Here is a 56832-nt window from a genome sequence, read left to right as displayed (position 1 = left end):
TGCTGCTGTTCATCCTGGTGATCTACGTCACCATGGTGTACGGCCCGATCGCGGCCATGCTGGTGGAAATGTTCCCGACCCGCATCCGCTATACCTCGATGTCGCTGCCGTATCACATCGGCAATGGCTGGTTCGGCGGCCTGCTGCCAACCACCACCTTCGCGCTGGTGGCCTTCAAGGGCGACATCTACTACGGCTTGTGGTATCCGATCATCATTGCCTTGATCACCGTGGTCGTGGGGGCGCTGTTCATCCGCGAGACCAAGGACAACGATATCTACGCGCATGACTGATCGCAGGATCGGTTAACGGAAAATGCCGCTGGGGACAGCGGCATTTTTTTTGTTCGTGGTGTGCACGCAAACTTGGATCCCGGCCTTCGCCGGGATGACGTACTGGAGCAGTCGCGGAGCGTGAGTTTGCCGCTGCTCTCGAGACCGTCATTACCGCCACTGGCGGTAATGACTCCCGGCGAAGGCCGGGACAATGCCACTGGCATTGTCCCGCCCAAGTTCGTCGCGTACCACTAGCCTCAGCTATTAAACCCCTTCCCTTCCCCAGCCAGCTTCACCATCAGCGGCGCCGGCTTCCACGCCTCCCCGTGCCGCCTGCGCGCATACTTCTCCATCGCCATCAGCACATTCGGCAGTCCCACGCTATCCGCGTAGAACATCGGCCCACCGCGATGCAGCGGGAAGCCATACCCGGTCAGGTAGACCATGTCGATATCCGACGCCCGCAGCGCGATGCCTTCCTCGAGGATCTTCGCCCCTTCGTTCGCCAGCGCAAACACCAGCCGCTCGACGATTTCCTGGTTCGGGATCTCGCGTCGCGCCACGCCGATGTCCGCCGAATGGCGCACGATCATGTCGTTCACCGCGTCCGACGGATAGGCCTTGCGGTCGCCCGGCTTGTAGTCGTACCAGCCCGCGCCCGTCTTCTGGCCGAAGCGGCCCTGTTCGCACAGCAGGTCGGCGGTCTTCGAGTAGGCGATCTCCGGCGACTCGATCGCGCGGCGCTTGCGGATATACCAGCCGACGTCGTTGCCGGCCAGGTCGCTCATGCGGAACGGACCCATGGCGAAGCCGAAGCCTTCGATCGCCTGGTCGATCTGCTCCGGCAGCGCGCCTTCGTCCAGCATGAAATAGGCCTGGCGCAGGTACTGCTCCAGCATGCGGTTGCCGATGAAGCCGTCGCACACGGCCGATACCACGCCGGTCTTCTTGATCTTCTTGGCCAGCGCCATGCTGGTCGCCAGCACGTCCTTGCCGGTTTCCTTGCCGCGTACGATCTCGAGCAGCTTCATCACGTTGGCCGGGCTGAAGAAATGCAGGCCGATCACGTCCTGCGGCCGCGACGTGAAGCCGGCGATGCGGTCCAGGTCCAGGGTCGAGGTATTCGACGCCAGGATCGCGCCCGGCTTCATCACCCGATCCAGTTCACGGAACACGGCCTCCTTGACGCCCATGTCCTCGAACACGGCTTCGATCACGATGTCGGCCTGGCCGATGTCCGCGTAGTCCAGGGTGGTCCGGATCAAGCCCAGGCGCTGGTCGAGCTTCTCGGCCGTGAACTTGCCCTTCTTGACGCTGCTCTCATAGTTCTTGCGGATGATCGCCAGGCCTTTGTCCAGCGCTTCCTGCCTGGTTTCCAGGATGGTGACCGGGATGCCGGCGTTGGCGAAGTTCATGGCAATGCCGCCGCCCATGGTGCCCGCACCCACCACCGCCGCGCTGGCGATGCTGCGTACCGGGGTGTCGGCAGGCACGTCGGGGATCTTGCTCACGGCGCGCTCGGCGAAGAAGGAATGGCGCAGCGCCTTCGATTCCGGCGTCTGGGTCAGGTGCAGGAAGCGTTCACGCTCGAACTTCAAGCCTTCCTCGAAATCCTTGCTGGTGACGGAAGCGGCCACCGCCTCCACGCATTCGAGCGGCGCCGGGAACGGGCCGGCCATCGCCTTGACGGTGTTGCGCGAGAATTGCAGGAAAGCCTCGTGGTTCGGGTAGTCGACCTTGCGGTCGCGCACTTTTGGCAGCGGACGGATGTCGGCCACCTTGCGCGCGAAGCCGGCGGCGGCCTCGAGCAGGTCGGTGCCGGCCGGGAAGACTTCGTCGAAGAGCGCGGTGCCGGCCAGCTTCTCCGATACCACGGGTGTGCCGGAAACCACCATGTTCAAGGCCATTTCCAGCCCCAGCAGGCGCGGCAGGCGCTGGGTGCCGCCGGCGCCCGGCAGCAGGCCGAGCTTGACCTCCGGTAGCGCGATCTGGGCGCCCGGCAAGGCCACGCGGTAATTGCAGCCCAGGGCCAGCTCCAGGCCGCCGCCCATGCACACCGAGTGGATCGCAGCGACCACCGGCTTGGACGCGTTCTCGACCACGCGGATCAGGGAATGCAGGGTCGGCTCGGTGAGCGCCTTCGGCGAGTTGAATTCGCGGATGTCCGCGCCGCCCGAGAACGCCTTGCCGGCGCCCGTGATCACGATCGCGCGCACGGCCTCGTCGGCCTCTGCGCGGCGCACGCCTTCGGCGGCGGCGGTGCGCGTGGCGAGGCCAAGCCCATTGACCGGCGGATTGTTCAAGGTGATGACGGCGACGTCGCCATGTACCTGGTAGTCGGCACTCATGTCTCTTCTTCTCCTTATCAAGTGATCTAGCCCGACCACTATAACTGAAAAAAGAACGGGCGTATTATTTTCTCATCGATTTCCCGCGCGCCTTGCCCTCGGGTAGTGGCCAATGCGCGGGACAACATGCCCGTTGTAAAACAACCAAAAGTATAAAATCCCCGATCAACCGGGCGCAACAATTCAACAGAACGCGCCTCGGCAGGCGCACAATACAGCTTCGCGGCACCACCAAACAAGTAGAGACCGGACCATCCGCTTCCGGTTTCGAGGAGACACACACATGCGCAGCAAAATCACCTTCCGGGTGACGCTGGTCGTCGCCCTCGTACTCGCCGTTCAGCAAGCCGCCGACGGCGTCTCGGTGCATTATTTGTTCGACGAGGAGGCGCTGCCGGCCTTCTCGAACTGGTGGGGCCTGCTCCTCCTGCCCGCCATGACCTGGATCGCCCTGGGGCGCGTGTGCGCCGGCTACGACGGCGAAGCCTTCGTCAGGGACGCCATCGGCGCCTTGCTGTTCGGCGGCGCACTGGCCTTCGTCTATGAGCATGGACGCCTGGACATCTTCGAATTCCTGGGCGAAGGACTGCTGCTCCTGACCCTGGCCTATCCGATCTACCGCGCCGGCTGCGTCGTCGGATTCGTGTTCGGCGCCGCCTATGCTTTCGGGCCCGTGGTTCCGGTCCTTGCGGCCTGTGCACTGGCGCCGGCCGCCTACCTGGGACACCACGGCGTGCGCATGCTGTGGTCGCTGCACAGGGCGCCGAGGCAGGAGCCGCCGAAAGCGCAGGGGCAGCAAACGCAGCAGAACATGCAAGGCGCATTGCGTTCTGCGAAATAACTGCCACAATCCTCGTGTCCCGTTAACGAGGAGTCAGCATGCGTCGCCAACTTACATTCGCAGTGGCGCTTGCCACCGGCCTAATGCTCGCCTGGCAGCATCTCACCACCGGCGTGCCGGCCCATCACCTGCTGGCGCGCGCCGACATGCCCGCCATCTCGAACTGGTGGGGGGTGATCCTGTTGCCGCTGCTGGCCTGGGTCGCGGCCTCGCGCGTCGAGGCCCGCTACGGCGCGAAGGGGGCTTTTGCGGCGGCTCCGGGCTTCGCCGGCGGCCTGCTGTTCGGTGCGGCCGTGGCGCTGTTCTTCAGCCTGGGACGCACCGACCTGTGCGAATACCTGATGCAGGGGCTGCTCCTGCTGGCCTTCTTTTATCCCATCTACCGCTCCGAGACCCTGCTCGGTTTCGCCTTCGGCATGAGCTATGCCTTCGGACCCGTACTGCCGGTGCTGGTCGCCTGCGTCCTCGCGGTGGGAGGCTATGTGCTGTACCAGCTCCCGCGCGTGCTCTGGTCCGCCGTCAAGGCGCAAAAGCGCTAGCCGGGTTCAAGCGCCCTTGCGCTTCCTGTGCCGGGGCAGCGGAAACACATCCGCCACGATGATGCTGTCGCCGATCTGGCGGCTGGGCGAGGCGGAATCGTAGACCACCATCAGCCCGTCCTCGGCGCCCTCTGGGCCGGGGAACAGGGTCATGCCTTCCGGATGGTCCACGCCCTCGCCATAGGGCAGGCTCAGCAGACGCTCGAGCCGTTCGTGCGGCATCACCGTCTCCTTGTCCGGCTGCGCGCCGCCCGCCCAGCGGTAGACGTGGACCGGCCCGTCCAGGTCCATGGTGGGCCCGGCCAGGATCAGCAGGTCCTTGCCCTGCACGCACAGGTCGCGGATGCCGAGGCCGTGCAGGTCGACGAAGTGCTTGCGCAGCATCTGGCCCTCGCCGTCCACCGGGGCCAGGCGCAGCTTGCCGGGTTCGTCGTCCACCACGGCCACCTCCAGGATGGCCGCCCAGCCCCGCAGCACGGGGCCGCGCAGGCCCAGCAGCAGGTGCTTGCCGGCGACGGCGATGCCTTCGATGTCGAAGCCGTTGTCCTTGCCGGGGATGGACAGGAAGGGGCCGAAGTGTTCGTCTTCCTTGAGCAGCGCCGTGAGTTCGTTGCCGTGCTCGTCCCCGCGCAGCAGCGCGGCGCTGCGCCGTTTTCCCTTGTGTTCGACTTCCTTCGCCAGGGTCGTCTCGCCGTTTTCGGTGGCGACGGGAATGCGCGCCAGCAGGTAGCGGTTGCCGTCGGCGCCGACGGAACACAGGCGCTTGTGGGCTTTCTTTGCACCGTCGTCCGGCTTGGGCTGCTTGCGGCGCAGGCTGTGCGAACCGACCAGCCACATATATTTGTCGTCGCAGGCGAGGCCCTCGATATCGGCCTCGTTGATGTCGTCCTCCGTCTCGCCATGGGGCGGAAGCGGCAGGTCGAGGAAATCGTGCAAGGCAAACTGCTTGTGGTCGCGGGTGAAGCTGCTCTTGCCCGAACTGTCCTTGTCGGCCAGGGTCAGGCGCTCGATGCTGACCGATTCGTCGTTGGCCAGCCAGAGCGTCTTCCCCATGCGCAGGGCCACGGACAGGCCGTCGCGCAGCTCCTTGTCGCGCGTGAGGTTGTCGTGCTCCGGATGGAACTCCAGCAGGACGATGTTCGAGGGATGCATGCGATGGCCTCCGTGCGCTTGACGATATGGCCGAGCATACCGCCAAGCGGGAGAACATGGCGCAAGGGCGGCGCCGTCGCCCCTATGCGGTGGGCAGGCGGTACTCCTGGTAGGCTTCGCGCAGCTTGTTCTTCTGGATCTTGCCGGTGCCGCCGACCGGGAGGCTGTCGGCGAACACCACGTCGTCCGGAATCCACCACTTGGCGACCTTGCCTTCGAAGAAGCGCAGCAGCTCCTCGCTTGACACCTCCATGCCGGGGCGGCGCACCACGACCAGCAAGGGCCGTTCGCTCCATTTCGGATGCTGGACGCCGATGCAGGCCGCCTGCAGCACGGCCGGATGGGACATGGCGACGTTCTCCAGGTCGATCGAGCCGATCCATTCGCCGCCGGACTTGATCACGTCCTTGCTGCGGTCGGTGATCCCCAGGTAGCCGTCCGGGTCGATGGTGGCCACGTCGCCGGTCGGGAACCAGCCGTCCTGCAGCACGCTGCCGCCCTCGCCGCGGAAGTAGCCGGACACCACCCAGGGGCCCTTCACCAGCAGGTGGCCGTAGGTCGCGCCATCCCAGGGCAGCTCGCTGCCGTCGTCGTCGACGATCTTCATGTCGACGCCGTAGATGGCGTGGCCTTGCTTGCGCAGCACGGCGCGCTGGTCCTCGACCGGCATCTTCATGTGCTTGCCCATCAGGGTGCAGGCGGTGCCCAGCGGCGACATCTCCGTCATGCCCCAGGCGTGCACCACCTGCACGCGCAGGCGGTCGATCAGGGTGTCCATCATGGCCGGCGGACAGGCCGAGCCGCCGATCACGGTGCGGCGGAAGGTCGAGAAGCGCAGGTCGTTCTGCAGCACGTAGTTGATCAGGCCCAGCCAGACCGTGGGCACGCCGGCCGAGAAGGTCACGCCCTCCTGCTCGAACAGCTCGTACAGCGACTTGCCGTCCAGCGCGGCGCCCGGATAGACCATCTTGGCGCCGGACAGCAGCACCGAGTACGGCAGGCCCCAGGCATTGACGTGGAACATCGGCACCACGGGCAGCACCACGTCGGCCGAGGACACGTTCAGCGCGTTCGGCATGGCCGAGGCGTAGGCGTGCAGCACCGTCGAACGGTGAGAATACAGGGCGCCTTTCGGATTGCCGGTGGTGCCCGAGGTATAGCACAGGGCCGCGGCGCTGCGCTCGTCGAACTGGGGCCAGCGGTAGTCGTCGGGGGCGGCGCCGACCAGCTCCTCGTAGCACAGCAGCATGGGGATGCTGGTCTCGCGCGGCATGTGCTCGCGCCCGCACATGGCCACGTAGCCCTTCACGGTCTTGCAGGTGCGCGCCATGATCTCGATGGCGGGCAGGAAAGTCAGGTCGAAGAACAGGAACTGGTCCTCGGCGTGGTTGACGATGTAGGCGATCTGCTCGGGGTGCAGGCGCGGGTTGATGGTGTGCAGGACGGCGCCCGAGCCGGAAACGCCGTAGTACAGCTCCATGTGGCGGTAGCCGTTCCAGGCCAGGGTGGCGACGCGGTCGCCCATCCTGACGCCCAGGCCGGCCAGGGCATGGGCCAGCTTGCGCGAGCGCTGCTCGCACTCGCGGTAGGTATAGCGGTGGATATCGCCTTCCACCCGGCGCGAGACGATCTCGCTGTCGCCGTAGTGGCGCGCGGCGAACTCGATAATGCTCGAGATCAGCAGCGGCTGGTCCATCATCTGGCCCATCAGGGGGCTCATCGGGTAGTCGGTCATCGGCGTCTCCATGATCTATTTTGCAACTTCGTGAATGTTGTAACGTGGTCAGAGTACGGTCGTCAATGCAATTCGATGATGCGATGCAGCAGGTATCTGCGACTCGTGTGCATCCATTACGGAAGCCCTCCCGTTAGCCCGTCATTCCGGGACTCGGCGTCCCCCTTGGCCGGAACCCAGGCTCCACGCGCCGCGCCTGCGTTCAACATAAGTGGCGTGCGAAGAAACTTGGATTCCGGCCAAGGAGACGCCGAGTCCCGGAATGACGTTGGTAAAGTGGGGTGTCCGAGAGCGCCGCTACTTCGTCCTCTCCCACCCGTGCGCCTCCACATCCGGCCCGGTACGGTAGAATCCCGACATCCACCATCCCTTGATACTGGAACTGCCATTACTGCCGACGAACTCCCCCTGAACAATTCGTTTGCCGAGCTGCCCCCGGCCTTCTACACGCGCCTGATGCCGACCCCGCTGCCTTCGCCCTACTTCATCGCGGCGAGCAGCCCGGCAGCGGCGCTGGTCGGCCTGGATGCGGGCGAGCTGGCGAACGAGGACTTCGTTGCCGTCTTCACCGGCAACAAGGTGGCCGTCCGTTCCCAGCCCCTGTCGGCCGTGTACTCGGGCCACCAGTTCGGCGTCTGGGCCGGCCAGCTTGGTGACGGCCGCGCGATCACCCTGGGCGACATCGCCACCCCGACCGGTCCTATGGAACTCCAGCTCAAGGGCGCCGGCCTGACGCCGTATTCGCGCATGGGCGACGGCCGCGCCGTGCTGCGCTCCTCGATCCGCGAATTCCTCTGCTCCGAAGCGATGGCCGCCCTCGGCATCCCGACCACCCGCGCCCTGATCGTCACCGGCTCGCATCAGCCCATCGTCCGCGAGAGCGTGGAGACGGCCGCCGTGGTCACCCGCATGGCGCCCTCCTTCGTGCGCTTCGGTTCCTTCGAGCACTGGCACTACCGGAACAAGCAAGACGAGCTGCGCATCCTGGCCGACTACGTCATCAAGAACTTCTATCCGGAATTCGCCGGCGCGGTGAACCCCTACAAGGAACTGCTGGCCGAAGTGACCCGCCGCACCGCGCGCATGATCGCGCACTGGCAGGCGGTGGGCTTCATGCATGGCGTCATGAACACCGACAACATGTCGATCCTGGGACTGACCCTGGACTACGGCCCCTTTGGTTTCATGGAAGCCTTCGACGCCAACCACATCTGCAATCACACCGACCAGGGTGGCCGCTATTCCTATGCCAACCAGGTGCCGGTGGGCCACTGGAACTGCTATGCGCTGGGCAACGCCCTGCTGCCGCTGATCGGCACGCCGGAAGAAGCCGAGGAAGCCCTGGATGTCTACCGTCCCGCCTTCGGCGCCCAGCTCGACGAGCTGCTGCATGCCAAGCTGGGCCTGCGCGACACCCGCGACGAGGATGGCGCCCTGTTCGACGCCATGTTCCAGCTGCTGCAGGCCAACCATGCCGATTTCACCCTGTTCTTCCGCCGCCTGAGCGGACTGCGGGTGGAGGATCCTTCCTTCGACACGCCGCTGCGCGACCTGTTCATCGACCGCGAAGCCTTCGACGCCTGGGCCGCGACCTACCGCGCGCGCCTGCGCGCCGAGTCCAGCGACGACGCCCTGCGCAGCGAGGCCATGAACCGCGTCAATCCCAAGTACGTGCTGCGCAACTACCTGGCCCAGGTGGCGATCGAACAGGCGCAGAATGGCGACTACGGCGGCGTGCACAAGCTGCTGGCCGTGCTCGAGCGTCCCTACGACGAACAGCCGGAAAACGAATCCTATGCCGCCTTGCCCCCTGACTGGGCGGCGCATCTTGAAGTAAGCTGCTCATCCTGATTGAGAGACAGGCCATCATGAACGACAAAGTCACGAAGACCGACGCCGAATGGCGTTCCCAGCTCGACCCGATGCAGTACCAGGTCACGCGCCATGCCGCCACCGAGCGCGCCTTCACCGGCAAGTACTGGGACCATCACGAGCACGGCATCTATCACTGCGTCTGCTGCGACACCCCGCTGTTCGAATCGGACGCCAAGTTCGATTCCGGCTGCGGCTGGCCCAGCTATTTCCGCGCCCTCGACCCGGACAATGTGATCGAGAAGGAAGACCGCACCCACGGCATGCTGCGCACCGAGATCATCTGCGCCGTGTGCGACGCCCACCTGGGCCACGTCTTCCCCGACGGTCCGCCGCCGACCGGCCTGCGCTACTGCATCAACTCCGCCGCCCTGCGCTTCGAACCCATCTAACCACCAAGGGACTACCCCGCAATGAAATTCCTGTTCGACCTGTTCCCGGTCATCCTGTTCTTCGGCACCTATAAATATGGTGAAAGCAACCAGGAGTGGGCCCACGGCCTGGCCACCCAGTTCCTCGGCGGCCTGATCGCGGGCGGCTCGGTGCCGCCCAGCCAGTCGGCGATCCTGCTGGCGACGGCGGTGGCGATCGTCGCCACCTTCCTGCAGATCGGCTATCTACTGGCGCGCGGGCGCAAGGTCGACGGCATGCTGTGGCTGTCGCTGGGCGTGATCGTGGTCGCCGGCGGCGCCACCATCTACTTCCACGACGACACCTTCATCAAGTGGAAGCCGACCATCCTGTACTGGGGCTTCGCCCTGGCCCTGCTGGTGGCCCAGGTCTTCTACCGCAAGAACCTGATGCGCTCGGTGATGGAGGCCCAGGTGAAGCTGCCCGATCCGGTCTGGAACCGGGTCGGCTATACCTGGATCGTGTTCTTCTTCGCCATGGGCCTGCTGAACCTCTTGATGGCCTTCGTGGTGTTCGCCGCCGATACCAGCGCCTGGGTCAGCTTCAAGCTGTTCGGCTTTACCGGCATTTTCTTCGCCTTCGTGGTCGTCCAGACCCTGATGCTTTCCAAACATATTGAGGAGGACGCATGAGCACCCCGACCGATCGCACCGAACGCCTGCGCGAGCGCCTGCAGGCCGAACTGAAGCCTTCCGTGCTCGAGATCACGGACGATTCCCACCTGCATGCCGGCCATGCGGGCGCGGCCTCCGGCGGCAGCCATTACAGCGTGAAAATCGTCTCGGACCAGTTCGAGGGCCGCACGCTAGTCATGCGGCATCGTCTTGTGTATGATGCCGTGCACGAAATGATTAACAAAGCGGAAATCCACGCGCTCGCCATCACGGCGACCGCGCCTTCCGAACAGTCCTGAATGTCGGCTTCAGGCTGCTTTAAGAAAACTCGCCGACAATTGAACTGGTTGTTACAAAAACTAATCTAACCTCGTCCAGCAACTCTCCCCGCTACAGGAACACCACATGACTTTTAAGCCAGCACGCCTGCTGTTAGCCCTGATCGCCGTTGCAGCGGCGCCCGCCTTTGCCCAGAACCTCGCAGTGGTGAACGGCAAGCCGATCCCGTCGGCGCGTGCCGATGCGATGGTCAAGCAAGTCGTCGCGCAAGGCCAGGGCCAGGATTCGCCGCAGCTGCGTGAAATGATCAAGCAAGGCCTCATCGAGCGCGAAGTGCTGATGCAGGAAGCCATCAAGCAGGGCTACGACAAGAAGCCGGAAGTGAAGGCCGCGCTGGACAACGCGCGCCAGGCCATCGTCGTGAACCAGCTCGCCAAGGACTACATCGCCAAGAACCCGGTGAGCGACGCGGAAATCAAGGCCGAGTACGACAAGTTCAAGGCCCAGACCGGCGACAAGGAATACCACGTGCGCCACATCCTGACCGACAGCGAAGCGGACGCCAAGGCGATCATCGCCAAGCTCAAGGGCGGCGCCAAGTTCGAGGACCTGGCCAAGCAATCGAAGGACACCGGCACCGCCAACAGCGGCGGCGACCTGGACTGGGCTGTGCCTGCCTCCTTCCCGGCTGAGTTCGCCGCCGGCTTCACCGGCCTGCAGAAAGGCGCCATCACCGAGACCCCGGTCAAGACCCAGGCCGGCTTCCACGTGATCAAGCTGGACGACACCCGCGCCGCCAAGCTGCCGTCGCTGGAAGAAGTCAAGCCGCAGATCGCGGACTCCCTGACCCAGCAGAAACTGCAGGCCTACCAGGAGCAAATGGTCAAAAAGGCAAAGGTGCAGTAAGATGTGCTGTCGCCGGCGGCGCATCCAGGATGGAGACAAACCTGGTTCGGCGCCGGTTCTCGTCGCCCGCGGCGATACTTTTCGTGTTTATATAGGATCTCAACAATGATTTTGAAGCCAGCCCGCCTGTTGTTAGCCATGACCGCAATGGTTGCCATGCCAGCATTCGCGCAAAACGTTGCGACCGTCAATGGCAAGCCGATCCCGGCGGCCAAGGTTGACCAGCTGGTCAAGCAAGTCGTCGCCCAGGGCCGCGCCACCGATTCGCCGCAACTGCGCGAAGCGATCAAGCGTGACCTGATCGGCCGCGAAGTGTTGATCCAGGAAGCCGACAAGCAGAACATCGGCGCGCGCGCCGACGTGAAGGCAGCGATCGACAACGCCCGCCAGAGCATCATCATCAACGCCATGCTCGCGGACTACGTCAAGAAGAACCCGGTCAAGGATGCCGACATCAAGGCCGAGTACGACAAGTACAAGTCGCAAGTGGGCGACAAGGAATACCACGCACGCCACATCCTGGTGGGCACCGAGGAAGAAGCCAAGGCCATCATCGCCAAGCTGAAGGGCGGCGCCAAGTTCGAAGAACTGGCCAAGCAGTCGAAAGACGGCAGCGCCAACAACGGCGGCGACCTGGACTGGGCAAGCCCGGCAGCCTATGTGCCTGAGTTCTCGAAGGCCATGGTTGGCCTGCAAAAAGGCGCCATCACCGAAACCCCGGTGAAGACCCAGTTCGGCTACCACGTGATCAAGCTGGAAGACACCCGTGCGGCCAAGATCCCGGCCCTGGACGAAGTCAAGCAGCAGGTCGCGGAACAGCTGCAGCAGCGTCAGCTGGCGCAGTACCGCGAAAGCCTGGTCAAGAAGGCCAAGGTTCAGTAATCACGCTGGATCGGCAAGCGAAAGGCGCTCCCTCGGGAGCGCTTTTTCATTGTCGCGAACATCCGCGGGCGCAGGCCTTATCCAGCCGGACCTTGCCCTTCCCGCTTCCGAACCCGCAGACCCGCGACAAGGACGGGCCGATGCATTGCTGCCCGCCCCTTCCACAGACACCGGCGGTCCTAGTTCTTTGTCCGCAACAACTGTCGAAGCTCTTTCAGCAGCCCTTCGGCTTCGTGTCTCGTGGCTGAGTTCCCGCAAGCATTCACCCAATACCGATTTCCATCCTGCGAGAGGAAGAGCAGGTGCTCTTCACCCGTCGCCATGGCGTAGCGCGAGGAGGTGTTGTCATTCATGACCACAAGCTGTGCCGGCGCCTTCCCCTTCAGGTTCTCCAGCACGTCGATCGTGATCCTGAAGGCGCTGATACCGTCCGGGTCCTCGGGATCGTCGCTCAGGCCTTCCTCCGATTGCACGCGCCCGATCACGATCGCTTCGGCGGCGGCCACTTCGACGCCGAGTGGCGTCCGATACCCGGATTGTCCGGTCCGGGGATCGAGGCAAACGGCATGCGCGGTCACTGCCTGGTCGCAGAGTGCGAGGACGACCGCGCACGGGCCAAGGCCGCGCGATGCCCTCATCCGGATCTGCCGTCCCGGCGCGGCGCCGGCGACTCCCGCGTCAAGGCAACTCGCTGGAATGCCCCAGCCACTCGATGCATTTGCCGCGCAAATTCGGGAAACGGCGCGCGATCCCGGTCAAGCCCTCTTCCAGCTGGACCTTCGTATTAAACGGGAACACGTCGCTCATCGACAGGGCGACCGCGATCCTGTACTCATCGCCGGAATCCAGCCACTTATCCCGGACGGCGAGGATTTCCTCCCCGTTATCCGAGACACACCAGATCAGGCGGTCCAATATTTCCGCGATCGCTTCCGCAGGCAATTCCGGCGCCCTGTTGTCAACCAGGGATTCCATAAACGCTCTGAGTTCTGTCATGGCGCGACTCCATCGTTAGCGGATTGGTGGAAAGCAGCCGGCCCAACGGATGGCCGGACTGCCCCGGCCTTCACTGTCCGACTTCCGGAAGCCGTGGTGGCGGGTAGCCCGGCGGATATGCTGAAGAGATTTCGAAGCGATTGGCGGCGCCCGGCCGCCGCGCGCGACACGCGGCGGCCGGGAAACAGGCCCGAATCGGGCGCGAGCAATACTGACATACTGAGCCATCCCCTTAGACATTCGATCGTTGTCGATAAATATCCATGCGAGCTTGTAGCGTGCTCGTCTAGGGTTCAGTGTAAGAGAAGTGTTACAAATATCGCAAGCAAAAGTTCCAATTGCTGTAGCAATTTTTACGACAATGTCGTCGTGTTGCGCGCGACATTCGCCTGATCTTGGTGTACAAATGGACGCCCGTGCAAACATGGCCGCTTCGGCCGCCGGCCGAAAGCGGTCGATGATGCTGATCGAAAGGCCGGCGAGCCCGGGCTGGGCCCTGCCCGACGCTTATTCTTCGTCGCAATGCCGCGGCGCGCCCGGATAGACACCGTTGTTGTAGGCATCGAGCACGCCTGCCCAGGCACGTTGCAGAGGGCATCCGCCCGCCGTGCACTCGCCCAGGGCCACCCCGCTGTTGAACCACGCCGTCGCCGCATTGATCACGCTCTGCACGCCCGACGGGGCCGAAGCGCCCGCGGCGCGGTTCAGGACCGCCGCCACGTACTGGTGGGCCAGGATCAGGTAAGCGTCGCCGCGCGTCGGGCGGTCCATGATCTGCTGCCAGGCCAGGCCGCTGGAGAAGAACGGCGCGTTGCGGTCGAAGCCCGACGGCCAGACCACGCCCGGCTTGTTGCTCCAGTAACCCTGCGTACGCACGCAGCCCTTGGGCGGACAAGCGCAGTCGGCCAGTTCCGCCTCCGCCTGCATGACCAGCTGCGCGCAGGGGTTCGCCACGAACGCCGTATCCGCCAGCACCACCCTGGCCTGGGCAGCCGCCATGCCGGGACTGCCGGCCAGACCAAGAACGAGCCCCAGCATCAATGCCGCCCGGCTTGCCTTACAGGTGAAGAAAGAACTCAACTTCATCGCATCCTCCGAGCTTGGACGGCTAGAGATGGCCGCTTCTGGAGGATGATGCGCGCAGGCTGTGCGGCACGGCTTGCGTCAGCTCAGCCGTGCAAGTAGTTGAAATTCCTAGAAAAATCTTTCCTACAGCGACTATTTCTTCCCGCGCAGGACCTCGATTTCCGCCCGCAGCTTGCTGCGTTCGGCGTAGGAAGTCTCCAGCTGCTTGCGCAGGTCGTTGAGCTCGGATTCCAGGCTGGAGCGCGCGGTGGTGGCGCCCACCAGCTCCATTTCCGCGGCCAGGCGGCGGTCGGATTCCTCGGCCTGGGCCGTCACGTTGCGCTCCAGCTGGGCGCGCAGCTCGGCAAGCTGCTTGTCCTTGCCGTCGATGGCCAGCTGGTCCTTGGCCTTGCTGACCAGGGCGTCGGTGGCGATCTGGCGCGCGTTGCGCAGTTCCGCGTTCAGGCGCTCGATTTCTTCCGAGCGGTCGGCCAGTTCGGCCTCGACCTGGGCGCGTGCGGTCGCCAGCGCATCGCGCTCGGCTTCCAGCTCGTCGCCGGCGCGCAGCAGCGCCTCGGTGTCGCTGGCGGTTTGCGAGATCGATTCGCGCACGCCGGCGCTGGCCTGGTCGGCGAACTGCCTGACCCATTCGACCAGGTCGTTGACGATCGATTCCGGAATATCGGGACGCGGCAGCTCAGGCGGCTTGACGTGCTCGGCGCGCCAGGCGGCCAGGTGCTTGTAGATCGCGGTCGGCGTGCCGAATCCGAGCACCTCGCGCACCGCGTCGATATTGATTTCCTTGCCGTCCTTTTGCAGGCCGGCCGCGGCTGCCGCCACATTCTCGAAAGTGACGTCCTCGCTTGCCATGGTTTCTCCCATCTTGGTGTGCTTCTTGTTCATGTTCGTATGATATGCCAGAGCGAAGCGGAACCGGTTCCGCTAGCCGGCGAATGCAAAAGCGCCTCCGAAGAGGCGCTTTTTCGAGTGGCCGCCGCTTAGCCGACCCACTTGCGCGCGTTGCGGAACATGCGCATCCACGGCGACTCGTCACCCCAGGAATCCGGCGCCCACGAGTGCACGACGGTGCGGAACACGCGCTCGGCGTGCGGCATCATCGCGGTGAAGCGGCCGTCTTCGGTGGTCACGGCGGTCAGGCCGCCCGGCGAGCCGTTCGGGTTGAACGGGTAGGTCTCGGTCGCCTGGCCGCGGTTGTCGATATAGCGCAGCGACTTCAGCGCGGCGTTCATGTCGCCGGTCAGCGAGAAGTCGGCGAAGCCTTCGCCGTGGGCGATGGCGATCGGCGCCTGGGTGCCGGCCATGCCCTGGAAGAAGATCGACGGCGAGTCCAGCACTTCCACCATGCCGAAGCGCGCTTCGAACTGCTCCGACTTGTTGCGGGTGAACTTCGGCCACGCCTGCGCGCCCGGGATGATGGACTTCAGGTTGCTCAGCATCTGGCAGCCGTTGCACACGCCCAGGCCGAAGGTGTCCTGGCGCTGGAAGAAGCGCGCGAACTGTTCCGACAGCTGCGGATTGAACAGGATGGTCTTGGCCCAGCCCTCGCCCGCGCCCAGCACGTCGCCGTAGGAGAAGCCGCCGACGGCGATGATGCCGTGGAAGTCGTCCAGCTTGGCGCGGCCGGCGATCAGGTCGCTCATGTGCACGTCGACGGCGGTGAAGCCGGCCTGGTGCATCACCCACGCGGTCTCGATGTGCGAGTTGACGCCCTGCTCGCGCAGGATCGCCACGCGCGGGCGCACGCCGGTCGCGATGAACGGGGCAGCCACGTCATCAAGCAGGTCGAAGCTGAGCTTCGGGGTGATGCCCGGATCCTGCTCGTCCAGCAGGCGCTCGTATTCGGCGTCGGCGCAGGCCGGGTTGTCGCGCAGGCGCGCGATGCGCCAGCTGGTCTCGCTCCACAGGCGGTGCAGGCTGCTGCGCTGCACGTTGTAGATCACCTTGGCGTCGCGGGTGAACTCGATCACGCCACGGTCGTTGTGCTTGCCGATGATGTGGCTGCAGGCGCCCAGGCCCAGATCGCGCAGCACGTTCATCACAGCGCTCTTGTCTTCCGCACGCACCTGCACCACGGCGCCCAGCTCTTCGCTGAACAGCGCGCGCAGGGTCATCTCGTTGCGGCGCTCGGCGACCTGGCCGGCCCAGTTCTTGGCGTCGCCCCAGTCGGAAGCGTGCTCGCCTTCCATGGTCAGGATGTCGAGGTTGACCGAGACGCCGGCGCGGCCCGCGAAGGCCATTTCGCACAGGGTGGCGTACAGGCCGCCGTCCGAGCGGTCGTGGTAGGCCAGCAGCTTGCCGTCCTTGTTCAGCTGCTGGATGGCCTGGAAGAAGGCCTTCAGGTCCTCGGGCGAATCGACGTCCGGCACGCTGTCGCCCAGCTGCTGGGTGACTTGCGCCAGCACCGAGGCGCCCAGGCGGTTCTTGCCGCGGCCCAGGTCGATCAGCACCAGGGCGGTTTCGCCGAGGTCGGTGCGCAGTTGCGGGGTCAGCGAACGGCGCACGTCGGTAACCGGCGCGAACGAGGACACGATCAGCGACACCGGCGAGATCACGGCCTTGTTCTGGCCCTCGTCGTTCCAGGTGGTGCGCATCGACAGCGAATCCTTGCCGACCGGGATAGACACGCCCAGCGCCGGGCACAGCTCCATGCCCACCGCCTTGACGGTGTCGAACAGCGCGGCGTCCTGGCCCGGCTGGCCGCAGGCCGCCATCCAGTTGGCCGACAGCTTGATATCGGAGATGTCGCCGATGGCGGCGGCGGCGATGTTGGTGATCGCCTCGCCCACGGCCATGCGGCCCGAGGCGGCGGCGTCGATCACGGCCAGCGGGGTGCGCTCGCCCATGGCCATCGCCTCGCCCACGAAGCCTTCATAGGACATGGCGGTGACGGCGCAGTCGGCCACCGGCACCTGCCACGGACCGACCATCTGGTCGCGCACGGTCATGCCGCCCACGCTGCGGTCGCCGATCGTGATCAGGAAGGATTTGTCGGCCACGGTCGGCTGCAGCAGCACGCGGCGGCCGGCTTCTTCCAGCTCGATGCCGGTCAGGTCCACCGGCGGGAAGCTGTGCTCCACATGTTCGACGTCGCGCAGCATCTTGGGCGGCTTGCCGAGCAGGACGTCCATCGGCATGTCGACCGGGGCCGCATTCGCCTGGTCATCCGCCTGGTCGTCGATCAGGCGCAGCTGGCGTTCTTCGGTGGCGGTGCCGACCACGGCGAAGGGGCAGCGCTCGCGCTCGCACAGTGCTGCAAATTTTGCAAGGTTATCCGGCGAAATCGCCAACACATAGCGCTCTTGCGATTCGTTGGACCAAATTTCTTTCGGCGCCAGACCGCTCTCCTCCAGCGGCACCTTGCGCAGCTCGAAGATCGCGCCGCGCTTGGCGTCGTTGACGATTTCCGGGAAAGCGTTCGACAGGCCGCCCGCGCCGACGTCGTGGATCGAGATGATCGGGTTGTCCGCGCCCATCTGCCAGCAGCCGTTGATGACTTCCTGGGCACGGCGCTCCATTTCCGGGTTGCCGCGCTGGACCGAGTCGAAGTCCAGGTCGGCGGTGTTGGTGCCGGTCGCCATCGAGGAGGCGGCGCTGCCGCCCATGCCGATGCGCATGCCCGGGCCGCCCAGCTGGATCAGCAGGGAACCGACCGGGATCTCGTCCTTGTGGGTGTGCGCGGCCGAGATGTTGCCGATGCCGCCAGCGATCATGATCGGCTTGTGATAACCGTAGACCGCGCCCGCCGCACCGACGTTTTGCTCGTAGGTGCGGAAGTAGCCGCCCAGGACCGGACGGCCGAACTCGTTGCTGAAGGCGGCGCCGCCGATGGGGCCGTCGATCATGATCTGCAGCGGCGAAGCGATGCGCTCCGGCTTGCCGTAGACGGCGTCGCTGCGGCCAGCGTCGCCCTTGGTCACGTCGCTGGCGTTTTCCCACGGACGCTGGGCGTCCGGCAGCAGCAGGTTCGACACCGTGAAGCCGGTCAGGCCCGCCTTCGGCTTGGCGCCGCGGCCGGTCGCGCCCTCGTCGCGGATCTCGCCGCCGGCGCCGGTCGAGGCGCCCGGGAACGGGGAAATCGCGGTCGGGTGGTTGTGGGTCTCGACCTTCATCAGGGTGTGCACCAGCTCGGTCGACGGAGCATAGACTTCGCCAGCGCGCGGGAAGAAGCGGGTCACGGTCGCGCCTTCGATGATCGAGGAGTTGTCGCTATAGGCGACCACGGTGCCGCGCGGGTTCAGCTGGTGGGTGTTCTTGATCATCGCGAACAGCGACTTGTCCTGCTTGACGCCGTCGATGATCCAGTCCGCGTTGAAGATCTTGTGGCGGCAGTGTTCGCTGTTGGCCTGCGCGAACATCATCAGTTCGACGTCGGTCGGGTTGCGCTGGGCCTTGGTGAAGGCCTCGTTCAGGTAGTCGATCTCATCGATCGACATCGCCAGGCCAAGTTCGGTGTTGGCGCGCACCAGCGCCTCGCGGCCGGCGCCAAGCACGTCGATCTTCTCGAGCGGCTTGCCTTCCAGTTCGCTGAACAGCTGCTGGGCCTCGTCGGCGCGGCGCAATACGGTCTCGGTCATCCGGTCGTGCAGCAGCGCGACGACGGCGGCGACTTCCTGGTCCTGCAGCTTCTTCGGCGCGCCGATGCTGCTGCCCAGGATGCCTCCCTTGAGCACCACGGTATAGCCGACGCCGCGCTCGATGCGGTGGATGTGGGCCATGCCGCAGTTGTGGGCGATGTCGGTCGCTTTCGAAGCCCACGGCGAGATGGTGCCGAGACGCGGGATCACGAAGAACTCCTCGGTCACGCCCTCGTAGAGTGCTTCGGGCGCAGGCTCGCCGTACGTGAGCATGGCGGACAGCTGGGCAGTGTCGTCCGTGCTCAGCGGAGCGCTGGCGTCGATGAAGTGGTAGAAGCGCGCCTGCACTGCGGCAATCGACGGGGCGACGGCTTGCAATTGGCTCAGGAGGCGTTGGCTACGGAAGGCGGAGAGGGCGTTGGAACCCGGCAGAATCAACATGGCTTGGACAGTCGGTTGATGCAGCGTGGCTGCTAGGGTGGAAGATAGCCCGCTATTATACAGCGTTGCAACATTGCCCGGATATGGACACTTCGAATGAAGATTTCTTGATATGAGCGATGCTTATAGGTATCTTTACCGAACAAAATGACAATAAGCGCGCCTTCATCACTGCGCGCAAGAGGCGAAAGAGACGGCAACGATGCAAGAGAACGGAAACCTGGCGGTCCTGGTGGTCGATCCCAACCAGGGAATGCGCACCAGCCTGCAAAACATGCTGAACCAGATCGGCATCTCGAAGGTCGAGTATGCGGTCAACGCCAACACGGCCATCAAGCAGCTGAGCCGCCGTTCCTACGACGTGATCTTGTGCGAGTACGACCTGGCCGGCGGCAGCGGCGAAGGCCAGGACGGCCAGCAGCTTCTTGAGGACCTGCGCCACCACAAGCTGATCAACGCCTCGACCATCTTCATCATGCTCACCTCCGAGGGGGTGTACGGCAAGGTGGTCAGCGCGGCCGAGCTGACCCCGACCGACTACGTCCTCAAGCCCTTCACCGTGGACATGCTCAGCGGCCGCATCAAGCGCGCGCTGGAGCGCCGCGCCGCCCTGCTCCCGGCCTGGCAGCAGGCCGCCCAGGGCAGGCTGCGCGAGGCCATTGCCGCCTGCGAAAAAGGTGCGGCGGCGCTGCCGCGCTTCGGACTCGACTTCACCCGCCTGCGGGCGGAACTCCACGCGGCGCTGGGCGAGCATGGGGAAGCCGGCTCGATCTACCGAGAAGTGCTGTCCGAGCGCCCGCTCGGCTGGGCCGGCCTGGGCCTGGCGCGCACCCTGCTCGCCCAGGAGCAGGTGGAAGAAGCCCGCGCCGTGCTCGAACAGCTGATCCAGGGCAACCCGCAACTGATGGCGGCCTACGACCTGCTTGCGCGCTGCATCGAAATCAGCGGCACCCCGGCCGAGGCGCAGAAGGTGCTGGAGGAAGCCGTCGCTATCTCTCCGCACATGGTGCGGCGCCTGCGCAAGCTGGGCGAAGTGGCGATGGAAGCGGGCGACGCCGAGACGGCCGAGAAATCCTTCCGCCAGGTGGTCACCAGGGCGCGCTATTCCGAATTCCGCAATCCCGAAGACCACGTCAACCTGGTCAAGGCGCTGGTCACGCGCGGCGACGTGGCCCAGGCCGGCAATGTGGTGCGCGACCTGGACCGTTCGCTGCGCGGCAATCCGGCGGCGGACACCTGCAAGGCCTACTCGAACGCGCTGGTCCAGGACAAGGCCGGCAACCCGGCCGCCGCGGTGGCCGAGCTGCATGCGGCGGTGAACGCCGTGCGCGGCGCCAGCGGCCTGTCCCCTACCCTCAAGATCGGCCTGGCGCAGGCTTGCCTCGACTACAAGCTGGATGCGCAGGCGTCGGATGTGATGCTGACCGTGATGAACGACGTCGACAGCGGCGTCACGGTCGACCAGGCGGTGGGCGTGTTCGTGCGCGCCGGCCGTCCGGACCTGGCCGACGGCATGGGCCAGCAGCTCAAGGCCCAGGCCCAGATCCTGCTGGGCGTGGCCGACGAGAAGCGCAACATGGGCGACGTGCGGGGCGCGGTGCAAACCCTGCTCGAGGCCCTGCACATGGCGCCGAACAACACGCAAGTGATGGTGGCCGTGGCGGGCGGCATCCTGCGCCAGATCAACGAGCTGGGGTGGGACCACCACCTCAGCGAAGTCTGCGCGCAGCAGCTGGAACACCTGCGCGCCTACGACGCCCAGCACCCGCGCCTGGCCGCGCTGTCGGACGAATTCCTGGCGGCCAAGCGCAAGTATGGTATCTCGGCCGCCTGAACGGAGGCCGGGCGTGCGCGCTCCCGCGCCGCTGCGTGCTCAGGCCAGGGCTTCCTTGGCCGCTTCCTCAGGCGTCAGGCCTTCGTAGAACTGGTCGGTAAACCACTCGACCTGCTCTTCGATGTGATCCTGCGCCTGCTTGACAGTCGCGCCGCCGGCGACGAGGAATTGTTCGACCTCGATGCACCACTGGATGAACGCCAAGGTTTCTTCGTCGAGTTCTTCTTTCTTGGCCATGGCTTTTTCCTTTATCGATCCTGGTCCCATTCTACCGCAGCGGCGCGCCGTGCCCTAGGCTTTCCCGAAGCCGCCTCCGCCGGGCGTCTCGACCACGAACAGGTCGCCCACGCCCATATCGGTCTTGCCGATGTGGCCCAAGACCTCGGCCCTGCCATCGGCCCGGATCACGGTGTTGCGGCCGCGCTCGCCCGGCTCTCCGCCCGCCATCCCGAAGGGCGCGTAGATGCGGTTGTTCGACAGGATCGCCGCAGTCATCGGCTCCAGGAAACGGAGCTTCCTCACGCCGCCGTTGCCGCCATGCCAGCGCCCCGCCCCGCCCGAAGCCTGGCGGATCTCGTAGCTCTCCAGCCGTACGGGGAAGCGGAACTCCAGGATTTCCGGATCGGTCAGGCGCGAGTTGGTCATGTTGGTCTGCACCACATCCGTGCCGTCGAAGCCCTCGCCCGCGCCCGAACCACCTGAAATGGTCTCGTAGTACTGGTAACGCGCATTCCCGAAGGTGAAGTTGTTCATGGTCCCCTGGGCCGCCGCCATCACGCCGAGGGCGCCGTAGAGCGCATTCGTGATGCAAGTTGAGGTTTCCACGTTGCCCGACACCACCGACGCCGGATAATGCGGGTTCAGCATGGAGCCAGGCGGAATGATGACCTTCAGGGGTTTCAGGCAACCCGCATTCAGCGGAATCTCGTCGTCCACCAAGGTGCGGAATACGTACAGCACGGCCGCCATGCACACCGCCGAGGGCGCGTTGAAGTTGTTCGGCAGCTGGCCCGAGGTACCGGTGAAGTCGATTTCCGCGCTGCGCGCCGCCTGGTCGACGCGGATCGCCACCTCGATGCGCGCCCCGTTGTCCAGTTCATTCACGAAGTGGCCATCCTTGAGCGCCGAGATCACACGCCGCACCGCTTCCTCGGCGTTGTCCTGCACGTGGCCCATGTAGGCGCGCACCACGTCCAGCCCGAAGTGCGCGACCATCTTGCGCAGTTCCTCGACGCCCTTCTGGTTGGCGGCGACCTGGGCGCGCAGGTCGGCCATGTTCTGGTCGGGATTGCGCGCCGGGTAGCGCGCGCCCAGCAGCAGCGCGCGCGCTTCTTCTTCGCGCAGCACGCCGTCCGTCCCGTCGACCAGCTTGAAGTTGTTGATCAGGACGCCCTCCTGCTCGATGTGGCTCGAGTCCGGCGGCATCGAGCCGGGTGTGGTGCCGCCGATGTCGGCGTGGTGGCCGCGCGAGCCGACGTAGAACAGGATCTCCTGCCCCGCCTCGTCGAACACCGGCGAGATTACGGTGACGTCCGGCAGGTGGGTGCCGCCGTTGTAGGGGTCGTTCAGCACGTAGACGTCGCCCGACTTCATGCGTCCCGCGTTCTCGCGCATGACGGTCTTGATGCTCTCGCCCATCGAGCCCAGGTGCACCGGCATGTGGGGCGCATTGGCCACCAGGTTGCCGTCATGGTCGAAGATCGCGCAGCTGAAATCGAGGCGTTCCTTGATGTTGACCGAGTAGGCCGTGTTCTGCAGGCGCAGGCCCATCTGCTCGGCGATCGACATGAACAGGTTGTTGAAGATTTCCAGCATCACCGGATCGGCCGTGGTGCCGATCGCGCGGCGCTCGGGCAGCGCTTCGACGCGGGCCAGCACCAGGTGGTTGTAGGGCGTCACCTGCGCCTGCCAGCCCGGCTCCACGATGGTGGTGGCGTTGTCCTCGGCGATGATGGCCGGGCCGCGCACCGTGTGTCCCGGCGCCAGCGCGCGGCGCGTATACACGCCGGTATCGCGCCAGCTGCCGCCGCTGAACATGGGGACCGTCTCGGCCGGCCGCGGTGCGCCCGCCTGCGCCTGCGTGCTCGCCTGCTGTTCCGGCGGCGCATCCGAGCGGCCGATGGCTTCGACCGATACGGCTTCCACGACGAGCGCGCGCGAAGGCATCAGGAAGGAATAGCGGCGCTTGTAGGCCTGTTCGAACTGCGCCTGCATCGCCGCCATGCCGCCGTACAGGACCACCAGCGCCGAGTCGGTGCCTTCGTAGCGCAGGTGGACGCGCTCGACCAGCGCAATGCGCTCCGGCGCCACGCCCTGGGCCAGCAGCTGGCCGCGCGCCTGTTCGCCCAGCGCGGCCAGGCGGGATGCGAGGCCGGACAGCGCCGGTTCGCCCAGGCGCTCCTCGACAGCCTGCTCGCGCATCGCGGTCTGGTCGGCCAGGCCCATGCCGTAGGCCGACAGCACGCCGGCCAGCGAATGGATGAAGACCGTCTTCATGCCCAGCGCATCGGCCACCAGGCAGGCATGCTGGCCGCCGGCGCCGCCGAAGCTGGTCAGCGCGTATTCCGTGACGTCGTGGCCGCGCTGCACCGAGATCTGCTTGATCGCGTTGGCCATGTTGCCGACCGCGATCTGGATGAAGCCTTCGGCCACGCTTTCCGGGCTCGGACGCTCGCCGGTGGCCTGGAAGATCTCCTCGGCCATGGCGGTGAAGCGCGCCTCGACGGTCTCGGCATCGAGGGGCTCGTCGCCGCCCGGCCCGAACAGGTGGGGGAAGTACTGCGGCCGGATCTTTCCGAGCATGACGTTGCAGTCGGTGACCGCCAGCGGACCGCCGCGCCGGTAGCTGGCCGGGCCCGGATTGGCCCCCGCGCTGTCCGGCCCCACGCGGTAGCGGCTGCCGTCGAAATGCAGGATCGAGCCGCCGCCGGCCGCCACGGTATGGATGCTCATCATCGGGGCGCGCATGCGCACGCCGGCGACCTGGGTCTCGAACACCCGCTCGAACTCGCCCGAGAAGTGCGACACATCGGTGGAGGTGCCGCCCATGTCGAAGCCGATGATGCGCTCGAAGCCGGCCAGCTGGCTGGCGCGCACCATGCCGACGATGCCGCCCGCCGGTCCGGACAGGATGCTGTCCTTGCCCTGGAAGGCGCGCGCATCGGTCAGGCCGCCGTTGGACTGCATGAACTGCAGGTTCACGCCCGGCAGCTCGCCGGCGACCTGGTCGACGTAGCGGCGCAGGATCGGCGACAGGTAGGCGTCGACCACCGTGGTGTCGCCGCGCGCGACCAGTTTCATCATGGGGCTGACTTCGTGCGAGACCGAGACCTGGGTAAAGCCGATCTCGCGCGCCATGCGCGCGACCAGCGCTTCGTGCCGCGTGTGGCGATAGCCATGCATGAAGACGATGGCGATCGAGCGCACGCCCTGATCGTAGGCCTGCTGGAGGGCGGCGCGGGACTTCTCCTGGTCGAGCGCCTGCACCACGTCGCCGTGGGCGCCGATGCGCTCGTCGATCTCGATCACTTCCGCATACAGCAGTTCCGGCAGCACGATATGGCGGTCGAACAGGCGGGGACGGTTCTGGTAGGCGATGCGCAGCGCATCGCGAAAGCCCCGCGTGATCGCCAGCACCGTGCGCTCGCCCTTGCGTTCCAGCAGCGCGTTGGTCGCGACGGTGGTGCCCATCTTGACCGCCTCGATGCGCTCGACCGGCACCGGCGCGCCGGCCTGCACGCCCAGCAGGTGGCGGATGCCGGCCACGGCGGCGTCGCGGTATTGTTCGGGATTCTCGGAAAGCAGCTTGTGCGTGAGGAGCTGGCCGTCGGGCTTGCGCGCCACGATGTCGGTGAAGGTGCCGCCACGATCGATCCAGAACTGCCAATCCATGAGTGTCTCCGCTAAGCTTGTCGAATCGCCTATTGTAGTCCCACGGCGCGCCGGTTTTGGCGAAAATGCACGACAATGGCCGTCGTCTCAACAGGATGAGTCATCGTATGGAAAACTGTCTGTACACGGTCGCGCAGCTGCGCGCCATCGAACAAGCCGCCTATGCGGAGCTGGCGCCGGGCACCCTGATGCGGCGCGCCGGCAAGGCGGCCGCGGACTATGCGCTCGAACTGCTGGGCGAGGACCGCAGCCAGCCCGTGCTCATCCTCGCCGGCCCCGGCAACAATGGCGGCGATGCGCTCGAGATGGCGGCCAACCTGGCCGAGGCCGGGGTCGACGCGACCGTGCTGCATCTGCCGGGCAGCGCCGAAGCTTCCAGCGAGACGGCCGCCGCCTACGAGCGCGCCCGCTCGGGCACGGTCGGCTGGATCGACATGCTGCCGCCCGGCGCGCAGTGGGGTCTCGTGGTCGACGGCCTGTTCGGCATCGGCCTGTCGCGGCCGATCGAAGAGCCTTATCGCGAACTGGTCACCGGGCTGGACCAGCTGCGCTGCCCGATCCTGGCGCTGGACGTGCCGAGCGGCCTGGATGCCGACAGCGGCGCGGTGGTCGGCGGCCAGGATGGCGTCGCGGTGCACGCCACCCACACCCTCACCTTCCTCGGCGACAAACCGGGACTGCATACGGCCGATGGACGCGACCATGCCGGGGAAGTCCGCGTGGACATGCTGGGCGTGGAGGCGGCCAAGCTGCCCCTGGCCGGCGCACGGCTGAGCGGTATCGGCGTCTTCGCCCGCCATCTTGCGGCGCGGCGCCACAACACCCACAAGGGCAGCTTCGGCGACGTCGCCATCGTCGGCGGCGCCCACGGCATGGCCGGCGCACCGGTGCTTGCGGCGCGCGGCGCGCTGTATGCGGGCGCCGGGCGCGTCTACGTCGCGGCCCTCGACAAGCCGCCCGGCTACGACAGCTTGCAAGCGGAGATCATGTTCCGCCTGGCGGACGACTTCGAGTTCGACAAGCGCACGCTGGTCATCGGCCCCGGCATGGGCGGCTCGGCGAACGCGATGCGCCTGCTGGCCAAGGCGCTGGACAGCGACAGCCCGCTGGTGATCGATGCCGACGCCCTCAACCTGATCGGCGCCAGCCCCGACCTGCAATCGCGCCTGGCGCAGCGGTCCGCGCCGGCGGTGCTGACGCCGCATCCGCTGGAAGGCGCGCGCCTGCTCGGCATGACCACCGGCGTGGTGCAGGCCGACCGCCTGGAATCGGCACGGGAGATGGCCTTGCGCATGAACGCCACCGTGATCCTGAAGGGTTCGGGCTCAGTGATCGCGCGGCCGGATGGCGAGGTGCTGGTCAACCCGACCGGCAATGCCGGGCTGGCGACCGCCGGCAGCGGCGATGTGCTGGCGGGGATCTGCGGCGCGCTGCTGGCCCAGGGCTGGCCGGGCTGGGAGGCGGCAGCGGCCGCGGCCTGGATCCACGGCGCGGCGGCCGACCTGCTGGTAAAGGAAGGCGTGGGACCGATCGGAATGACGGCGGGCGAACTGCCGGCGGCAGCCCGCAAGCTGCTCAACAGCCTGGCGCGTTAGGAAAGCAGGCGGCCGCCGGCGATGGTGAGGGTGCGCCCGCAGCGGGCGGCCATGGCCGGGTCGTGCGTCACCAGCACCAGGGTCGAGCCGCGCTCGCGGTTGAGTTCGAACATCAGCTGGATCACGGATTCGCCGGTGGCGGCATCCAGGCTGCCGGTGGGCTCGTCGGCGAACAGCAGCGGCGGCTGGGTGACGAAGGCGCGCGCCAGGGCGACGCGCTGCTGCTCGCCGCCCGACAGGTACTTGGGATAGTGCTTCAGGCGGCTCGACAGGCCGACGCGGCCGAGCATCTCAGCCGCCTTTTCACGCGCGGCCGTATCGCCGCGCAATTCGAGTGGCAACATGACGTTTTCCAGCGCATTCAGGTGGCCCAGCAGCTGGAAAGACTGGAACACAAACCCCAGCTTGGCCTTGCGGAATGCCGCGCGGCCGTCCTCGTCGAGGGCGAAGATATCGGTGCCGTCCAGCTCTACCGTTCCCGAGGAAGGGGTATCGAGACCCGCCAGCAGGCCGAGGAGGGTCGACTTGCCGGAGCCGGAAGCGCCGACCAAGGCGAGCGTTTCGGCGGGTTGCACGGTAAAATCAATGTTTTGCAGGATGGTGAGCTCGCCGCTCGCGTCGGCCACCTTCTTCGACAGGCCGCTGACCCGGATCGCGGGTTTGCTCGCTGCTTCATCGGTGACCATATTTTTCACAGCTTCGGGATTATCACGCATGCTTGCTTTTCTTAAGAAATGGGCAGTCTTCCTGCTGGTAACGCTGGCCGCGTCGGCGAGCGCCTATTCTGCACCAAAAACCGTGCTCGTGGTGGGTGACAGCCTGTCGGCCGAATACGGCATCGCGCGCGGGGCGGGCTGGGTCTCGCTGCTGGAGCAGAAGCTCAAGGCCGAGAAGGTCCAGGCCAGGGTCGTCAACGCCAGCATCAGCGGCGAGACCACCAGCGGCGGCCGGGCGCGCCTGCCCGCCCTGCTCGGCCAGCATCGTCCCGACATCGTCGTGATCGAACTGGGCGCCAACGATGGCCTGCGCGGCCTGCCGGTGACTTCCGCGGAAGCCAACCTGCGCGCCATGGTGGCCATGTCAAAGGACAAGAAGGCCGAAGTCCTCCTGGTCGGCATGCGCATGCCGCCGAACTACGGCCGCGCCTACACGGAAAAATTCTTCGACATGTTCAAGAAAGTGTCGACCGAGACCAAGTCGCCGCTGGTGCCCTTCATGCTGGAAGGCGTGGCCGACAAGCCGGCCCTGTTCCAGCAAGACCGCCTGCACCCGCTGGCCGACGCCCATCCGATCATCCTCTCCAACATCTGGCCGCAGTTCGCCTCGCTCATCAAGAAACAATGAAATACCCTGCTGTCCTCGGCTTCGCCGACATCCTGCCCGAGCTCGACCAGTTCGACACCATCATCGACGCGCGCAGCGAGTCGGAATATGCGCTCGATCACATTCCCGGCGCGATCAGCTGCCCGGTTCTGAACGACGAGGAGCGCGTGCGCGTCGGCACCCTGTACAAGCAGGTGGGCGCGTTCGAGGCCAAGAAAGTCGGCGCGCCGCTGGTGGCCGCCAACGTTGCGCGCCACATCGAGGCCCTGTTCGCCGACAAGCCGCGCGACTGGAAGCCGCTGGTCTACTGCTGGCGCGGCGGCAACCGCAGCGGCGCGATGGCGCACATCCTGGCCAAGATCGGCTGGCCGGTGGTGCAGCTGGACGGCGGCTACAAGGCCTACCGCGCGCAGGTGGCGGCGGCCTTGTCGGAGCCGCCGGCGGTGGACTTCCGCGTGGTGTGCGGCACGACCGGCAGCGGCAAGAGCCGGCTGCTGGAAACGCTTGCGCGCGTGGGCGCCCAGGTACTGGACCTGGAACGCCTGGCCGCCCACCGCGGCTCGGTGCTGGGCCACCTGCCGGACGAACCGCAGCCGACCCAGAAGATGTTCGAAAGCCAGATGTGGGACCAGCTGCGGCGCTTCGATTTGTCGAAGCCGGTATTCGTGGAATCGGAGAGCAAGAAGGTCGGCAACCTGCGCGTGCCGGACGCCGTGATGGAGCGCATGCGCGCCTCGCCCTGCATTTCGCTCCAGCTGTCGCGGCCGAACCGCGTGCGGCTGCTGATGGAGGATTACACCCACTTCTGCGCCGATCCCGCGGCGCTCAACGGGCAGCTGGAGCACCTGGTGCAGCTGCACGGGCGCGAGAAGATCGATGCCTGGCACGAGATGGCCAGCGGTGGGCGGATGGCGGAGCTGGTGGACCAGCTGCTGGTGGAGCATTACGATCCGGCGTATCTGCGTTCGATCGACCGGAATTTTGTGCAGTATCCGCAGGCGCGGGTGGTGGAGCTGAGCGATATTGCGCCGGGAGACTTCGAAGCCTTGGCAAAGGCGCTGCACGCGGCATAAACAAGTATTGTTAGCCCGTCGTTCCGGCGAAGGCCGGAACCTAAGTTTTACGCGCCGCCGTTAGCGTCCGAGTTTAGCCGTGCGGCACGCGAACAAACTTGGGTTCCGGCCTTCGCCGGAACGACGGAATAGTGGCGCAGGTTTGAAATACGTCTCTCGTCATGCATACATTCAAAAGACAAAAAGCCCGGCCTGCTCACGCAGCCGGGCTTTTTTTCAGCCGTGTTACTTACTCGGCCTTGGTCTGCGCAGCCTTGGCATTGACCTTGGCCTTCGCCTTGACCTTCAGCGCCTCGATGTAGTTCACCATCTCCTGCTGACCCACGATGCCGGCGATCTGCTGCGCTTCCTGCTCGCGGCGCGCCTGATCAGGCTGGGCCGGCTGCGAGACCTTGCCGATGCGGTACACCGCATAGCCCTGGCCCGGCAGTTCCACGCCCACGTAGGCCGGCAGCTTGCTCACGTCGGCCTTCAGCGCGGCGATCGCGCCGGTCGGGTTGAGCGGCGGCTCCTTGGTGCGCGAGACGATCTTCGCTTCGCCGAAACCAGCCGCATCGCCCGACGCCTTGACGGCAGCCAGCTTCTGCTCGCCGGCGGCGCGCGCCAGGCGGGCGGCTTCTTCGATGGTCACGCGCTGGCGGATCTGCGCTTCGACGTCGGCCAGCGGACGCTTGGTCGCTGGACGGAACTCGAGGACGCGGCCCGACACCAGCACGCTCGGCGCCACTTCCACGGCTTCGGTGTTGCGCTTGTTCTTCACCGCGTCCACGCCGAACAGCGCGGACAGGAACTTCTCGTTGTTGACCGGCGAGTCGCCCAGGGCCGGATTCGGCTTGCGGGTCAGGTTGTCGACGGTCTGGACTTTCAGGCCCAGCTTGTCGACGACCGGCTTCAGGCTGTCCGACTGCTCGTACACGGTGTTGCTGAAGGTCTCAGCCAGCTCCGAGTACTTCTTCGACATCTTCTGCTTCTTCAGGTCGGCGACGATCTCGTCCTTGGCAGCCTCCAGCGGCTTTTGCGAAGCCGGCTTGACCGAGGTGACCTTGATCACGTGCCAGCCGAACTCCGACTGCACCAGGTTGCCGATCTCGCCTTCCCTGAGCGCATAGATCGCGTCTTCGACCGGCTTGACGAACAGGCCCTTTTCGACCACGCCGAGGTCGCCGCCAGCCTGGGCCGAGCCCGGGTCTTGCGACTGCGCCTTGGCGACGGCGGCGAAGCTGGCCGGGTTCTTGCGCACTTCGGCCAGCGCCGCCTCGGCCTTGGCCTTTGCTGCAGCCTGGTCGGCGGGCTTGGCGTCGCGCGGCACGGTGATCAGAATGTGGCTCGCGGTGCGCTGCTCCGGCGTGATGTAGGACTTGAGGTTCTTGTTGTAGTACTCGGTGACCTCAGCGTCGCTCACCTGCACCTGGCTCTCGACCACCGACTGGTCGAACACCACGTACTCCGCCTTCACCTGCTCAGGAATCTGGAACAGCGCGGCGTTCTTGTCGTAATAGGCCTTGACCATGTCGTCGGTGACTTTCACCTGCGGCAGGAAGTTCGTGATCGGGAAGACCAGCTCCTGGACTTCGCGTTCCTGGTCGTTGATGTTCGACAGGCGCGAAGCCACGCTGCGCGGTGCGAAGGCGGTGCCCTGGATCGCGCTCGACAGCTGCTGGGCAGCCAGGTCGCGCGCCAGGCGCTGCTCGAACATCGGACGGGTCATGCCCTGCGACGCCGCAAAGGCCTTGTAGGCCTCGCCATCGAGGGTGCCGTCGGCCTTGCGGAAGCCCGGAATCTCGAGCAGGGTGTTCAGCAGCGACTGGTCGCTGACCGTCATGTGGTTGCGATTGATCTCGGCGTTGAGCGCGCGTTCGGCCACCAGGTTGTTCAGCACGGCCTGCTTGGCTTCCGGCGTTTCGAACAGCTTCTGGTCGAACTGGGCGCCCATCATCTGGCGCGCGCGGTCGATCTGGCGGCGCTGTGCGTCGTCCCATTCCTGCTGGGTGACCTTCTGGCCGGCCACGGTGGCCACGCCCTCGTTGGCATTGCCGCGGTCCTGGTAGCTCTCGAGTCCAACGAGCACGAACGACGGCACGATCAGCAGCAGCAGTGCGCCCTGCATCACGCGCTTGTTGTTACGGACAAAATCAAACATGGTCAGCCTATCAAGCTTGAAAATGCTTTAACAGCACAGTTTAAAAAAAAAGGCGAACTTGCGTTCGCCTCTTCTGGTCTCCCGGGCTCCTTGCGGAGTCACCGGGCTTATCTGAATTCTGGCGGAGCGGACGGGGCTCGAACCCGCGACCCCCGGCGTGACAGGCCGGTATTCTAACCAACTGAACTACCGCTCCAGATTGTGATGTGATGGTTGGCGGAGCGGACGGGGCTCGAACCCGCGACCCCCGGCGTGACAGGCCGGTATTCTAACCAACTGAACTACCGCTCCAACATTTCTCACTTCACTGCGCACCGCTTGGTGAAACGCGAGAGGCCCGCATTTCCAGCCCACGGCTCAATGAAGAACCGATGGCACCTTCTGGTGCACTTCTTCGCGTGTCATCGCGAAGAAGGCATTAGTTTACAGCATCTTTTAACGCTTTACCAGCCTTAAATTTCGGAACCTTCGCTGCCTTGATCTTGATGGGTTCCTTGGTGCGCGGATCGCGGCCGGTACGCGCTGCGCGCTCACCCACCGTGAAGGTGCCGAAGCCGACCAGCGTGACGCTGTCGTTGTTCTTCAGGCTGGTGGTCACCGCTTCGATCATGGCGTCGAGTGCGCGCGTCGCCGAGGCCTTCGTAATGTCCGCGGACTTCGCGATTTCTTCGATCAGTTCTGTCTTGTTCACTCGTTTCCTCGTTAATCCGTTTCCGGCGCCGCGGCGCCGGACCTGCAAAAGTGCAGGGCGTATTAAACAAGGGCAACATTGGTCTGTCAAGCAACAACGGCTGAGCGGGGGCTCGGTTGCGGAAAAGCGTCAAGGAAAATTGCACGGTTTAGCAGACCGCCCTGCCCGTTTAGTTCGGTAGAATCTCCCCTCCGTCGTTCCCGCGCAGGCGGGAACCCAATTCCCGGGTCAGTGAGGAAAGCACCCGTTGTCGGATGGGCGTCAAACTTGGATTCCCGCCTTCGCGGGAAAGACGGTTTTACGGATACGGGTTGAAGTCGAATGGTGTGATGTGCATGCACCAAAAAAACAGGCGCCACATGGGCGCCTGTTCTAGCGGTCATTGAAACCGATCAGTGCTTGACGACTTCGCCTTGCGCGTCGCTTGCAGCCGGGGTGACAGCAACTGCCGACACTTCCACCAGCGGCTCAGGCTGACGCTCCAGCGCAACCTCCAGCACCTTCTCGATCCAGCGCACCGGCACGATCTCGAGCTTGTTCTTGACGTTGTCAGGAATCTCAGCCAGATCCTTCACGTTCTGCTCGGGAATCAGGACCGTCTTGATGCCGCCGCGGTGCGCCGCCAGCAGCTTCTCTTTGAGGCCGCCGATCGGCAGGACTTCGCCGCGCAGGGTGATCTCGCCGGTCATCGCCACGTCGGCGCGCACCGGGATGCCGGTGAAGGCCGAGACCAGGGCAGTCGTCATGCCGATACCGGCCGACGGACCATCCTTCGGCGTCGCGCCTTCCGGCACGTGGATGTGGATGTCGGTCTTCTCGAAGGCCTCGGCCTTGATGCCGAAGCGCTGCGCGCGGCTGCGCACCACGGTGCGGGCTGCCTCGATCGATTCCTTCATCACGTCGCCCAGGGTGCCGGTGCGGATGATCCCGCCCTTGCCCGGCACGTTCACGGCTTCGATGGTCAGCAGGTCGCCGCCCACCTCGGTCCATGCCAGACCCACCACCTGGCCGATCTGGTTTTCCTTTTCGGCCATCCCGAAGTCGTAGCGGCGCACGCCCAGGAACTTGTCCAGGTTCTTGCTGTTGACCAGCACGCGCTTGTCGCTCTTCTTCAGCAGCAGCATCTTGACCACCTTGCGGCAGATCTTCGACACTTCGCGCTCGAGCGAACGCACGCCGGCTTCACGGGTGTAGTAACGGATGATGTCGCGGATCGCCGACTCGTCGACCTTGATCTCGTCTTCCTTCAGGCCGTTGTTCTTGATCTGCTTCGGCAGCAGGTAGCGCTGCGCGATGCTGGTCTTCTCATCCTCGGTGTAACCCGACAGGCGGATCACTTCCATACGGTCGAGCAGCGCCGGCGGAATGTTGAACGAGTTCGAGGTCGCCACGAACATCACGTCCGACAGGTCGAAGTCCACCTCGATGTAGTGGTCCGAGAACGTGTGGTTCTGGGCCGGATCCAGCACTTCGAGCAGGGCCGACGACGGGTCGCCGCGGAAGTCCGCGCCCATCTTGTCGATCTCGTCGAGCAGGAACAGCGGGTTGCGCACGCCTACTTTTGAGAGCGACTGCAGCACCTTGCCCGGCATCGAGCCGATATAGGTACGGCGGTGGCCGCGGATCTCGGCTTCGTCGCGCACGCCGCCGAGGGCCATGCGGACGTACTTGCGGCCGGTCGCCCGTGCGATCGACTCGCCCAGCGAGGTCTTACCCACGCCCGGAGGACCGACGAAGCACAGGATCGGGGCCTTCAGCTTGTCGACGCGCTGTTGCACCGCGAGGTACTCGAGGATGCGTTCCTTGATCTTTTCCAGGCCGTAGTGATCCGACTCCAGCACTTGCTGGGCCTTCTCCAAATCGATGGTGACCTTGGTCTTTTTCTTCCACGGCAGGCCGACCAGGGTGTCGATGTAGTTGCGCACCACGGTGGCTTCGGCCGACATCGGCGACATCAGCTTGAGCTTGCGGATTTCAGCTTGCGCCTTTTCCAGTGCCTCTTTCGGCATCTTGGCGGCGATCACTTTCTTTTCGAGCTCTTCGATGTCGGCGCCTTCTTCGCCTTCACCCAGCTCTTTCTGGATTGCCTTGACCTGTTCGTTCAGGTAGTACTCGCGCTGCGACTTCTCCATCTGGCGCTTGACGCGGCCACGGATGCGCTTTTCGACCTGCAGGATGTCGAGTTCGCCTTCAAGCTGGCCGAGCAGGTGCTCCAGACGCTTGGCGACATTGAAGATCTCCAGGATGACCTGCTTCTGCTCGAGCTTGAGCGGCAGGTGGGCGGCCACGGTGTCGGCCAGGCGGCCGGCGTCGTCGATGCCGGCCAGCGAAGCCAGGATCTCGGGCGGGATCTTCTTGTTCAGTTTGACGTACTGGTCGAACTGCTGGACGATCGCACGGCGCATCGCCTCGACTTCGGAATCGTCGCCGATTTCCGAGGACAGCGGGGTCAGCTGGGCCGTGAAATGGGTCGCGCCATCGGTGATGGTATCGATGCGCGCACGCTGGGCGCCTTCGACCAGCACCTTCACGGTGCCGTCGGGCAGCTTCAGCATTTGCAGAATATTGGCCACGCAGCCGATCTCGTAGATGTCTGCGGCGGAAGGTTCGTCCTTGGCGGCGGCCTTTTGAGCAGCCAGCATGATGCTCTTGCCCTGCTCCATCGCGGCTTCCAGCGCCTTGATCGATTTCGGACGGCCGACGAACAGAGGTATCACCATATGCGGAAACACGACCACGTCGCGCAACGGCAGGAGGGGCAGCGTCGTTTGCTCGGTTAATTTGGAAGTTGTCATGGCATACCTTATAGAAAGCGTGTTGCTGAACTTGGGCACTCACGGCGAAAACTCAAGATGCGCGCCGTGAAAAATATTTTCTACAAGTAAAAGTACTTGATGCGAAAACTAGCCGTTCTAATAAAAGCCGCGGTGTGAAATGAAAAAGCCACCACGCGGGGTACCGCGAGTGGCTTTTCGATTGAAGCCTGCGTCTTTTATTGAGATCAGTTTTACCGATATGAGTCTGCGCGGCAAGCGTTTTGTTGCGTGCGTGCAGGCTTTTTTCAGTTTTCCCCAGATGCTTTCGGCGTTTCGCTGTAAATCAATAAAGGTTTTGCGGCATTCGTGATCGTATTTTCATCGATCACCACTTTGACGACATTCTGCTGGCTTGGCAATTCGTACATCACGTCCAGCAGCGCGTGTTCGAGAATCGAACGCAGGCCACGGGCGCCGGTCTTGCGCGCCAGCGCCTTGCGGGCGATCGCGTGCAGGGCCGCAGGACGAATTTCGAGTTCAGCGCCTTCCATTTCAAGCAGCTTCGAGTATTGCTTGATCAGCGCGTTCTTCGGTTCGATCAGGATCTGGATCAGGGCTTCCTCGGTCAGCTCGCTCAGCGTGGCGACCACAGGCAGACGGCCGACCAGTTCCGGGATCAGGCCGAACTTGATCAGGTCTTCCGGCTCGGCTTCGAGCAGGATGTCGCTGTTGGAACGCTCGTTCTGGCTCTTCACCGAGGCCGAGAAACCGATGCCGCTCTTTTCCGAACGGTTCTGGATGATCTTGGCCAGGCCGTCGAAGGCGCCGCCGCAGATGAACATGATGTTGGTCGTGTCGATCTGCACGAAGTCCTGGTTCGGATGCTTGCGGCCGCCCTGCGGCGGTACCGAAGCCATGGTGCCTTCGATCAGTTTCAGCAGGGCTTGCTGCACGCCCTCGCCCGACACGTCGCGGGTGATCGACGGATTGTCGGACTTGCGCGAAATCTTGTCGATCTCGTCGATGTAGACGATGCCGCGCTGGGCCTTCTCGACTTCGTAGTTGCAGCTCTGCAGGAGCTTCTGGATGATGTTCTCGACGTCCTCGCCGACATAGCCGGCTTCGGTCAAGGTGGTCGCATCGGCGATCACGAAGGGAACGTTGAGCATGCGCGCCAGGGTCTGGGCCAGCAGGGTCTTGCCGGAACCGGTCGGGCCGACGAGCAGGATGTTGCTCTTGGCGAGTTCGACATCGTCCTTCTTGCCCAGGTGCTTGAGGCGCTTGTAATGGTTGTACACCGCCACCGACAGGATGCGCTTGGCCGTCTGCTGGCCGATCACGTACTGGTCGAGCAGTTCGGTGATTTCGTGCGGCGTCGGCAGGTCGGACTTGGCGCCCGCCACCGACTCGACGTTCGAGGTTTCGTCGCGGATGATGTCGTTGCACAGGTCGATGCATTCATCGCAGATGAACACCGACGGTCCCGCGATCAGCTTTTTGACTTCGTGCTGGCTCTTTCCGCAGAAAGAGCAGTACAGAAGTTTCTCGCCGCTGGAGGATTTTTTGTCTGACATGGGGCAGGTTTCTATTGAATTGCTATGAATATAACGCTAATACGGAGACGCAACAAGTGCGCTGGCGCACATAATACGAGCATATGCCCGGTGCGTTGCGCCGTCCATGAACTATGCTACCCGAAATAAAAACGAAACGCCCGAACGTGTTCGCGCCCGGGCGTTTTTTGGCAACAGTACAGTCGGTATGGCGAACCGGAGCCCGTCAGCCGCGGCTCGACAGCACCCGGTCGATCATGCCGTACTCGACGGCTTCCTCGCCCGACATGAAGCGGTCGCGGTCGGTATCCTTGTGGATCTGCTCAACCGTCTGGCCGGTGTTCTCGGCCATGATGCGGGCCAGACGCTCGCGCAGGTACAGGATTTCCTTGGCCTGGATCTCGATGTCCGAAGCCATGCCCTGCGAACCGCCGGACGGCTGGTGAATCATGATGCGCGAGTTCGGCAGCGAGAAACGCTTGCCCTTGGCGCCGGCGGCGAGCAGGAACGCGCCCATCGACGCGGCCAGGCCCGTGCACAGCGTGGAGACGTCCGGCTTGATGAAGTTCATCGTGTCGAAGATCGCCAGGCCCGCCGAAACGGAACCGCCCGGGGAATTGATGTAGAGCGAAATGTCCTTGTCCGGATTCTCGCTCTCCAGGAACAGCAGCTGGGCCACGATGAGGTTGGCCATCTGGTCGTTGACAGGGCCGACCAGGAAAATCACGCGCTCCTTGAGGAGGCGCGAGTAGATGTCGTAGGCGCGCTCGCCGCGGCCACTCTGTTCGATCACCATCGGCACCATGCCCAGTGCCTGTGTATCCAATGCCGGATTTCGAATCATACCTGTCTCGTTCCTTATAAAGGGAAAGCCTAAGGGAAAAAAGCCGGCCACGAAGGCCGGCAATCTTCAATTACGCCTGGGGCATCGAGCCCATCAGTTCATCGAAAGCGATGGTCTTGGTGGAGACCTTCGCCTTGCCAAGCACATAGTTAACGACGTTTTCTTCCAATACAAGAGCTTCCACTTCGCCCAGGCGGCGACGGTCGCTGTAATAGTACTTCAGGACTTCCTTCGGATCTTCGTAGCTCTGCGAGAAGTCTTCGATCTGCGCCTTCACCTGATCCTGGGTGGCTTGCAGGTTGTTGTCGCTGACCAGTTGCGACAGGATCAGGCCCAGGCGCACGCGGCGCTCAGCCTTGTCCTTGAACATCTCTGCCGGGAACGGCAGGTTCTTGACGTCCATGCCGCGCTGGGCCATGTCCTGGCGGGTCATCTCGGCCAGGCGCTCCGCGTCCTGGTCGATCATAACCTTCGGCACGTCCAGTTCGGTCGACTTGACCAGGGCGTCCATCACGGCTTCCTTGTTGCGGGCCTTGACGCGCGCCTTGACTTCGCGCTCCAGGTTAACCTTGATGTCGTCGCGCATCTTCTCGACGGAACCGTCTTCGATGCCCAGCGACTTGGCGAACTCGGCGTCGACTTCCGGCATGTGCGCCCACTCGAGCTTCTTCAGGGTGATGGTGAACTCGGCGGTCTTGCCTGCCACGTCCTTGCCATGGTAGTCCTCAGGGAAGGCCAGCGGGAAGGTCTTGCTTTCGCCGACTTTCAGGCCGACGGTGGCGGCTTCGAATTCCGGCAGCATGCGGCCTTCGCCCAGCACGAACGCGTAGTTGTCGGCCTTGCCGCCGGCGAACTCGACGCCATCCAGGGTGCCGACGAAGTCGACGGTCACGCGGTCGCCGTTGGCGGCCACCGGCTCGCCGCCGGTGCCGTGCTCGCCTGCCTCACCCTTGGTGTGGTAGTGCACGCGCTGCTTGCGCAGGATGTCGATGGTCTTGTCGATCTCGGCGTCGGTCACTTCGGTGGTGACGGTTTCGACGTCGACGTTGGCCAGGTCGGCGATCACGACTTCCGGGTAGACTTCGAAGGTCGCGTCGAAGGCCAGCATGCCTTCCGGCGCGTCTTCTTTCGGTTCGATTTTCGGGAAGCCGGCAACGCGCAACTCGTTCTCGTTGGCTGCCTCGTTGAACGCACGGCCGACCTTGTCGTTCAGGACGTCGGTCTCGATCTGGTAGCCGTACTGGGCAGCGACCATCTTCAGAGGCACTTTGCCCGGACGGAAGCCAGGCGCCTTCGCGGTCTTCGCCTGCTTCTTCAGGCGCTTTTCGACTTCCGTACGAACGTCAGCTACCGGGAAGGAGATGGTCAAGCGACGCTCGAGTTTACCGAGGGTTTCGACTGCAGTTGCCATTATAAAAATCGTCCAAAAAAATTAATTATTCGTGGTGCGAGGAGGGGGACTCGAACCCCCACACCATTGCTGGCGTCAGGACCTAAACCTGGTGCGTCTACCAATTTCGCCATCCTCGCGCAAGGATTGCATATTGCCACAAAAACAAAGGGCGCCCGACAGTGAAACCGGCCGCCCTGCACTCCTCTGTTTAGGGGCTACAACTTCAAACAATTATTTTACTGGATTTTCTGACACTATTGGGGTGAATTTTGGAACACGGGACGAGCTGCGTCATTCGACTGCATTTCCCGTCCCGCGTTCCGGCGGCATTTAAATATCAGCGCACCGGCTTCTTCACCCTGAACCATGCCGCATACAGCGCCGGCAGGAACAGCAGGGTCAGCGCCGTCGCCACCACCAGCCCGCCCATGATCGCCACCGCCATCGGACCCCAGAACACGGAGCGCGACAGCGGAATCATGGCCAGGGCTGCGGCGGCTGCGGTCAGCAGGATCGGCCGCGCACGGCGCACGGCCGCCTCGACGATGGCGTCCCAGGCTTCCACACCGTTGGCCCGGTCCTGTTCGATCTGGTCGACCAGGATCACCGAGTTACGGATGATCATGCCGAACAGCGCGATCACGCCCAGGTTGGCAACGAAGCCGAACGGCCGTCCGAGCAGCAGCAGCGCCATGGCCGCGCCGGCGATACCCAGCGGGCCGGTCAGGAAGACCAGCAGCGCGCGCGAGAAGCTGTGCAGCTGCAGCATCAGCAGGGTGAAGACGACGAACAGCACCAGCGGGATGTTCGCCGCGATCGAGGCTTCCGCATCCGAACTGTCGGCGGCAGCGCCTTCGATGGTGACGCGGTAGCCGGCCGGCAGCTTCGAACGGATCCCGGCCAGCTTGGCGTCGACCTGGCCGGTCACGGTCGGGCCCTGGATGCCTTCGACCACGTCGGACTGGACCATGATGGCCCACTCGCGTCCCTGGCGCCAGACCACGCCCGGCTCCCAGACGAGCTGCACGCGGGCGACCTGGCCGATGGTCACGGCGCGCCCGGAGGCGGTCGGGACCAGCGCCTCCTGCAGGCGGGTGATGGTCGAACGCTCCTCGACCGGCTGGCGCACCACGATGTCGATCAGGCGGTTGGTTTCGCGGAACTGGGCGATCGGGGTGCCGGTCAGCGTGGTGTTGACCACGCGGCGCACTGCCTGCGAGGTCACGCCGAGCGCGCGCAGCTTGTCCTGGTCGAGGTCCAGGCGCAGGACCTTGACCGACTCGTTCCAGTTGTCGTTCACGCCCACCGTGTTCGGATTCGCGCGCATCACTTCCTTGACCTGGTCGGCGACCGTGCGCACGACGCCGATGTCCGGGCCCAGCACCTGGAACTGCACCGGATACGGCACCGGCGGGCCGTTTGGCAGCAGCTTCACTCGCCCGCGCACCTCGGGGAACTCGGTCTCGAAGACTTTTGTGATCTTCAGGCGCAGCGCCTCGCGCGCCTTCGCATCGACTGGCAGCACCACCAATTGGGACACGTTCGACTGCGGGAAGATCTGGTCCAGCGGCAGGTAGAAGCGCGGACTGCCGGTGCCCACATAGCTGGTCACACTCTTGACGCCCTGCTGCTTACCCAGCCAGGCTTCGAAGCGCTTCACCACCGCTTCGTTCGCCTTGAAGCTGGTGCCTTCGGGCGACCACATCTCCACCATCAGCTCGGGGCGGCTGGAATCCGGGAAGAACTGCTTCTCGATGAAATTAAAGCCGAACACGCCCAGCGCGAACACGCCCAGGCTCAGGGCGATGGTGGTCTTGCGCCATTCGACGCAGCGGTTCACCAGGCGGCGGAAGCGCTGGTACATGGGCGTATCGAACACGTCGTGATGGCTTTCGCCATGGGCGTGCGGCTTCACCTTCAGCAGGATGAAGCCGATGTAGGGCGTGAAGACCACCGCCACCACCCAGGAAACCAGGAGCGCGATCGCGTTCACCGAGAACATCGAGAAGGTGTATTCGCCGGCCGCCGACTTGGCCAGGCCGATCGGCAGGAAGCCGGCGGCCGTGATCAGCGTGCCGGTCAGCATCGGCATGGCGGTCGAGGTGTAGGCGAAGGTGGCAGCCTCGAAGCGCGACAAGCCCTCCTCCATCTTCCGCACCATCATTTCCACCGCGATGATGGCGTCGTCCACCAGCAGGCCGAGGGCGATGATCAGGGCGCCCAGCGAGATCTTGTGCAGCGAGATGTCGAGGATGCGCATGAACAGGAAGGTGATCGCCAGCACCAGCGGAATGGTCAGGGCCACCACCAGGCCGGGCCAGATGTCGACCCGCAGCTTCGGCTTGGTATGCAGGCCGAGCGAGAGGAAGGACACGATCAGCACGATCACGACCGCCTCGATCAGCACCTTGACGAATTCGCCCACCGAGTCCTGCACCGCGCGCGGCTGGTCGGCCACGCGTTCGAGCTCGATGCCGACCGGGAGCTGGGAGCGGATGCGCGCGACGGTCTCGTCCAGGCCCTTGCCGAGCTGGATGATATTCCCGCCCTTCTCCATCGACACGCCCAGGCCGATCACTTCCTTGCCGTTGTAGCGCATCTTGTCCTGCGGCGGATCCTGGTAGCCGCGCTTCACAGTGGCGAAGTCGCCCAGGCGGAAGGTGGTATTGCCGGCCCGGAGCTGCAGGTTCTCGAGCTGCTCGAGCTGGCGGATCGCGCCGGTCACGCGCACCTGCAGGTTGTCGGTCGGCGTCACCAGCACGCCGCTCGCCTCGATCTGGTTCTGGGTCTGGATCTGGTTGACGATCTGCTCGAAGGGGATGCCCAGCTGGGCGAACTTCTTGCTGGAGAACTCGATATAAACCTTCTCGTTCTGGACGCCGAACTGCTCGACTTTCGATACCAGCGGCACGCGCAGCAGCTGCTGGCGCACGAAGTCGGCATAGTCGCGCATCTGCGCGTAGGTGAAGCCGTCGCTCGACAGCGCGAAGATCGAGCCATAGGTGTCGCCGAATTCGTCGTTGAAGAAGGGGCCGATCACGCCCTGCGGCAGGGTGCCGGCCATGTCGCCGATCTTCTTGCGCACCTGGTACCAGGTCGGGGTGGTTTCCTTGGGCGGGGTCGATTCGCGCAATTCCAGGATGATGGTGGTCTCGCCCGGCTTGGAGAAGCTGCGGATGCGGTCCACGTAGGGCGTTTCCTGGAGCTTGCGTTCGAGCGGATCGGTGACCTGCTCGGCCATCTGCACCGCGGTCGCGCCCGGCCACACGGCGCGCACGACCATGGCGCGGAAGGTGAAGGGCGGATCTTCGTCCTGGCCCAGCTGCTGGTAGCTCAGCACGCCGAACACCAGCAGCGCCGCGATCAGGTAGCGCGTGAGCGGGATATGTTCCAGGGCCCAGCGCGACAAGTTGAAGCCTTTCATTTGGCGCCCCCGCCCGAGACGGCCGCTTCGGTGTCGGCACGGCGCGAGACGTCGGCGGTGAGGATGCGCACCTTCTGCCCGTTCTTGAGCAGGTGAACGCCGGCGGTCACGACCTGCTGCCCGGCCTGCACGCCGCCGCCGAGGATCACGTCGTTATCCACCTGGCCGGCCACCTGCACCGGCACCATGCGGACGGCGCCCTTCTCCACCACCCAGACGCTGGTGTTCCCCTGGTTCTGCACCAGGGCCGACAGCGGCACGCGCAGCGCGGTGGCGCCGCTGCCACTTGCAATCTGCACGGTCGCCGTCATGCCGAGACGGACATCCGGACGAGCCGGGATCGCCACCTTGACCGTGTAGGTACGCGTCGCAGGGTCGGCCACCGGCGAGACTTCGCGGATCTTGCCGGGGATCGTCTCGCCCTGGTTGGCCCAGAGGCGCACGCTGACATCGCTGGTCTTGCGCAGCAGCTCGACCTTGTTCTCGGGGATACCGATCACGACTTCCTTTTCGTCGGTGCGGGCCACCCGCGCCACCGGGGCGCCTGCGGTCACCACCTGGCCGACTTCGGCGTCGATGCCGGTCACCACGCCATCCGCGTCCGCCGCCAGGCTGGCGTAGCCGGCCTGGTTGGCCTGGCCGCGGAAGGCCGCGCGCGCGGCGTCGACATTGGCCTGGGCCGCCTTGAGGGTGCTCTGCTTGGTATCCAGCACGGCCTGGCTGACGAAATTCTGGGCGCGCAGGTTCTGGTGGCGCTTGTAGTCGGCCTGGGCCAGGTCGCGCTCGGTCTCGGCGGCGCGCAGGGCGGCCCTGGCCTGGCTCTCGGCCAGGCGCAGGTCCTGGGGATCCAGCCGCATCAGCACGTCGCCGCGCTTGACCGTGGCGCCGACGTCGACCTTGCGCTCGACGATCTTGCCGCCCACCCGGAAGCCCAGGCGCGATTCGTAGCGCGGACGGACGTCGCCCGAGAACTCGAGCCGCTCGCCGACCGTGTCCGCGGCCAGGGTGACCGCGCGCACCGGGCGCACGTCTTCGGTCTTCGGAGCAGGTTTGTCGCAGGCGGCGAGGAAGCTGGCAAGCAGGGGTATCGCGATGGCGGCGCGCAGCTGGCTGGGGGAGAGTCGGGCGAACACGGGGAATCCTTGGTTGGGTCGATCGGCGACAAAAGGCGCTGGCGGGTCGTGCCCGGCCGGGCCTTACATTGATACTTTTGATTCTTCTGCAATTATAATCATGCAAGTACAAAAATAATTGACTTTAGAGTCAATACTCAATTCATGGCCGTCGATCACTACGAGAACTTCCCCGTCGCCTCCTTCCTGCTGCCGCGCCGCCTGGTGCCCGCCGTCGAAGCCATCTACGCCTTCGCCCGCAGCGCCGACGACCTGGCGGACGAAGGCGATGCCGCTCCGGAGGAGCGCCTGGCCGCGCTCCAGGCTTACGAGCGGGAGCTCGATGTGATCGCGGCCGGCAAGGCGGTGCACAACCCGCCAAAGGATCCGATGTTCGCCCGCCTGGCGGCGGTGGTCGCCGACTACCGCCTGTCGGTGGAGCCGATGCGCGACCTGCTGTCGGCCTTCCGCCAGGACGTGGTGACCCACCGCTATGCCGACTACCCCGCCCTGCTCGATTATTGCAACCGCTCCGCCAACCCGGTCGGCAAGATGATGCTGGCCCTCTACGACGCCGACGACGCCCGCAACGTGCGCGATTCGAACGCCATCTGCACCGCCCTCCAGCTGATCAACTTCTGGCAGGACGTCGCGATCGACCTGGCCAAGGGCCGGATCTACCTGCCACAGGAAGACCTGGCCAAGCACGGCGTGAGCGAGAGCGCCCTGCAGGCCGGCAGTTTAGAGGGCGGCTGGCGGCCGCTGATGCGCTTCGAGGTGGAGCGGGCGCGCGCCCTGATGCTGTCCGGGGCGCCGCTGGCGCGCCGCCTGCCGGGCCGCATCGGCTGGGAGCTGAGGATGATGATCCAGGGCGGCCTGCGCATCCTGGACGGGATCGAGGCCGCCGACTACGACGTCTTCCGCCAGCGCCCTGTGCTCAAGGCGCCCGACTGGCTGGCGATCGGCTGGCGCGCGCTCTGGATGTAGGAGCCAGCTTTCCCACTCGCGTCCTTGGGTCCGCATCGGCTAAGATAGCGGATTCGCATCGCCCTATCCCTAAAAGAACTACATGTCTCCTGACGAATACTGCCAGCAAAAGACGCTCCAGAGCGGCTCCAGCTTCTATTACAGCTTCCTGTTCCTGCCGCCGGAGCGCCGGCGCGCGATCACGGCGCTGTACGCCTTCTGCCGCGAAGTCGACGACACCGTCGACGACGCGACCGACCAGTCGGTGGCCCGCATCAAGCTGGCCTGGTGGCGCACGGAAGTCTCCGCCATGTACAAGGGCGCGCCCACCCATCCGGTGACCCAGGCCCTGCAGCCGCACGTGGAACCGTACAAGCTGGAAGAAAAGCACCTGCTGGCCATCGTCGACGGCATGGAAATGGACCTGGACCAGAGCCGCTACCTGGATTACGCCGGCCTGCAGCGCTATTGCTGGCACGTGGCGAGCGCGGTCGGCATCCTGTCGGCCAGCATCTTCGGGTACACCAATCCGCAGACCCTGGCCTATGCCGAGAAGCTCGGCCTGGCCTTCCAGCTGACCAACATCATCCGCGACGTGGGCGAAGACGCCCGCAAGGGCCGCATCTACATCCCGGTCAACGAGCTCCAGCAGTTCAACGTCACCGCGGCCGACCTGCTCAACGCCCGCCACAGCGACAAGTTCGAGGCGCTGATGCGCTTCCAGACCGAGCGCGCCCAGCGCACCTACGACGAAGCCCTGGCCCTGCTGCCGAAGGAAGACCGGCGCGCCCAGCGCCCGGGCCTGATGATGTCGTCCATTTACCGCACCCTGCTCGACGAGATCGAGCGCGACGGCTTCCATGTGCTCACCCAGCGCATCTCGCTGACGCCGCTGCGCAAGCTGTGGCTGGCGTGGAAGACCTATGTCCGTGCCTGAAACCGGCCTCAAGGTCCTGGTCGCCGGCGGCGGCTGGGCCGGCTGCGCGGCGGCGGTGGAACTGGTGCGCCAGGGCGCGCAAGTGACCCTGGTGGAAAGCGCGCGCAGCCTCGGCGGCCGCGCCCGCGGTGTCGAGGTGCGCGGACGCATGCTCGACAACGGCCAGCACATCCTGCTCGGCGCCTATGGCGAAACCCTGCGCCTGCTGCGCAGCGTCGGCGTCGATCCCGAGGCGGCCATGCTGCGCCTGCCGGTGCAGATGCGTTACCCGGTTGGCGGTACGGGCATGGATTTCGCCGCGCCGCGCCTGCCCGCCCCGCTGCACCTGCTGGCTGCCCTGCTGCGCGCCAAGGGCCTGGCGCGCGCCGACAAGATGGCCCTGGCCCGCTTCACCACGGCCGCGCGCTGGATGGGCTGGCAGCTGTACACCGACTGCCCGGTGGCCGAACTGCTGGAGCGCTTCGACCAGACCGAGCGCCTGACCCGGCTGCTGTGGCGGCCCTTGTGCATCGCCGCCCTGAATACCCCGCCCGAGCGCGCCTCGAGCCAGGTCTTCCTGGCCGTGCTGCGCGACAGCCTGGGCGCCAGGCGCCGCGCCGCATCCGACATGCTGCTGCCCAAGCTGGCCATGGGCGCGCTGTTCCCGGAAGCGGCCGCTGCTTTCCTGGGCCGCAAGGGTGCCGCCGTCCATACCGGAGTCAAGCTGGCGGGCATGGCGCCCACGAGCGACGGTCGCTGGACGGCCGGGCTGACCGGCGAAGCCCCTGCCGATCCGGTCTACGACGCCGTGGTCCTGGCCACGCCGCCCTGGCAGACGGCGGCCCTGCTCGCCCCGCATGCCGCCACCCAGGAGCTGAGCGCCCAGCTGGACGGCTTCGGCTACGAGCCGATCGCCACCTGCTACCTGCAATACGCCCCCGGCACCCGCCTGGACTTGCCCTTCTATGCGCTGGAAGACGCTCCGGCGGCGGGACGCTGGGGCCAGTTCGTATTCGACCGGGGCCAGCTCGACGCCACCCAGGACGGCCTGCTGGCCGTCGTGGTCAGCGCCGCGCTGGACGCCGCCGCCCTCCCGCAGGAGGCCCTGGCGGCAGCCATCGCCGGCCAGCTGGCGCATGATTTCCGAAACGAAACTCTTGCCAAACCGGACTGGACCCAGGTGATCACCGAGAAGCGCGCCACCTTCTCCTGCACGCCAGGCCTGGCGCGCCCGGACAACGGCACACCCCTGCCGGGCGTCTTCCTGGCGGGCGACTATACCGCCAGCGACTATCCCGCCACCCTCGAAACCGCGGTGCGCAGCGGGGTTGGAGCCGCGACGGCCATCCGCGCCTACGGCACCCTGCCCCGCGAAAAGCGCAGCCTGTCGCACACCGATGGCGCCCGGGAGTCCGATTCCGTAAGGTAGCAACATCGAAACAGGTCTTACGGAAGATGATCATGAACCTACAACTCGGATTGCGGACGATCGCGTTGCTGGCCCTGGTGGCCGTCAGCACGATGGTGCTGGTGATGCCGGAACTGATCGGCGGCGCGGACCACGGCGTGTCGGTGGCGCTGAGCACGATCCCGGTTGTCGGCCACCATTGATCGGTCGCTACTGTTTCACGACGTAAATACACGCATCAAACGCATCAAAACGGAGTCATTCACCCATGGGCAAACTGGAATACCTCGACGCGCTCAAGCGGGCCATGTTGGGCCTGCCGCCCGAGACGCAGGCCAAGACCCTGGCCTGGTACGAGCAGCGTTTCGTCGACGGCAACGCCGCAGGCCGCCGCGAGCAGGAAGTCGCGGACGAGCTGGGCGACCCGCGCAAGGTCGCGGTCTCGCTGCGCGCCAGCGTCCACATGGACGCCTTCAAGGAAAAGAAAAGCCCGACCAACATCCTGCGCATGGTAGCCTCGGCCGCCGGCCTGCTGGTCTTCAACCTGTTCATGGCAATTCCGGCCGCCGTGTATGCATCCCTGCTGGTGAGCCTGTACGCCTCTGCTTTCGCCTTCTACGTGGGCGGCATCGCGATCACGGCCAGCGGCCTGGCCGGCGCCAATGAACTGGTCCTCAACGGTCCGCTGCACCGCGTGACCATCGGCGACGACGGGCATGAGCGCCAGAATGTGCAGACCCGCATCTCGATCGGCGAGACCGGCATCCACGTGTACGAGGAGAAATCCGCCGATCCGGTCATGGACGGCGGCGATCCCGATGCGGAGAATGAACCGGCCCATTCGCGCGTGATCCGCGGCGCCGAGGCCGTGGCCGAGCGCAAGATCCAGATCACCACCGACCTCGACCCGGAGTCGCGCACCACCCAGACCCTGTTCGGTTCCGGCCTGGTGCTGGGCGGGATCGCCCTGTTCCTGATCTCGATCGTGATCACCAAATACACCATCGTCGGCGTGCGCCGCTACGTCAAGATGAACCTCTCCCTGCTCAAGGGAAGCTGAAGGAAGCGCCATGCGAGGACTGTTGAAAATCGGATTCAGCCTGCTGCTGCTGGCCTGCGTGCTGATCGCCCTGAGCTACAGCATGCTGCGCGCCAACGGCGTCAGCGCCGCCAGCGAAGGCCGCCAGGTCGTCACCGAAACCCGTGAAGTGCCGCCCAACGTCAATGCCATCGAGCTGAACGGCCCCATCGACCTGAATCTGCGCTACGGCGCCACGCCTTCGCTGAAGGTGCGCGGCGAGCAGCGCCTGCTGAGCAATATCGAAGTCAAGGCCGAAGGCGCGGTGCTCAACGTCGGCATCCGCGGCATCGTGCTGCGCCACCGCCAGCCGCTGGAAGTCGAGCTGGTGCTGCCGGCCCTTACCAGCGCCACCATCGACGGCAGCGGCGACAGCAAGATCAACGGCTTTTCCGGCGAAAGCATCGAGGTGCGGCTGGAGGGTTCGGGCAGCGTCAAGTTCAACGGGCGCTTCCGCAAGGTCGAGGCAGGCCTGAATGGCAGCGGCGACCTGGACGTGAATGCGGGCGCCTCCATCGACCGTCTCGATGCGGAACTGATGGGATCGGGCCGCATGACGGTGGTCGGCACCGCGCGCGAACTGGACGCCCGCGCCAGCGGCTCCGGCCAGCTCGACGCCCGCGACCTGCGCGCCCAGCGCGTGAACGTGTCGCAGACCGGTTCGGGCAGCAGCACGGTGCAGGCACGCGCCTCGGTGATGGCCTCGGTCAGCGGCAGCGGCGACATCGAAGTCCTGGGCAATCCGGACGAGCGCAGCATCAGCCGGACCGGCAGCGGCACCGTCTCGTTCGAAGAATAAAGCAATACGGCTGCGTTTCGCGCCGCATGGGCTGCGTTTCACGCCGTCCTCCAACGCTTCGTCGCACGTTTTCCCCACGCGGCCCAGGTGCTGGCACAGTGGTGCCATCGACAACAACGATGGAGCCATCGTGCTGATCCAGATCCTGAGCCACACCCCCGCCTACGTCTGGGCGATCCTTGCCTTCCTGATCTATCGCGGGGTCGCGGCCATGCGCGAACGGGAGCTCACTGCGCGCCAGTTGACCGTCATCCCCATTGTCATGCTGTGCCTTTCATTGCAGGACATCGCGGCCAGGTTCGGCCTGCACCTCATGCCCCTGTTCACCTGGCTGCTCGCTGCGGGCGGCGCCGCGTTCTTCGTCTGGAGGTTCGCGGCTACCCGCATCGTGGTCCGGACAGCGGGCCTGCGCATGCAAGGCAGTGCGGCGCCGCTGGCGATGATGCTGGGCGTGTTCGTACTCAAGTATGCGGCATCGGCCGCCTGGGCGCTCGCGCCGCAGCTCCATCACGATCCGATGTTTGCCGGCGCCGTATGCGGTTTGTTCGGAGTCTTGAACGGCTGCTTCCTGGGCGCGATGATCCGCGACCTTGCCGTCTACCGGCGCGCAGCAAGCCAGGCCAGCGCGTCTTTGCCGGCCGCCCTGCCGCCCGCGAAGCAGGCGGTCAGCAGGTAGCCGCCGGTCGGCGCCTCCCAGTCCACCATCTCGCCGGCCACGAACACGCCCGGCAGCGCGCGCAGCATGGCGCTGCCGCCGTCCAGTGCATCGAAGCGCACGCCGCCGGCGCTGCTGATCGCCTCGTCGATGGGGCGCGGCCGCAGGAGGGTCAGCGGCAACGCCTTGATCGCGGCCGCCAGGCGCGCCGGGTCGGCGTACTCTTCGGCCGACAGGCATTCGCGCAGCAGCCCGGCCTTCACGCCCTTGAGGCCGAGGCGGCTCTGCAAGTGGCTCGACATCGAGCGCGAACCGCGCGGATGCGTCACTTCGGTCAGCACGCGCTCGGCGCTGTGATCGGGCGCCAGATCGATCCATACGGTCGTCTTGCCCTCGCGGGCGATCTGGTCGCGCAGCGGCGCCGACAAGGCGTACACCAGGCTGCCCTCGATGCCGGTCTGGGTGACGACGAACTGCCCCTTGCGGCGTACCATCTCCCCATTGTCGTCACGGTAGGCCAGCGCGGCTGTCGTCAGCGGCGCGCCCGCATGGCGGCTGCTGAAATGCTCGCTCCAATCGGTATCGAAACCACAATTGGCGGGAACCAGGGGCGCCACGTCCACACCCTTGCCGCCCAGCAGCGGCGCCCAGGCGCCGTCCGAGCCGAGCCGCGCCCAGCTGGCGCCGCCCAGGGCGAGAATGACCGCGTCGGTCTGCACGATCAACTCGCCATCCGGCGTCGCGACGCGCAAGTCCTTGCCCTCCCAGCCGGTCCAGCGGTGCCGCATGTGGAAGCGCACGCCGCATTCGCGCAGCCGGTGCAGCCAGGCGCGCAGCAGGGGCGCGGCCTTCATGTCGGTCGGGAATACGCGGCCCGAGCTGCCGACAAAGGTATCGATCCCCAGGCCATGGATCCAGGCGCGCACCTGCTCCGGCGTGAATTCGTCCAGCCAGCGCTGGACCTGTCCGCTGCGACCGCGATAGCGCGCCACGAAGGCGGCGTAGGGCTCGGAATGGGTGATGTTCATGCCGCCCTTGCCCGCGAGGAGGAACTTGCGCCCGACGGAAGGCATCGCGTCGTAGACGTCGACCTGCACGCCCCCTTCGGCCAGCACCTCGGCCGCCATCAGGCCTGCGGGGCCGCCGCCGATGACGGCGACGCGAACGGGGGTCGGGGAAGACTGGCTCATGGCTGGGGGAGGAAACAAGGGAGCAGCATTGTAGTCGAGTTTGCGCGGCGCCGGCACTTTGTAAAGTTTGCTTGACACCGAAGATCTTGCCGTCTACGATGTAAAGCATACTTTACTAACTGCGGAGTGTCATCATGCATGAGCAACGTGTCGCGAAGGCGTATTACAAGGAGCTGGGCGGCTCGATCGTCCTCTACAGCCTGCTGCTGGCGGCGGCGATCCGGTTCGGGCGTCCCATGGAGGACGGCCCGGCGCGCACCCTGGTCCTGCTCTCGCCCATGCTCGGCTTCGGCCTGGCCCTGTGGGCCATCGCGCGCCACTTTTCCCGGGTCGACGAATACATGCGCATGTTCCTGCTGGAGTCGGTCGCGCTGGCCGCCGCGATCACGGCGGGCCTGACCTTCACCTACGGTTTCCTCGAGACAGCCGGCTTTCCGCGGCTGTCGATGTTCACCGTCTGGTGCGTGCTGTGCGGCGCCACGGGGCTGGTGTGTGTCCTGCGCCGCATCCTGAACCGATGAAGAACCGCATCCGCGAACTGCGCGCCGAGCGCGGCTGGAGCCAGGCCGACCTCGCGCAGCATCTCGACGTGTCGCGCCAGAGCGTGAACGCGATCGAGACCGGCCGCTACGACCCGAGCCTGCCGCTGGCCTTCGCCATCGCGCGCCTGTTCGGACTACCCGTCGAATCCATCTTTTCACCCGACCCGGAGACCGCATGAAAACTTCCATCCTGTTCGCCTTGGCGCTCGGTGCCGCGCTGCCCCCGGGCGCCGCGGCCCAGCAGCCGGGCAGCCCGCCGCCCAATCGCTTCGCGGCGACCATCGCACCGGCCGAACGCTTCGAGATCCAGGGCATGCTGGTCGAGCGCCACGGCAGCAAGGGCCGCCCGCTGGTCCTGATTCCCGGCCTGTCCAGCGGCGCCTGGGTATGGCAGGACCTGGTCCGCCGTTTCAGTCCCGACTACACCGTGTACGTCGTCACCCTGCCCGGCTTCGACGGCCGCCCGGCGCCTGCCGGCGCGCCCTTCCTTGAGGCCCGTGCGGCAGTGGCGGAGCTGGTGACCAGCCGCCGCCTCGACAAGCCGGTCCTGGTCGGCCACAGCCTGGGCGGCGCTCTCGCCTTCGCCGTCGCGGCGGACCTCGGCAACCGGGTCGGCGGCGTGGTCTCGCTCGACGGCCTGCCGGTGCTGCCGGGGACCGAGAACGCACCGCCGGAGCAGCGGCCGCAGCTCGCCACCGGGCTCCAGGCGCGCCTGGCGTCCGCCCCTCCGGCCGCCTATGCCGAGCAGCAGCGCCAATACATGCGTACCCAGGGCGTGCTCGACATGGGCAAGGCCGACGACCTGACGCCCCTGCTGCTGCGCAGCGACCGCGGCGCCGTCGGCGCCTACATCGCCGATGTGATGACGCTCGATCTGCGGCCCGAGCTGCCGAAGATCAGCGCGCCGGTCCTGGTGCTGGCGCCCTACTTCGAGCCCGATGCGGCGCAGGACGGATTGACCGTTGGCGCCCGGCTGGAGCACTATCGCAGTCTGCTGCCCGGCCTGGCCTCCGCCGATGTCCAGCCGGTGGCGCCGGCCCGCCATTTCCTGATGATCGACCAGCCCGACCTGGTGGCCGAGCATCTCCGCCGTTTCCTCAACCGCCGCTGACAAAGGATCCACCATGCGTTCGATTACCTACTGGGCCGGGCAATACCTCCTGGCCGCCAGCTCGATGTTCGCACTCATCTCGCTGATCGACTACCTGAGCGGCAAGAGCTTCACCGCCACCTGGCCGGCCACGCTCGGCTGGTCCTGTGCGGCGGCGGCGATCTTCGTCGCCTCGCGCTACCGCCAGGCGCGCGCCGGCGCGGCCTGCGCCCTGTGCGAGGACGGCAAGCCGGCCGCCAAGCCGCGGCGCTGAAGCGTTCATCCTCCGGATTACGTCAATACGCGAACTGCCAGGCGGCGGGATACTGCCGCCTTGGCACGCCCGTGCTTTGCAAAACCTACAAGATTCTGCTTGACAATAAAGACAGCAGGAATATTCTTGTACCCGCCATGCAGACGATGAGCTCCCGCTCGAACGAGGGGCCACGATTTGCGGCAGTCCGTTAAAACATCTTGGAGGATGTGTATGTCGGTAATGACCCGCAGGGCCGTTTTGGGCGCGCTCGCGTCCAGCCCTCTCTGGATGCAGTCCGCATGGGCGCAGCCAGGCAATTTGAAAATCTCCCATCAGTTCCCGGGCGGCAGCATCGCCCAAGGCGACTTCCGTGACCGGCTGTGCCGCATGTTCGCGGCCGAGGTCGAGAAGCGCACCCGTGGCGGCATGAAATTCTCGATCTACCCGAATTCCTCGCTGATGGGCGCCAACGCCCAGATCGGCGCGCTCAAGGGCGGCTCGCTGGACATGGCCCTGGTGCCGCTGTCGTATGCCGGCGCCGAAGCGCCGGAGGCCAACATTGGCCTGATGCCGGCCCTGGTCACCTCCTACGAGCAGGGTTACGCGTGGAAGGACGCCCCGGTGGGGCGCGAGCTGTCGCGCATCCTGGCGGAGCAAGGCCTGGTGATCGTGAGCTGGATCTGGCAGGCCGGCGGCGTCGCGTCGCGCGGCGCGCCGATCGTCAATCCGGAAGACGCGCGCGGCCTGAAGGTGCGCGGCGGCTCGCACGAGATGGACCAGCTGCTGCGCGACGCCGGCGCCACCGTGGTCGACATGCCGTCCAACGAGATCCAGGCAGCGCTGCGCAGCGGCGCCCTCGATGCGGCCCTGACCTCGTCGACCTCCTTGATTTCATTCCGCCTGCACGAATCGGCCAAGTCGCTGACCACGGCGCGCGGCGGCTCCTACTGGTTCATGTTCGAGCCGCTGATGATGTCGCGCACGGTCTTCGACCGCCTGACGAAGCAGCAGCAGGCGGCCGTCATGGCCGTGGGTGCGGACCTGGAGAAGTTCGCGCTGCGCGCCGCGCAGGCGGACGATGCGGCCGTGGCCTCGGTCTACCAGCGTGCCGGCGCCAAGGTGACCGACATGAACGCCGAGTCGCTGCGCAAGTGGCAGGCGGTGGCGCGCACCACGGCGTGGAAGGAGTTTGCGGAACGCAGCGACAACTGCGCCAAGCTGATGGCCCTGGCGGAGCAGTCGATCGCCGTGATGTAGGCCTAGCCGCCCGTGACCGGGGGGAAGAACGCCACTTCGGCGCCGGCTTCCACCCTGGTCTCCGGGCCGCACATGACCTGGTTGCAGGCCATGCGCACCGCGCGCTGCGGCGCCAGCGCTTCCGCCCACGGCCCGCCACGCGTGACCAGCAGGCCGCGCACGGCGCCGACCGTATCGACCTCGCCAGGCAGCTCCACCGACTCCTGGCCGATCCCCACCGCCTCGCGCACCGAGGCGAAATACCGCAGATTGATCTTCATGGCGCTCCTTAATGCTGCAGTTCGGCGAAGGGAATGAAGCGCACCAGGTCGCCAGCGGCGATCGGCTTGCCGGGCGGGTTGTCCACCAGCCCGTCGCCCCAGACGGTCGAGGTCAGCACGCCCGAACCCTGGTTCGGGAACAGGTCCAGTCCGCCCGCCGAATTGATCCGCGCGCGCAGGAACTCGTTGCGGCGGTCGGCCTTGGTCCAGTTGAAGTCCGCGCGCAGCATGTAGCCGCCGGGTTCCACCGGCCCGCTCACGCCCTGCAGGCGCAGCAGGAAAGGCCGCACGAACAGCAGGAAGGTGACGAAGCTCGACACCGGATTGCCCGGCAGGCCCAGGAAGAACGCTTCACCCGCCTGGCCGAATGCGAGCGGCTTGCCCGGCTTGATCGCGATCTGCCACATGTTCAGGCGGCCTTCCGCTTCCACCGCCGGCTTGATGTGGTCTTCCTCGCCGACCGACACGCCGCCGGAGGTGATGATCAGGTCATGTCCCTGCGCCGCTTCGCGCAAGGTGGCGCGGGTCGCTTCCAGCGAATCGGGGACGATGCCGAAGTCGCGCACCTCGCAGCCGAAATTCTCCAGCAGGCCGCGCAAGGTGAAACGGTTGGAGTTGTAGATGGCGCCCGGCGCGAGCGGCTCGCCCGGCATGGCCAGCTCGTCGCCGGTGAAGAACACGGCCACCCGCAGGCGGCGGCGCACAGGCAGTTTCGCCAGGCCCACGGAGGCGGCCAGTCCCAGCTCCTGGCCGCGCAGGCGGGTGCCGGCCGGCAGGATGACGGAACCGGCCACGATGTCCTCGCCGGTACGGCGAATCCATTCGCCTTCGCGCGGCGTATGGCGCACGGTGACGCTGTCGCCCACGGCTTCGCACTGCTCCTGCATCACCACCGCGTCGGCGCCCAGAGGAATCAGGGCGCCGGTGAAGATGCGGGCGGCGGTGCCGGGTTCCAGGGGCTGGCCCAGGCTGCCGGCCGGGATGCGCTGGGCCACGCGCAAGGTGGCGCTGCCGCCGGCGCAGTCCGCGGCGCGCACCGCGTAGCCGTCCATCTGCGTGTTGTCGGCCGAGGGCACGTCGAGCGTGGACAGGACGTCTTCGGCCAGCACGCGGCCGTTCGCTTCCAGGGTCGGCACGTTCTCCACGCCGTCCACCGCGCGCGCGGCGTCGAGCAGGAAGTCCAGCGCTTCGCGGCGCGAGAGCATGGGCGGCTTCATGTCACAGTCCCGTGTGTTCGGAAATATAGGCCTTCATGCGGTCCACATCGGGCGGCATCACCACGAAGCGCTGCGGCAGCGCCTCGATATTCTCGAAGCCGGCCGGGCGATCGGCGTCCTTGCCCAGGGCTTCGACGATGGTTTCGTTGAACTTGGCGGCCAGCGCGGTTTCCAGCACGATCATCGGCACGCCGGGCTGCATGTGCTCGCGCGCCACCTTGACGCCGTCGGCGGTGTGGGTGTCGATCACGATGCCGTACTTGCCCGCGACGTCGCGGATGGTCGCCAGGCGGTCGGCATGGGTCGAGCGGCCCGACTGGAAGCCGAACTTGCCCACGTCTTGGTGCTCGTCGCCGTCGCTGCCCGGCGCGCCGGACAGGTCGAAGCCGCCATGGGTCTCGACCTTGCGGAACAGGTCGTGCGTCCGGTCGGCGTCGCGGCCCACCAGTTCGTAGATGAAGCGCTCGAAGTTCGAGGCCTTCGAGATGTCCATCGACGGGCTGCTGGTGTGGAAGGTTTCGGAAGACTTGCGCACGCGGTAGACGCCGGTGCGGAAGAACTCGTCGAGCACGTCGTTCTCGTTGGTGGCGGCCACCAGCTTGTCGATCGGCAGGCCCATCATGCGGGCGATGTGACCGGCGCAGATATTGCCGAAGTTCCCCGACGGGACGGTGAACGAGACCTTCTGGGAGTTAGCGGTGGTCGCCGCGAGATAGCCGCGGAAGTAATAAACCACCTGGGCCACGACGCGCGCCCAGTTGATCGAGTTGACGGTGCCGATCTTGTGGCGGGCCTTGAACGAGAGGTCGTTCGAGACGGCCTTCACCAGGTCCTGGCAATCGTCGAACACGCCTTCGACAGCGATGTTGAAGATGTTCGGGTCCTGCAGGCTGAACATCTGCGCGGTCTGGAAGGCGCTCATTTTCTTGTGCGGCGAGAGCATGAACACGCGCACGCCGCGCTTGCCACGCATCGCGTACTCGGCGGCGCTGCCGGTGTCGCCGGAGGTGGCGCCGAAGATGTTCAGTTCGTCGTTGTTCTTGGCCAGCGCGTACTCGAACAGGTTGCCGAGCAGCTGCATGGCCATGTCCTTGAAGGCCAGGGTCGGGCCGTTCGACAGCGCCTGCAGCACCAGGGTGCCGCGCTCGCCCTCTTCCAGCACGCGCAGCGGCGTGATCTCGGCGGCGGATTCGCCAGCGCGGGCGTTGCGGTAGACCTCAGGGGTGTAGGTGCGCGCGGTCAGGGCCTTCAGGGCGGCGTCCGGGATGTCGGTCGCAAACTTGCGCAGGATCTCGTAGGCCAGCTCAGCGTAGCTCAGCTTGCGCCAGGCGTCGAGCTCGGCGCCCGTGACCTGGGGGTACTCGGTGGGAAGATACAAGCCGCCGTCGGGCGCGAGGCCGCCAAGCAGGATGTCGGAAAACAGCTGGGGATTGCGTGCTGCGGACGCGCTCGTCGCGCGGGTGGACACATAATGCATACAGTAGAAAATCCGGTTGGGGGCTCACGTTGAAACTTTATTATAGTGTGAGGCGGCCGAAATGTATGCTGTGCTGCAAAAAAGTGGGGTTGGGTGAATAAAATTTAGGATTTTGAGGGGGTGCGAGGAGGTGTTATTGGTGCGCTGCGGACTTAGGTTCCGGCCTTCGCCAGAAGTCGTAGGCGCCAGTGGCGCGTACGACGGTTCCGAAGGTGCGGGTCATTAGAGGCTCCTGCGGCCTGCAACCCCGGCACGTCGTCCCGGCGAAGGCCGGGACCCAAGTTTGCCAGAGCAGCCGGTAGCGCCGAAGATCAGCAAGCCGCGTGATTGACAGTCACCACATGCACCGCCAACCCGCCCAGCGAGGTTTCCTTGTACTTCACCTGCATGTCCGCCCCCGTCTGGCGCATCGTCTCGATGACGTTGTCCAGGCTGACGAAGTGCGTCCCATCGCCCTTGAGCGCCAGCGACGCGGCGGTAATGGCCTTGATCGCTCCCATTCCGTTACGCTCGATGCAAGGAATCTGCACCAGCCCGCCGATCGGATCGCAAGTCATGCCCAGGTGATGCTCGATCCCGATCTCCGCCGCGTTCTCGATCTGCTCGTTGGTGCCGCCCAGTGCCGCCACCAGGCCGGCCGCCGCCATCGCGCAAGCCACGCCCACCTCGCCCTGGCAACCGATCTCGGCGCCCGAGATCGAGGCGTTCTTCTTGCACAGCATGCCGATCGCCGCGGAAGTCAGCAGGAAATCGCGCACGCCCCGCACCGGGTCGCTCGGACGGCAGTCCTCGACGTAGTAGCGCAGCACCGCCGGGATGATGCCGGCCGCGCCGTTGGTCGGCGCGGTCACGACACGGCCGCCGGCCGCGTTCTCTTCGTTGACCGCCATCGCGTACAGGGTCACCTGGTGGGTGAAGTCGTGCGGCAGCTCGTTGACGCGCTTGCCTTCGTTGCAATGTGCCTGCTTCCACAGCTTGGCCGCACGGCGCTTGACGTTCAGGCCGCCCGGCAGCTGGCCTTCGGTGACCAGGCCGTGGGCGATGCAGTCGCGCATTACGTGCCAGATGCGGTCCAGGCCGGCGTCGAGCTCGGCCTCGCCCATGCGCGCCAGTTCGTTCGCACGCAGCATGTGCGGAATCG

49 protein-coding genes and 3 tRNA genes (2 of these 52 cut by a window edge) are annotated in these 56832 nt (G+C 65.5%); 25 read left to right on the top strand and 27 right to left on the bottom strand.

The window, feature by feature from the left end:
- On the top strand, positions 1-293 hold the final stretch of the coding sequence (locus tag J8847_RS00750; RefSeq protein WP_229429970.1) for an MFS transporter. The gene continues 1408 nt to the left of window position 1, outside the view; only the last 293 of its 1701 coding nucleotides appear in the window; its start codon lies off the left edge, out of view; the stop codon is at positions 291-293.
- Positions 294-532: 239 nt separating this feature from the next.
- Here the strand turns inward: J8847_RS00750 and J8847_RS00745 are convergent, their stop codons facing one another.
- Positions 533-2623 carry a 3-hydroxyacyl-CoA dehydrogenase NAD-binding domain-containing protein gene (locus J8847_RS00745; RefSeq protein ID WP_211522763.1) on the bottom strand — a complete coding sequence of 697 codons (2091 nt, stop codon included), beginning with the start codon at positions 2621-2623 and terminating at the stop codon, positions 533-535.
- 283 nt (positions 2624-2906) lie between these two features.
- Between J8847_RS00745 and J8847_RS00740 the strand changes: the two genes are divergently transcribed.
- Both J8847_RS00740 and J8847_RS00735 read left to right on the top strand, forming a co-directional pair.
- The gene (locus J8847_RS00740; RefSeq protein WP_211522762.1) at positions 2907-3464 is read left to right on the top strand and encodes a hypothetical protein; all 558 of its coding nucleotides are present in this window, start codon (positions 2907-2909) and stop codon (positions 3462-3464) included.
- A 38-nt stretch (positions 3465-3502) separates the two neighbouring features.
- Positions 3503-4003 (top strand): hypothetical protein, encoded by a 501-nt coding sequence (locus J8847_RS00735; protein ID WP_211522761.1) that lies wholly within the window; start codon positions 3503-3505, stop codon positions 4001-4003.
- 6 nt (positions 4004-4009) lie between these two features.
- On the opposite strand, the gene J8847_RS00730 is transcribed toward J8847_RS00735, so the two are convergent.
- Positions 4010-5155 (bottom strand): DUF3616 domain-containing protein, encoded by a 1146-nt coding sequence (locus J8847_RS00730; protein WP_211522760.1) that lies wholly within the window; start codon positions 5153-5155, stop codon positions 4010-4012.
- An 82-nt stretch (positions 5156-5237) separates the two neighbouring features.
- Positions 5238-6890, bottom strand: a complete 1653-nt coding sequence (locus tag J8847_RS00725) for a 3-(methylthio)propionyl-CoA ligase (RefSeq protein WP_307727485.1) — start codon at positions 6888-6890, stop codon at positions 5238-5240.
- Between the two features lie 456 nt (positions 6891-7346).
- Between J8847_RS00725 and J8847_RS00720 the strand changes: the two genes are divergently transcribed.
- From J8847_RS00720 to J8847_RS00695, 6 genes are all read left to right on the top strand, one after another.
- Entirely contained in the window at positions 7347-8741 is a 1395-nt protein-coding gene (locus J8847_RS00720; RefSeq protein ID WP_373999801.1) for a YdiU family protein, read from the top strand.
- A 17-nt stretch (positions 8742-8758) separates the two neighbouring features.
- Positions 8759-9154 (top strand): peptide-methionine (R)-S-oxide reductase MsrB, encoded by a 396-nt coding sequence (gene msrB, locus J8847_RS00715; RefSeq protein ID WP_211522759.1) that lies wholly within the window; start codon positions 8759-8761, stop codon positions 9152-9154.
- Positions 9155-9175: 21 nt separating this feature from the next.
- A complete protein-coding gene (locus J8847_RS00710; RefSeq protein WP_211522758.1) occupies positions 9176-9805 on the top strand; it encodes a septation protein A in 630 nt (209 codons plus the stop codon).
- On the top strand, positions 9802-10086 hold the full coding sequence (locus J8847_RS00705) for a BolA family transcriptional regulator (protein ID WP_211522757.1): 285 nt from the start codon (positions 9802-9804) through the stop codon (positions 10084-10086). Before J8847_RS00710 ends, J8847_RS00705 begins: the two co-directional genes overlap by 4 nt.
- A 106-nt stretch (positions 10087-10192) precedes the next feature.
- Positions 10193-10972 (top strand): peptidyl-prolyl cis-trans isomerase, encoded by a 780-nt coding sequence (locus J8847_RS00700; protein ID WP_211522756.1) that lies wholly within the window; start codon positions 10193-10195, stop codon positions 10970-10972.
- A gap of 105 nt (positions 10973-11077) precedes the next feature.
- Positions 11078-11854: a peptidylprolyl isomerase gene (locus tag J8847_RS00695; protein ID WP_211522755.1), complete on the top strand. Its 777-nt coding sequence runs from the start codon at positions 11078-11080 to the stop codon at positions 11852-11854.
- Positions 11855-12033: 179 nt separating this feature from the next.
- On the opposite strand, the gene J8847_RS00690 is transcribed toward J8847_RS00695, so the two are convergent.
- The 5 genes from J8847_RS00690 to purL form a co-directional block, all read right to left on the bottom strand.
- Positions 12034-12492, bottom strand: coding sequence for a hypothetical protein (locus tag J8847_RS00690; protein WP_211522754.1), 459 nt, complete (start codon positions 12490-12492; stop codon positions 12034-12036).
- Positions 12493-12532: 40 nt separating this feature from the next.
- Positions 12533-12850: a hypothetical protein gene (locus J8847_RS00685; RefSeq protein ID WP_211522753.1), complete on the bottom strand. Its 318-nt coding sequence runs from the start codon at positions 12848-12850 to the stop codon at positions 12533-12535.
- A 507-nt stretch (positions 12851-13357) separates the two neighbouring features.
- A complete protein-coding gene (locus tag J8847_RS00680; protein WP_211522752.1) occupies positions 13358-13936 on the bottom strand; it encodes a hypothetical protein in 579 nt (192 codons plus the stop codon).
- Positions 13937-14068: 132 nt separating this feature from the next.
- Entirely contained in the window at positions 14069-14818 is a 750-nt protein-coding gene (locus J8847_RS00675; protein WP_229429901.1) for a DNA-binding protein, read from the bottom strand.
- Positions 14819-14913: 95 nt separating this feature from the next.
- Complete coding sequence (gene purL, locus J8847_RS00670) at positions 14914-18951, bottom strand: phosphoribosylformylglycinamidine synthase (RefSeq protein WP_211522751.1); 4038 nt, start codon at positions 18949-18951, stop codon at positions 14914-14916.
- A gap of 202 nt (positions 18952-19153) precedes the next feature.
- Here purL and J8847_RS00665 point away from each other — a divergent pair, with 202 nt between their 5' ends.
- Positions 19154-20785 carry a response regulator gene (locus tag J8847_RS00665; RefSeq protein ID WP_211522750.1) on the top strand — a complete coding sequence of 544 codons (1632 nt, stop codon included), beginning with the start codon at positions 19154-19156 and terminating at the stop codon, positions 20783-20785.
- A gap of 39 nt (positions 20786-20824) precedes the next feature.
- On the opposite strand, the gene J8847_RS00660 is transcribed toward J8847_RS00665, so the two are convergent.
- Both J8847_RS00660 and J8847_RS00655 read right to left on the bottom strand, forming a co-directional pair.
- On the bottom strand, positions 20825-21022 hold the full coding sequence (locus J8847_RS00660) for a hypothetical protein (RefSeq protein ID WP_211522749.1): 198 nt from the start codon (positions 21020-21022) through the stop codon (positions 20825-20827).
- Positions 21023-21076: 54 nt separating this feature from the next.
- A complete protein-coding gene (locus tag J8847_RS00655; RefSeq protein WP_211522748.1) occupies positions 21077-24676 on the bottom strand; it encodes a hydantoinase B/oxoprolinase family protein in 3600 nt (1199 codons plus the stop codon).
- A gap of 107 nt (positions 24677-24783) precedes the next feature.
- Here J8847_RS00655 and J8847_RS00650 point away from each other — a divergent pair, with 107 nt between their 5' ends.
- Positions 24784-26271 (top strand): NAD(P)H-hydrate dehydratase, encoded by a 1488-nt coding sequence (locus tag J8847_RS00650; protein ID WP_211522747.1) that lies wholly within the window; start codon positions 24784-24786, stop codon positions 26269-26271.
- Here J8847_RS00650 and J8847_RS00645 read toward each other — a convergent pair.
- Entirely contained in the window at positions 26268-26957 is a 690-nt protein-coding gene (locus J8847_RS00645) for an ABC transporter ATP-binding protein (RefSeq protein ID WP_211522870.1), read from the bottom strand. The genes J8847_RS00650 and J8847_RS00645 overlap by 4 nt on opposite strands.
- A gap of 28 nt (positions 26958-26985) precedes the next feature.
- Between J8847_RS00645 and J8847_RS00640 the strand changes: the two genes are divergently transcribed.
- Positions 26986-27615 carry an arylesterase gene (locus tag J8847_RS00640; RefSeq protein WP_211522746.1) on the top strand — a complete coding sequence of 210 codons (630 nt, stop codon included), beginning with the start codon at positions 26986-26988 and terminating at the stop codon, positions 27613-27615.
- The gene (gene mnmH, locus J8847_RS00635) at positions 27612-28667 is read left to right on the top strand and encodes a tRNA 2-selenouridine(34) synthase MnmH (protein WP_211522745.1); all 1056 of its coding nucleotides are present in this window, start codon (positions 27612-27614) and stop codon (positions 28665-28667) included. The genes J8847_RS00640 and mnmH overlap by 4 nt, the downstream gene beginning before the upstream one ends.
- A gap of 229 nt (positions 28668-28896) precedes the next feature.
- Here mnmH and J8847_RS00630 read toward each other — a convergent pair whose 3' ends face one another.
- From J8847_RS00630 to J8847_RS00580, 11 genes are all read right to left on the bottom strand, one after another.
- On the bottom strand, positions 28897-30807 hold the full coding sequence (locus J8847_RS00630; RefSeq protein ID WP_211522744.1) for a SurA N-terminal domain-containing protein: 1911 nt from the start codon (positions 30805-30807) through the stop codon (positions 28897-28899).
- 119 nt (positions 30808-30926) lie between these two features.
- Positions 30927-31003: transfer RNA gene (locus tag J8847_RS00625), tRNA-Asp, on the bottom strand.
- Between the two features lie 18 nt (positions 31004-31021).
- A tRNA-Asp gene (locus J8847_RS00620) sits at positions 31022-31098 on the bottom strand.
- A 127-nt stretch (positions 31099-31225) separates the two neighbouring features.
- Positions 31226-31498 (bottom strand): HU family DNA-binding protein, encoded by a 273-nt coding sequence (locus J8847_RS00615; protein ID WP_211518051.1) that lies wholly within the window; start codon positions 31496-31498, stop codon positions 31226-31228.
- A 392-nt stretch (positions 31499-31890) separates the two neighbouring features.
- Positions 31891-34293 (bottom strand): endopeptidase La, encoded by a 2403-nt coding sequence (gene lon, locus J8847_RS00610; RefSeq protein WP_211522743.1) that lies wholly within the window; start codon positions 34291-34293, stop codon positions 31891-31893.
- Positions 34294-34559: 266 nt separating this feature from the next.
- The gene (gene clpX, locus J8847_RS00605) at positions 34560-35828 is read right to left on the bottom strand and encodes an ATP-dependent Clp protease ATP-binding subunit ClpX (RefSeq protein ID WP_211522742.1); all 1269 of its coding nucleotides are present in this window, start codon (positions 35826-35828) and stop codon (positions 34560-34562) included.
- Positions 35829-36033: 205 nt separating this feature from the next.
- Entirely contained in the window at positions 36034-36651 is a 618-nt protein-coding gene (clpP, locus tag J8847_RS00600) for an ATP-dependent Clp endopeptidase proteolytic subunit ClpP (RefSeq protein WP_307727484.1), read from the bottom strand.
- Between the two features lie 70 nt (positions 36652-36721).
- Positions 36722-38062, bottom strand: a complete 1341-nt coding sequence (gene tig, locus J8847_RS00595; protein ID WP_211522741.1) for a trigger factor — start codon at positions 38060-38062, stop codon at positions 36722-36724.
- 32 nt (positions 38063-38094) lie between these two features.
- Positions 38095-38181: transfer RNA gene (locus tag J8847_RS00590), tRNA-Leu, on the bottom strand.
- A 200-nt stretch (positions 38182-38381) separates the two neighbouring features.
- Positions 38382-41468, bottom strand: coding sequence for an efflux RND transporter permease subunit (locus tag J8847_RS00585; protein WP_211522740.1), 3087 nt, complete (start codon positions 41466-41468; stop codon positions 38382-38384).
- The gene (locus J8847_RS00580; protein WP_211522739.1) at positions 41465-42601 is read right to left on the bottom strand and encodes an efflux RND transporter periplasmic adaptor subunit; all 1137 of its coding nucleotides are present in this window, start codon (positions 42599-42601) and stop codon (positions 41465-41467) included. Before J8847_RS00580 ends, J8847_RS00585 begins: the two co-directional genes overlap by 4 nt.
- A 144-nt stretch (positions 42602-42745) precedes the next feature.
- On the opposite strand from J8847_RS00580, the gene hpnC reads away from it, so the two are divergent.
- The 7 genes from hpnC to J8847_RS00545 all read left to right on the top strand — a co-directional run bounded on the left by hpnC (position 42746) and on the right by J8847_RS00545 (position 48423).
- Positions 42746-43567 carry a squalene synthase HpnC gene (gene hpnC / locus J8847_RS00575; protein ID WP_211522738.1) on the top strand — a complete coding sequence of 274 codons (822 nt, stop codon included), beginning with the start codon at positions 42746-42748 and terminating at the stop codon, positions 43565-43567.
- Between the two features lie 82 nt (positions 43568-43649).
- The gene (gene hpnD / locus J8847_RS00570; RefSeq protein WP_211522737.1) at positions 43650-44483 is read left to right on the top strand and encodes a presqualene diphosphate synthase HpnD; all 834 of its coding nucleotides are present in this window, start codon (positions 43650-43652) and stop codon (positions 44481-44483) included.
- A complete protein-coding gene (hpnE, locus tag J8847_RS00565; RefSeq protein ID WP_211522736.1) occupies positions 44470-45891 on the top strand; it encodes a hydroxysqualene dehydroxylase HpnE in 1422 nt (473 codons plus the stop codon). The genes hpnD and hpnE overlap by 14 nt, the downstream gene beginning before the upstream one ends.
- 32 nt (positions 45892-45923) lie before the next feature.
- Positions 45924-46073, top strand: a complete 150-nt coding sequence (locus J8847_RS00560) for a hypothetical protein (RefSeq protein WP_211522884.1) — start codon at positions 45924-45926, stop codon at positions 46071-46073.
- Positions 46074-46138: 65 nt separating this feature from the next.
- Positions 46139-46930, top strand: coding sequence for a DUF1700 domain-containing protein (locus tag J8847_RS00555; protein ID WP_211522735.1), 792 nt, complete (start codon positions 46139-46141; stop codon positions 46928-46930).
- Positions 46931-46940: 10 nt separating this feature from the next.
- Entirely contained in the window at positions 46941-47747 is an 807-nt protein-coding gene (locus J8847_RS00550; RefSeq protein WP_211522734.1) for a head GIN domain-containing protein, read from the top strand.
- A 130-nt stretch (positions 47748-47877) separates the two neighbouring features.
- Positions 47878-48423 (top strand): DUF6622 family protein, encoded by a 546-nt coding sequence (locus tag J8847_RS00545; RefSeq protein ID WP_211522733.1) that lies wholly within the window; start codon positions 47878-47880, stop codon positions 48421-48423.
- Here J8847_RS00545 and J8847_RS00540 read toward each other — a convergent pair.
- Positions 48345-49592 (bottom strand): TIGR03862 family flavoprotein, encoded by a 1248-nt coding sequence (locus tag J8847_RS00540; protein ID WP_211522732.1) that lies wholly within the window; start codon positions 49590-49592, stop codon positions 48345-48347. The two genes, J8847_RS00545 and J8847_RS00540, sit on opposite strands and share 79 nt — an antisense overlap.
- Before the next feature lie 134 nt (positions 49593-49726).
- Here J8847_RS00540 and J8847_RS00535 point away from each other — a divergent pair, with 134 nt between their 5' ends.
- The 5 genes from J8847_RS00535 to dctP all read left to right on the top strand — a co-directional run bounded on the left by J8847_RS00535 (position 49727) and on the right by dctP (position 52737).
- Entirely contained in the window at positions 49727-50113 is a 387-nt protein-coding gene (locus tag J8847_RS00535) for a hypothetical protein (RefSeq protein WP_211522731.1), read from the top strand.
- On the top strand, positions 50110-50313 hold the full coding sequence (locus tag J8847_RS00530; protein ID WP_211522730.1) for a helix-turn-helix transcriptional regulator: 204 nt from the start codon (positions 50110-50112) through the stop codon (positions 50311-50313). Before J8847_RS00535 ends, J8847_RS00530 begins: the two co-directional genes overlap by 4 nt.
- A complete protein-coding gene (locus J8847_RS00525; protein WP_211522729.1) occupies positions 50310-51245 on the top strand; it encodes an alpha/beta fold hydrolase in 936 nt (311 codons plus the stop codon). The genes J8847_RS00530 and J8847_RS00525 overlap by 4 nt, the downstream gene beginning before the upstream one ends.
- Before the next feature lie 13 nt (positions 51246-51258).
- Positions 51259-51498 (top strand): hypothetical protein, encoded by a 240-nt coding sequence (locus tag J8847_RS00520; RefSeq protein WP_211522728.1) that lies wholly within the window; start codon positions 51259-51261, stop codon positions 51496-51498.
- Between the two features lie 213 nt (positions 51499-51711).
- Positions 51712-52737 carry a TRAP transporter substrate-binding protein DctP gene (gene dctP, locus J8847_RS00515; protein WP_211522727.1) on the top strand — a complete coding sequence of 342 codons (1026 nt, stop codon included), beginning with the start codon at positions 51712-51714 and terminating at the stop codon, positions 52735-52737.
- Positions 52738-52739: 2 nt separating this feature from the next.
- Here the strand turns inward: dctP and moaD are convergent, their stop codons facing one another.
- The 4 genes from moaD to J8847_RS00495 all read right to left on the bottom strand — a co-directional run.
- Positions 52740-52997 (bottom strand): molybdopterin converting factor subunit 1, encoded by a 258-nt coding sequence (gene moaD / locus J8847_RS00510; RefSeq protein WP_211522726.1) that lies wholly within the window; start codon positions 52995-52997, stop codon positions 52740-52742.
- 8 nt (positions 52998-53005) lie between these two features.
- A complete protein-coding gene (glp, locus tag J8847_RS00505) occupies positions 53006-54202 on the bottom strand; it encodes a gephyrin-like molybdotransferase Glp (protein WP_211522868.1) in 1197 nt (398 codons plus the stop codon).
- 13 nt (positions 54203-54215) lie between these two features.
- The gene (thrC, locus tag J8847_RS00500) at positions 54216-55691 is read right to left on the bottom strand and encodes a threonine synthase (RefSeq protein ID WP_211522725.1); all 1476 of its coding nucleotides are present in this window, start codon (positions 55689-55691) and stop codon (positions 54216-54218) included.
- 311 nt (positions 55692-56002) lie between these two features.
- A protein-coding gene (locus tag J8847_RS00495; protein ID WP_211522724.1) for an L-serine ammonia-lyase crosses the window boundary here: on the bottom strand, positions 56003-56832 show its 3' portion. It continues 559 nt past the right edge of the window; only the last 830 of its 1389 coding nucleotides appear in the window; its start codon lies beyond the right edge, outside the window; its stop codon occupies positions 56003-56005.

The sequence above is a fragment of the Massilia sp. AB1 genome, from assembly GCF_018119385.1.
Taxonomy (GTDB): domain Bacteria; phylum Pseudomonadota; class Gammaproteobacteria; order Burkholderiales; family Burkholderiaceae_D; genus Telluria.
This window is presented reverse-complemented; position numbering and strand designations above follow the sequence as displayed.

What these genes read in the sequence shown, in the direction of transcription:
- J8847_RS00585 (WP_211522740.1), bottom strand. Translation starts at nt 41,468, where the DNA reads ATGAAAGGCTTCAACTTGTCGCGCTGGGCCCTGGAACATATCCCGCTC.
- thrC (WP_211522725.1), bottom strand. Translation starts at nt 55,691, where the DNA reads ATGCATTATGTGTCCACCCGCGCGACGAGCGCGTCCGCAGCACGCAAT.
- clpX (WP_211522742.1), bottom strand. Translation starts at nt 35,828, where the DNA reads ATGTCAGACAAAAAATCCTCCAGCGGCGAGAAACTTCTGTACTGCTCT.
- dctP (WP_211522727.1), top strand. Translation starts at nt 51,712, where the DNA reads ATGTCGGTAATGACCCGCAGGGCCGTTTTGGGCGCGCTCGCGTCCAGC.
- J8847_RS00665 (WP_211522750.1), top strand. Translation starts at nt 19,154, where the DNA reads ATGCAAGAGAACGGAAACCTGGCGGTCCTGGTGGTCGATCCCAACCAG.
- mnmH (WP_211522745.1), top strand. Translation starts at nt 27,612, where the DNA reads ATGAAATACCCTGCTGTCCTCGGCTTCGCCGACATCCTGCCCGAGCTC.
- J8847_RS00725 (WP_307727485.1), bottom strand. Translation starts at nt 6,890, where the DNA reads ATGACCGACTACCCGATGAGCCCCCTGATGGGCCAGATGATGGACCAG.
- lon (WP_211522743.1), bottom strand. Translation starts at nt 34,293, where the DNA reads ATGACAACTTCCAAATTAACCGAGCAAACGACGCTGCCCCTCCTGCCG.
- J8847_RS00525 (WP_211522729.1), top strand. Translation starts at nt 50,310, where the DNA reads ATGAAAACTTCCATCCTGTTCGCCTTGGCGCTCGGTGCCGCGCTGCCC.
- J8847_RS00710 (WP_211522758.1), top strand. Translation starts at nt 9,176, where the DNA reads ATGAAATTCCTGTTCGACCTGTTCCCGGTCATCCTGTTCTTCGGCACC.
- J8847_RS00705 (WP_211522757.1), top strand. Translation starts at nt 9,802, where the DNA reads ATGAGCACCCCGACCGATCGCACCGAACGCCTGCGCGAGCGCCTGCAG.
- J8847_RS00680 (WP_211522752.1), bottom strand. Translation starts at nt 13,936, where the DNA reads ATGAAGTTGAGTTCTTTCTTCACCTGTAAGGCAAGCCGGGCGGCATTG.
- J8847_RS00695 (WP_211522755.1), top strand. Translation starts at nt 11,078, where the DNA reads ATGATTTTGAAGCCAGCCCGCCTGTTGTTAGCCATGACCGCAATGGTT.
- J8847_RS00685 (WP_211522753.1), bottom strand. Translation starts at nt 12,850, where the DNA reads ATGACAGAACTCAGAGCGTTTATGGAATCCCTGGTTGACAACAGGGCG.
- hpnD (WP_211522737.1), top strand. Translation starts at nt 43,650, where the DNA reads ATGTCTCCTGACGAATACTGCCAGCAAAAGACGCTCCAGAGCGGCTCC.
- tig (WP_211522741.1), bottom strand. Translation starts at nt 38,062, where the DNA reads ATGGCAACTGCAGTCGAAACCCTCGGTAAACTCGAGCGTCGCTTGACC.
- J8847_RS00640 (WP_211522746.1), top strand. Translation starts at nt 26,986, where the DNA reads ATGCTTGCTTTTCTTAAGAAATGGGCAGTCTTCCTGCTGGTAACGCTG.
- J8847_RS00540 (WP_211522732.1), bottom strand. Translation starts at nt 49,592, where the DNA reads ATGAGCCAGTCTTCCCCGACCCCCGTTCGCGTCGCCGTCATCGGCGGC.
- J8847_RS00735 (WP_211522761.1), top strand. Translation starts at nt 3,503, where the DNA reads ATGCGTCGCCAACTTACATTCGCAGTGGCGCTTGCCACCGGCCTAATG.
- clpP (WP_307727484.1), bottom strand. Translation starts at nt 36,651, where the DNA reads ATGATTCGAAATCCGGCATTGGATACACAGGCACTGGGCATGGTGCCG.
- J8847_RS00720 (WP_373999801.1), top strand. Translation starts at nt 7,347, where the DNA reads ATGCCGACCCCGCTGCCTTCGCCCTACTTCATCGCGGCGAGCAGCCCG.
- J8847_RS00730 (WP_211522760.1), bottom strand. Translation starts at nt 5,155, where the DNA reads ATGCATCCCTCGAACATCGTCCTGCTGGAGTTCCATCCGGAGCACGAC.
- J8847_RS00690 (WP_211522754.1), bottom strand. Translation starts at nt 12,492, where the DNA reads ATGAGGGCATCGCGCGGCCTTGGCCCGTGCGCGGTCGTCCTCGCACTC.
- J8847_RS00645 (WP_211522870.1), bottom strand. Translation starts at nt 26,957, where the DNA reads ATGGTCACCGATGAAGCAGCGAGCAAACCCGCGATCCGGGTCAGCGGC.
- J8847_RS00700 (WP_211522756.1), top strand. Translation starts at nt 10,193, where the DNA reads ATGACTTTTAAGCCAGCACGCCTGCTGTTAGCCCTGATCGCCGTTGCA.
- moaD (WP_211522726.1), bottom strand. Translation starts at nt 52,997, where the DNA reads ATGAAGATCAATCTGCGGTATTTCGCCTCGGTGCGCGAGGCGGTGGGG.
- msrB (WP_211522759.1), top strand. Translation starts at nt 8,759, where the DNA reads ATGAACGACAAAGTCACGAAGACCGACGCCGAATGGCGTTCCCAGCTC.
- purL (WP_211522751.1), bottom strand. Translation starts at nt 18,951, where the DNA reads ATGTTGATTCTGCCGGGTTCCAACGCCCTCTCCGCCTTCCGTAGCCAA.
- J8847_RS00675 (WP_229429901.1), bottom strand. Translation starts at nt 14,818, where the DNA reads ATGAACAAGAAGCACACCAAGATGGGAGAAACCATGGCAAGCGAGGAC.
- J8847_RS00655 (WP_211522748.1), bottom strand. Translation starts at nt 24,676, where the DNA reads ATGGATTGGCAGTTCTGGATCGATCGTGGCGGCACCTTCACCGACATC.
- J8847_RS00530 (WP_211522730.1), top strand. Translation starts at nt 50,110, where the DNA reads ATGAAGAACCGCATCCGCGAACTGCGCGCCGAGCGCGGCTGGAGCCAG.
- J8847_RS00535 (WP_211522731.1), top strand. Translation starts at nt 49,727, where the DNA reads ATGCATGAGCAACGTGTCGCGAAGGCGTATTACAAGGAGCTGGGCGGC.
- J8847_RS00550 (WP_211522734.1), top strand. Translation starts at nt 46,941, where the DNA reads ATGCGAGGACTGTTGAAAATCGGATTCAGCCTGCTGCTGCTGGCCTGC.
- J8847_RS00745 (WP_211522763.1), bottom strand. Translation starts at nt 2,623, where the DNA reads ATGAGTGCCGACTACCAGGTACATGGCGACGTCGCCGTCATCACCTTG.
- J8847_RS00630 (WP_211522744.1), bottom strand. Translation starts at nt 30,807, where the DNA reads ATGTTTGATTTTGTCCGTAACAACAAGCGCGTGATGCAGGGCGCACTG.
- hpnE (WP_211522736.1), top strand. Translation starts at nt 44,470, where the DNA reads ATGTCCGTGCCTGAAACCGGCCTCAAGGTCCTGGTCGCCGGCGGCGGC.
- J8847_RS00555 (WP_211522735.1), top strand. Translation starts at nt 46,139, where the DNA reads ATGGGCAAACTGGAATACCTCGACGCGCTCAAGCGGGCCATGTTGGGC.
- J8847_RS00740 (WP_211522762.1), top strand. Translation starts at nt 2,907, where the DNA reads ATGCGCAGCAAAATCACCTTCCGGGTGACGCTGGTCGTCGCCCTCGTA.
- J8847_RS00520 (WP_211522728.1), top strand. Translation starts at nt 51,259, where the DNA reads ATGCGTTCGATTACCTACTGGGCCGGGCAATACCTCCTGGCCGCCAGC.
- hpnC (WP_211522738.1), top strand. Translation starts at nt 42,746, where the DNA reads ATGGCCGTCGATCACTACGAGAACTTCCCCGTCGCCTCCTTCCTGCTG.
- J8847_RS00660 (WP_211522749.1), bottom strand. Translation starts at nt 21,022, where the DNA reads ATGGCCAAGAAAGAAGAACTCGACGAAGAAACCTTGGCGTTCATCCAG.
- J8847_RS00560 (WP_211522884.1), top strand. Translation starts at nt 45,924, where the DNA reads ATGAACCTACAACTCGGATTGCGGACGATCGCGTTGCTGGCCCTGGTG.
- J8847_RS00650 (WP_211522747.1), top strand. Translation starts at nt 24,784, where the DNA reads ATGGAAAACTGTCTGTACACGGTCGCGCAGCTGCGCGCCATCGAACAA.
- glp (WP_211522868.1), bottom strand. Translation starts at nt 54,202, where the DNA reads ATGCTCTCGCGCCGCGAAGCGCTGGACTTCCTGCTCGACGCCGCGCGC.